At 72.4% G+C, this 54,143-nt stretch carries 60 protein-coding genes (1 of these 60 cut by a window edge); 24 read left to right on the top strand and 36 right to left on the bottom strand.

Annotated elements, in window-relative coordinates; all coding sequences use genetic code 11:
- The 6 genes from ACPWUT_RS14350 to ACPWUT_RS14375 all read right to left on the bottom strand — a co-directional run.
- Positions 1–165, bottom strand: the start of a protein-coding gene (locus tag ACPWUT_RS14350) for a hypothetical protein (RefSeq protein WP_425838893.1). It extends 297 nt beyond the left edge of the window; the window shows 165 of its 462 coding nt (coding positions 1–165); its start codon is at positions 163–165; the stop codon falls past the left edge of the window.
- A gap of 17 nt (positions 166–182) precedes the next feature.
- Entirely contained in the window at positions 183–920 is a 738-nt protein-coding gene (locus ACPWUT_RS14355) for an SDR family oxidoreductase (RefSeq protein ID WP_284528878.1), read from the bottom strand.
- 113 nt (positions 921–1,033) lie between these two features.
- Positions 1,034–2,014, bottom strand: a complete 981-nt coding sequence (locus tag ACPWUT_RS14360; RefSeq protein WP_425838898.1) for an aldo/keto reductase — start codon at positions 2,012–2,014, stop codon at positions 1,034–1,036.
- Positions 2,011–2,520, bottom strand: a complete 510-nt coding sequence (locus ACPWUT_RS14365; protein WP_425838901.1) for a MerR family transcriptional regulator — start codon at positions 2,518–2,520, stop codon at positions 2,011–2,013. The genes ACPWUT_RS14360 and ACPWUT_RS14365 overlap by 4 nt, the downstream gene beginning before the upstream one ends.
- 68 nt (positions 2,521–2,588) lie before the next feature.
- Positions 2,589–3,305: an SDR family NAD(P)-dependent oxidoreductase gene (locus ACPWUT_RS14370; RefSeq protein WP_425838904.1), complete on the bottom strand. Its 717-nt coding sequence runs from the start codon at positions 3,303–3,305 to the stop codon at positions 2,589–2,591.
- A 153-nt stretch (positions 3,306–3,458) separates the two neighbouring features.
- On the bottom strand, positions 3,459–4,295 hold the full coding sequence (locus ACPWUT_RS14375; RefSeq protein WP_425838907.1) for a sugar nucleotide-binding protein: 837 nt from the start codon (positions 4,293–4,295) through the stop codon (positions 3,459–3,461).
- A 65-nt stretch (positions 4,296–4,360) separates the two neighbouring features.
- On the opposite strand from ACPWUT_RS14375, the gene ACPWUT_RS14380 reads away from it, so the two are divergent.
- Complete coding sequence (locus ACPWUT_RS14380; protein WP_425838910.1) at positions 4,361–4,618, top strand: RNA-binding S4 domain-containing protein; 258 nt, start codon at positions 4,361–4,363, stop codon at positions 4,616–4,618.
- Between the two features lie 22 nt (positions 4,619–4,640).
- Here the strand turns inward: ACPWUT_RS14380 and ACPWUT_RS14385 are convergent, their stop codons facing one another.
- The 3 genes from ACPWUT_RS14385 to ACPWUT_RS14395 form a co-directional block, all read right to left on the bottom strand.
- Positions 4,641–5,129 carry an FBP domain-containing protein gene (locus ACPWUT_RS14385; RefSeq protein WP_425838913.1) on the bottom strand — a complete coding sequence of 163 codons (489 nt, stop codon included), beginning with the start codon at positions 5,127–5,129 and terminating at the stop codon, positions 4,641–4,643.
- Between the two features lie 341 nt (positions 5,130–5,470).
- Positions 5,471–6,787 (bottom strand): Nramp family divalent metal transporter, encoded by a 1,317-nt coding sequence (locus ACPWUT_RS14390; RefSeq protein WP_425838916.1) that lies wholly within the window; start codon positions 6,785–6,787, stop codon positions 5,471–5,473.
- Between the two features lie 130 nt (positions 6,788–6,917).
- Positions 6,918–7,853 (bottom strand): dihydrodipicolinate synthase family protein, encoded by a 936-nt coding sequence (locus tag ACPWUT_RS14395; RefSeq protein ID WP_284528870.1) that lies wholly within the window; start codon positions 7,851–7,853, stop codon positions 6,918–6,920.
- 155 nt (positions 7,854–8,008) lie between these two features.
- On the opposite strand from ACPWUT_RS14395, the gene ACPWUT_RS14400 reads away from it, so the two are divergent.
- Positions 8,009–9,022, top strand: a complete 1,014-nt coding sequence (locus tag ACPWUT_RS14400; RefSeq protein ID WP_284528869.1) for a LacI family DNA-binding transcriptional regulator — start codon at positions 8,009–8,011, stop codon at positions 9,020–9,022.
- Positions 9,023–9,231: 209 nt separating this feature from the next.
- Positions 9,232–9,846, top strand: coding sequence for a dihydrofolate reductase family protein (locus tag ACPWUT_RS14405; protein WP_425838920.1), 615 nt, complete (start codon positions 9,232–9,234; stop codon positions 9,844–9,846).
- Here ACPWUT_RS14405 and ACPWUT_RS14410 read toward each other — a convergent pair.
- From ACPWUT_RS14410 to ACPWUT_RS14440, 7 genes are all read right to left on the bottom strand, one after another.
- Entirely contained in the window at positions 9,816–11,099 is a 1,284-nt protein-coding gene (locus ACPWUT_RS14410) for an ROK family protein (protein ID WP_425838923.1), read from the bottom strand. The genes ACPWUT_RS14405 and ACPWUT_RS14410 overlap by 31 nt on opposite strands.
- 17 nt (positions 11,100–11,116) lie before the next feature.
- Positions 11,117–12,544 carry a glycoside hydrolase family 5 protein gene (locus tag ACPWUT_RS14415; protein ID WP_425838926.1) on the bottom strand — a complete coding sequence of 476 codons (1,428 nt, stop codon included), beginning with the start codon at positions 12,542–12,544 and terminating at the stop codon, positions 11,117–11,119.
- Positions 12,545–12,557: 13 nt separating this feature from the next.
- Positions 12,558–13,412, bottom strand: a complete 855-nt coding sequence (locus ACPWUT_RS14420; RefSeq protein WP_425838929.1) for a carbohydrate ABC transporter permease — start codon at positions 13,410–13,412, stop codon at positions 12,558–12,560.
- Positions 13,399–14,277, bottom strand: a complete 879-nt coding sequence (locus ACPWUT_RS14425) for a carbohydrate ABC transporter permease (RefSeq protein ID WP_284528864.1) — start codon at positions 14,275–14,277, stop codon at positions 13,399–13,401. Before ACPWUT_RS14425 ends, ACPWUT_RS14420 begins: the two co-directional genes overlap by 14 nt.
- A gap of 73 nt (positions 14,278–14,350) precedes the next feature.
- A complete protein-coding gene (locus ACPWUT_RS14430) occupies positions 14,351–15,598 on the bottom strand; it encodes an extracellular solute-binding protein (protein ID WP_425838934.1) in 1,248 nt (415 codons plus the stop codon).
- A gap of 133 nt (positions 15,599–15,731) precedes the next feature.
- Complete coding sequence (locus tag ACPWUT_RS14435) at positions 15,732–16,601, bottom strand: EamA family transporter (protein ID WP_425838937.1); 870 nt, start codon at positions 16,599–16,601, stop codon at positions 15,732–15,734.
- Positions 16,598–17,818, bottom strand: a complete 1,221-nt coding sequence (locus ACPWUT_RS14440; protein ID WP_425838940.1) for a serine hydrolase domain-containing protein — start codon at positions 17,816–17,818, stop codon at positions 16,598–16,600. Before ACPWUT_RS14440 ends, ACPWUT_RS14435 begins: the two co-directional genes overlap by 4 nt.
- A 137-nt stretch (positions 17,819–17,955) precedes the next feature.
- Between ACPWUT_RS14440 and ACPWUT_RS14445 the strand changes: the two genes are divergently transcribed.
- Both ACPWUT_RS14445 and ACPWUT_RS14450 read left to right on the top strand, forming a co-directional pair.
- Positions 17,956–18,267: a DUF2470 domain-containing protein gene (locus ACPWUT_RS14445; RefSeq protein WP_425838943.1), complete on the top strand. Its 312-nt coding sequence runs from the start codon at positions 17,956–17,958 to the stop codon at positions 18,265–18,267.
- 67 nt (positions 18,268–18,334) lie between these two features.
- Positions 18,335–18,991, top strand: coding sequence for a heme oxygenase (biliverdin-producing) (locus ACPWUT_RS14450; RefSeq protein WP_425838946.1), 657 nt, complete (start codon positions 18,335–18,337; stop codon positions 18,989–18,991).
- A gap of 16 nt (positions 18,992–19,007) precedes the next feature.
- On the opposite strand, the gene ACPWUT_RS14455 is transcribed toward ACPWUT_RS14450, so the two are convergent.
- Complete coding sequence (locus ACPWUT_RS14455; RefSeq protein ID WP_425838949.1) at positions 19,008–20,402, bottom strand: ATP-dependent DNA helicase; 1,395 nt, start codon at positions 20,400–20,402, stop codon at positions 19,008–19,010.
- Between the two features lie 35 nt (positions 20,403–20,437).
- On the opposite strand from ACPWUT_RS14455, the gene ACPWUT_RS14460 reads away from it, so the two are divergent.
- The gene (locus ACPWUT_RS14460; RefSeq protein ID WP_425838952.1) at positions 20,438–21,553 is read left to right on the top strand and encodes a hypothetical protein; all 1,116 of its coding nucleotides are present in this window, start codon (positions 20,438–20,440) and stop codon (positions 21,551–21,553) included.
- On the opposite strand, the gene ACPWUT_RS14465 is transcribed toward ACPWUT_RS14460, so the two are convergent.
- Positions 21,460–23,601, bottom strand: coding sequence for an MMPL family transporter (locus tag ACPWUT_RS14465; RefSeq protein WP_284528833.1), 2,142 nt, complete (start codon positions 23,599–23,601; stop codon positions 21,460–21,462). The genes ACPWUT_RS14460 and ACPWUT_RS14465 overlap by 94 nt on opposite strands.
- 81 nt (positions 23,602–23,682) lie before the next feature.
- On the opposite strand from ACPWUT_RS14465, the gene ACPWUT_RS14470 reads away from it, so the two are divergent.
- Positions 23,683–24,186, top strand: coding sequence for a MarR family winged helix-turn-helix transcriptional regulator (locus tag ACPWUT_RS14470; protein ID WP_284528832.1), 504 nt, complete (start codon positions 23,683–23,685; stop codon positions 24,184–24,186).
- A 6-nt stretch (positions 24,187–24,192) separates the two neighbouring features.
- Here ACPWUT_RS14470 and ACPWUT_RS14475 read toward each other — a convergent pair whose 3' ends face one another.
- The 3 genes from ACPWUT_RS14475 to ACPWUT_RS14485 form a co-directional block, all read right to left on the bottom strand.
- Positions 24,193–26,163, bottom strand: coding sequence for a cytochrome c oxidase assembly protein (locus ACPWUT_RS14475; RefSeq protein ID WP_425838957.1), 1,971 nt, complete (start codon positions 26,161–26,163; stop codon positions 24,193–24,195).
- 133 nt (positions 26,164–26,296) lie between these two features.
- Positions 26,297–26,575: an HU family DNA-binding protein gene (locus ACPWUT_RS14480; protein WP_067165507.1), complete on the bottom strand. Its 279-nt coding sequence runs from the start codon at positions 26,573–26,575 to the stop codon at positions 26,297–26,299.
- 346 nt (positions 26,576–26,921) lie between these two features.
- A complete protein-coding gene (locus tag ACPWUT_RS14485) occupies positions 26,922–27,518 on the bottom strand; it encodes a TetR/AcrR family transcriptional regulator (RefSeq protein ID WP_284528312.1) in 597 nt (198 codons plus the stop codon).
- A gap of 174 nt (positions 27,519–27,692) precedes the next feature.
- Here ACPWUT_RS14485 and ACPWUT_RS14490 point away from each other — a divergent pair, with 174 nt between their 5' ends.
- Positions 27,693–28,514, top strand: coding sequence for an alpha/beta hydrolase (locus tag ACPWUT_RS14490; RefSeq protein ID WP_284528313.1), 822 nt, complete (start codon positions 27,693–27,695; stop codon positions 28,512–28,514).
- Between the two features lie 105 nt (positions 28,515–28,619).
- On the opposite strand, the gene rpsN is transcribed toward ACPWUT_RS14490, so the two are convergent.
- The 11 genes from rpsN to ACPWUT_RS14545 all read right to left on the bottom strand — a co-directional run bounded on the left by rpsN (position 28,620) and on the right by ACPWUT_RS14545 (position 37,105).
- On the bottom strand, positions 28,620–28,925 hold the full coding sequence (gene rpsN, locus ACPWUT_RS14495; protein WP_144806591.1) for a 30S ribosomal protein S14: 306 nt from the start codon (positions 28,923–28,925) through the stop codon (positions 28,620–28,622).
- Positions 28,926–28,929: 4 nt separating this feature from the next.
- Positions 28,930–29,100: a 50S ribosomal protein L33 gene (rpmG, locus tag ACPWUT_RS14500; RefSeq protein ID WP_005051772.1), complete on the bottom strand. Its 171-nt coding sequence runs from the start codon at positions 29,098–29,100 to the stop codon at positions 28,930–28,932.
- On the bottom strand, positions 29,100–29,336 hold the full coding sequence (rpmB, locus tag ACPWUT_RS14505; protein ID WP_047543954.1) for a 50S ribosomal protein L28: 237 nt from the start codon (positions 29,334–29,336) through the stop codon (positions 29,100–29,102). Before rpmB ends, rpmG begins: the two co-directional genes overlap by 1 nt.
- Positions 29,337–29,661: 325 nt before the next feature.
- Positions 29,662–30,663, bottom strand: coding sequence for an SDR family oxidoreductase (locus tag ACPWUT_RS14510; RefSeq protein WP_284528314.1), 1,002 nt, complete (start codon positions 30,661–30,663; stop codon positions 29,662–29,664).
- A 52-nt stretch (positions 30,664–30,715) separates the two neighbouring features.
- A complete protein-coding gene (locus ACPWUT_RS14515; RefSeq protein WP_425838968.1) occupies positions 30,716–31,405 on the bottom strand; it encodes a DNA-3-methyladenine glycosylase in 690 nt (229 codons plus the stop codon).
- Positions 31,402–32,844, bottom strand: coding sequence for a hypothetical protein (locus ACPWUT_RS14520; RefSeq protein ID WP_425838971.1), 1,443 nt, complete (start codon positions 32,842–32,844; stop codon positions 31,402–31,404). The genes ACPWUT_RS14515 and ACPWUT_RS14520 overlap by 4 nt, the downstream gene beginning before the upstream one ends.
- Positions 32,834–33,652, bottom strand: a complete 819-nt coding sequence (locus ACPWUT_RS14525) for a TIGR03943 family putative permease subunit (protein WP_284528316.1) — start codon at positions 33,650–33,652, stop codon at positions 32,834–32,836. The genes ACPWUT_RS14520 and ACPWUT_RS14525 overlap by 11 nt, the downstream gene beginning before the upstream one ends.
- Complete coding sequence (locus ACPWUT_RS14530) at positions 33,645–34,655, bottom strand: permease (RefSeq protein WP_284528317.1); 1,011 nt, start codon at positions 34,653–34,655, stop codon at positions 33,645–33,647. The genes ACPWUT_RS14525 and ACPWUT_RS14530 overlap by 8 nt, the downstream gene beginning before the upstream one ends.
- Positions 34,645–35,049, bottom strand: a complete 405-nt coding sequence (locus tag ACPWUT_RS14535; protein WP_284528318.1) for a Fur family transcriptional regulator — start codon at positions 35,047–35,049, stop codon at positions 34,645–34,647. The genes ACPWUT_RS14530 and ACPWUT_RS14535 overlap by 11 nt, the downstream gene beginning before the upstream one ends.
- A 389-nt stretch (positions 35,050–35,438) precedes the next feature.
- On the bottom strand, positions 35,439–36,305 hold the full coding sequence (locus tag ACPWUT_RS14540) for a metal ABC transporter permease (RefSeq protein ID WP_425838976.1): 867 nt from the start codon (positions 36,303–36,305) through the stop codon (positions 35,439–35,441).
- Entirely contained in the window at positions 36,302–37,105 is an 804-nt protein-coding gene (locus ACPWUT_RS14545) for a metal ABC transporter ATP-binding protein (RefSeq protein ID WP_284528320.1), read from the bottom strand. Before ACPWUT_RS14545 ends, ACPWUT_RS14540 begins: the two co-directional genes overlap by 4 nt.
- A 196-nt stretch (positions 37,106–37,301) precedes the next feature.
- Between ACPWUT_RS14545 and ACPWUT_RS14550 the strand changes: the two genes are divergently transcribed.
- Positions 37,302–38,126 (top strand): flagellin, encoded by an 825-nt coding sequence (locus ACPWUT_RS14550; protein ID WP_284528321.1) that lies wholly within the window; start codon positions 37,302–37,304, stop codon positions 38,124–38,126.
- 115 nt (positions 38,127–38,241) lie between these two features.
- Complete coding sequence (locus ACPWUT_RS14555) at positions 38,242–39,414, top strand: sugar-transfer associated ATP-grasp domain-containing protein (protein ID WP_425838980.1); 1,173 nt, start codon at positions 38,242–38,244, stop codon at positions 39,412–39,414.
- 162 nt (positions 39,415–39,576) lie between these two features.
- On the opposite strand, the gene ACPWUT_RS14560 is transcribed toward ACPWUT_RS14555, so the two are convergent.
- From ACPWUT_RS14560 to flgN, 4 genes are read right to left on the bottom strand one after another with little or no spacing between them, the layout of a single operon-like run.
- Entirely contained in the window at positions 39,577–39,945 is a 369-nt protein-coding gene (locus ACPWUT_RS14560) for a flagellar assembly protein FliW (RefSeq protein ID WP_284528323.1), read from the bottom strand.
- Complete coding sequence (flgL, locus tag ACPWUT_RS14565) at positions 39,942–40,823, bottom strand: flagellar hook-associated protein FlgL (RefSeq protein WP_425838983.1); 882 nt, start codon at positions 40,821–40,823, stop codon at positions 39,942–39,944. Before flgL ends, ACPWUT_RS14560 begins: the two co-directional genes overlap by 4 nt.
- 14 nt (positions 40,824–40,837) lie before the next feature.
- Positions 40,838–42,247 carry a flagellar hook-associated protein FlgK gene (gene flgK / locus ACPWUT_RS14570; protein WP_284528325.1) on the bottom strand — a complete coding sequence of 470 codons (1,410 nt, stop codon included), beginning with the start codon at positions 42,245–42,247 and terminating at the stop codon, positions 40,838–40,840.
- A gap of 8 nt (positions 42,248–42,255) precedes the next feature.
- Positions 42,256–42,738 (bottom strand): flagellar export chaperone FlgN, encoded by a 483-nt coding sequence (flgN, locus tag ACPWUT_RS14575; protein WP_284528326.1) that lies wholly within the window; start codon positions 42,736–42,738, stop codon positions 42,256–42,258.
- Between the two features lie 250 nt (positions 42,739–42,988).
- Between flgN and ACPWUT_RS14580 the strand changes: the two genes are divergently transcribed.
- The 14 genes from ACPWUT_RS14580 (at position 42,989) to ACPWUT_RS14645 (ending at position 54,142) form a co-directional block, all read left to right on the top strand.
- Positions 42,989–43,816 carry a sigma-70 family RNA polymerase sigma factor gene (locus ACPWUT_RS14580; protein ID WP_425838988.1) on the top strand — a complete coding sequence of 276 codons (828 nt, stop codon included), beginning with the start codon at positions 42,989–42,991 and terminating at the stop codon, positions 43,814–43,816.
- Positions 43,817–44,008: 192 nt separating this feature from the next.
- Positions 44,009–45,388 carry a flagellar filament capping protein FliD gene (gene fliD, locus ACPWUT_RS14585; protein WP_425838991.1) on the top strand — a complete coding sequence of 460 codons (1,380 nt, stop codon included), beginning with the start codon at positions 44,009–44,011 and terminating at the stop codon, positions 45,386–45,388.
- Complete coding sequence (fliS, locus tag ACPWUT_RS14590; protein ID WP_284528329.1) at positions 45,385–45,765, top strand: flagellar export chaperone FliS; 381 nt, start codon at positions 45,385–45,387, stop codon at positions 45,763–45,765. Before fliD ends, fliS begins: the two co-directional genes overlap by 4 nt.
- Positions 45,762–46,028 (top strand): hypothetical protein, encoded by a 267-nt coding sequence (locus ACPWUT_RS14595; RefSeq protein ID WP_284528330.1) that lies wholly within the window; start codon positions 45,762–45,764, stop codon positions 46,026–46,028. Before fliS ends, ACPWUT_RS14595 begins: the two co-directional genes overlap by 4 nt.
- Before the next feature lie 95 nt (positions 46,029–46,123).
- Complete coding sequence (flgB, locus tag ACPWUT_RS14600; RefSeq protein ID WP_284528331.1) at positions 46,124–46,465, top strand: flagellar basal body rod protein FlgB; 342 nt, start codon at positions 46,124–46,126, stop codon at positions 46,463–46,465.
- Complete coding sequence (locus ACPWUT_RS14605; protein WP_284528332.1) at positions 46,462–46,854, top strand: flagellar basal body rod protein FlgC; 393 nt, start codon at positions 46,462–46,464, stop codon at positions 46,852–46,854. The genes flgB and ACPWUT_RS14605 overlap by 4 nt, the downstream gene beginning before the upstream one ends.
- Complete coding sequence (gene fliE, locus ACPWUT_RS14610) at positions 46,854–47,153, top strand: flagellar hook-basal body complex protein FliE (RefSeq protein ID WP_284528333.1); 300 nt, start codon at positions 46,854–46,856, stop codon at positions 47,151–47,153. Before ACPWUT_RS14605 ends, fliE begins: the two co-directional genes overlap by 1 nt.
- Positions 47,153–48,784 carry a flagellar basal-body MS-ring/collar protein FliF gene (fliF, locus tag ACPWUT_RS14615; protein ID WP_425838997.1) on the top strand — a complete coding sequence of 544 codons (1,632 nt, stop codon included), beginning with the start codon at positions 47,153–47,155 and terminating at the stop codon, positions 48,782–48,784. Before fliE ends, fliF begins: the two co-directional genes overlap by 1 nt.
- The gene (gene fliG, locus ACPWUT_RS14620; RefSeq protein WP_284528335.1) at positions 48,781–49,797 is read left to right on the top strand and encodes a flagellar motor switch protein FliG; all 1,017 of its coding nucleotides are present in this window, start codon (positions 48,781–48,783) and stop codon (positions 49,795–49,797) included. The genes fliF and fliG overlap by 4 nt, the downstream gene beginning before the upstream one ends.
- Positions 49,787–50,392 carry a FliH/SctL family protein gene (locus ACPWUT_RS14625; RefSeq protein ID WP_425839000.1) on the top strand — a complete coding sequence of 202 codons (606 nt, stop codon included), beginning with the start codon at positions 49,787–49,789 and terminating at the stop codon, positions 50,390–50,392. Before fliG ends, ACPWUT_RS14625 begins: the two co-directional genes overlap by 11 nt.
- Positions 50,389–51,693, top strand: coding sequence for a FliI/YscN family ATPase (locus ACPWUT_RS14630; RefSeq protein ID WP_425839003.1), 1,305 nt, complete (start codon positions 50,389–50,391; stop codon positions 51,691–51,693). The genes ACPWUT_RS14625 and ACPWUT_RS14630 overlap by 4 nt, the downstream gene beginning before the upstream one ends.
- Positions 51,690–52,139 (top strand): hypothetical protein, encoded by a 450-nt coding sequence (locus tag ACPWUT_RS14635; protein WP_284528338.1) that lies wholly within the window; start codon positions 51,690–51,692, stop codon positions 52,137–52,139. Before ACPWUT_RS14630 ends, ACPWUT_RS14635 begins: the two co-directional genes overlap by 4 nt.
- Complete coding sequence (locus ACPWUT_RS14640; protein WP_425839006.1) at positions 52,136–53,713, top strand: NlpC/P60 family protein; 1,578 nt, start codon at positions 52,136–52,138, stop codon at positions 53,711–53,713. Before ACPWUT_RS14635 ends, ACPWUT_RS14640 begins: the two co-directional genes overlap by 4 nt.
- Positions 53,714–53,728: 15 nt before the next feature.
- On the top strand, positions 53,729–54,142 hold the full coding sequence (locus ACPWUT_RS14645; protein WP_284528340.1) for a flagellar hook assembly protein FlgD: 414 nt from the start codon (positions 53,729–53,731) through the stop codon (positions 54,140–54,142).
- Position 54,143 lies beyond the last annotated feature (1 nt).

The raw sequence follows: 54,143 nt of genomic DNA on the forward strand, positions 1-54,143 counted from the left end.
CAGCACGGCGGGGAACGAGTCGTAGAACTCGCGAGGGAACACGTACGCCCAGATGCCGACGACCGCCGCGATGACGATCGAGCCGATCAGCGCGGCGAGTTGTACGGCACCGACGCGTGCGTCGGTGGGGGCGGGTGAGGGGCTCGGGAAGCGGCCGTTCGTCATCGCCGTCACGCTCCGCATCAGTGCGCGACGGGGATGTCGCGAAGCGGGAAGAGCACCGTTCCGACGCGATACGCGCCGCGGGGGACCATCGCATCGATGGTGCCCGCACTCTCGACGGTGACCACCGGACGGGGGTCTCCGGACGCAGCGAGGGTGCCGCGCAGCAGGTCGTCGAGGTGGAAGCGCTCGGGCCCCGCGATCTCCACCTCCCCCCGCGGCTGCGCCTCCAGCGTCACCTCGACGAGGAGCGCCACGAGCTCGTCCAGGTCGACCGGCTGGATGTAGTCCCGCGGCGCGAGGACGGTGCCGTCCACGGTGTGCTGGTCTGCGAGCACGCCGATGTAGCTCTGGAACTGGGTGGACCGGACGATCGTGTACGGGATCCCGCCTGCCTTGACCGCCCGCTCCTGCGCCACCTTCCCCAGGTAGTAGCCGACGTCCGAGGCATCGCCCTCGCCCACGCCCACGATCGACAGCAGGATGTGGTGGGTCACGCCGGCACGCAGGCCTTCCGTCGTCAACGTGCGGGTCGAGCCCTCGAAGAACCCGACCGCGCCGTCCTTGTCGAACCGACCGGTGTTCAGCACGTTGATGATGGTGTCGACGCCCTCGAGCGCCTCTGCGACACCCGTGCCGGCGAGGTAGTCCACCCCGTCGTCCAGTCCGCCCGAGACCACCTCGACTCCACGAGCCTCCAGGGCATCCGCCACCTTCGCGCCCACTCGACCACGCCCACCTGCGATGAGTACCTTCACCGTTCCGAACTCCTCTCGAGCCGGCTGTTCCGGCCCTCTGCAGAGACGACGACGCGTGAGAGGGAAGTGTGAGGCGGATCCGGATGCGCAGCGGCTCCCGACGGGCCGTGCGGTCAGCGGTCGACGCCGGCGGGGGCGTCGATGCCGTCGCGCGAGCCGACGATCTCCCCGTCGGGGAGCGCGGACCGCAGCCGCTCGCGCTCCGCCTCGGTGAGCAGGATGCCGGCGGCGGCCGCGTTCTCGTCGAGCCGCGCCCGGTGGCGCGTACCGGGGATCGGGACGACTCCTTCGGCCATCACCCAGGCCAGCGCGATCTGCGCGACGGTCGCATCGTGCTCGCGGGCGATCTCCTCGACGCGATCGACGAGGGCGCGGTTGGCCGCGAAGGCCTGCGGCTGGAAGCGCGGAAGCGTGCGCCGGGCGTCGTCGGGCGACAGGTCGTCGAGCGAGCGGATGCCGTCGGTGAGGGTGCCGCGGCCGAGCGGCGAGAAGGCGACGACGCCGATGCCCAACTCGTCCGCGGTGGCCTTCTCGTCGTTGCGGAGCATGTCGCGGGCGAACAGCGAGAACTCCGACTGCACCGCGGCGATGGGGTGCACCGCCTGCGCACGCCGTAGCGTGGGGGCCGAGGCCTCCGACAGGCCGATGTGCCGCACCTTTCCCTCCCTCACGAGCTCGGCCAGGCCGCCCACGCTCTCCTCGATGGGAACCTGCGGGTCCACCCGGTGCAGGTAGTAGAGGTCGATGACCTCCATGCCCAGGTGCCGCAGCGAGCGCTCGGCAGCCCTCCGGATGTACTCGGGGGTGCCGTTGCGGCCCAGGATCGTGCCGTCGTCGTCCATCTCGGCCGACGCCTTCGTGGCGATGGTCAGCTCGTCGCGGCGGTCTCCGATCGCGCGGGCGATGAGCTTCTCGTTCTCGAACGGCCCGTACGCCTCGGCCGTGTCGATGAACGTCACGCCGAGGTCGAGCGCATGGCGGAGGGTCGCGATCGCCTCGGTCTCGTCGGTGGGACCGTAGTACGCGCTCATGCCCATGGCGCCGAGTCCGATCGCCGACACCGACAGCCCGTCGCCCAGTCGTGCGCTCCTCACGAGCCGCTCCTCTCCCCGCGGCCGGAGTTCTCCCCGCGGCCAGAGCTCTCCCCGCGGCCAGGGCTCTCCCCGCTGCCAGGGCTCTCCCCGCTGCCAGAGGCGGAGCCGACGACCTCCTCGTACACCGCGATCTTCTTCTCCAGGGCGGCCAGGTGCCGCCGCGTGCGATCGAGCTCCTCGAGGATGCGCCGGCGGTGCGCCCTCAGCACCGTGAGGCGTTCGGCCTCGGTGCCGTCCGTGCGCGACAGCGCGGCGAGCGCACGCATGTCGGAGATCGGCATCCCCGTCTCGCGCAGCATGAGGATCGCTGCGATCCACGACAGACCATCAGTGCCGTAGCGACGCCGCCCCGCCGGGTCGCGGGGAGCGGCCTCGAGGAGCAGCCCCTCCCGCTCGTAGTAGCGCAGGGTGTCGACGCTCAGCCCGGTGAGGCGTGCGACCTCGCCGATCGTGAGGCCGCCGGCGGGCACGTCGGCCGCCGGCTCGGGAAGGGTGATCGCATTCACACCCCCATCCTGCGAGCTGGAGTGTGCTCCAGGTCAAGTCGGCGGGAATGTCGGCATCGCCGGGTGCGCTACGCCGGGAGCGTGAGCCCGGTGCGCTCCTCAAGGGCGGCCACGAGCGCGCGCTGGAAGCCCGGGTCGAGCGCCGCGGCGTGCGGGCGCTGCGTGACGCGGTGATGCCAGTAGCCGCCGGTCCGCGGCTCGATGTCGTCGGCCGTCGCGAGCCAGGTCTGGGTCAGGTGGCCGGCCTCCAGATCGTCGGGTGCTCCGGCGCCGCCCATGCGCGTCGGCACCCAGCCGGGGTCGACGGCGTGGCTGAGGGTGTCGGGCCAACGCTCCGCGAACGCCATGATCAGCGCCGTCACCCACAGCTTCGTGTCGCTGTACGAGGCGTTCCCCCGCGCCATCCGCGTGAGATCCGTGGAGCCGCCGCGGTGCATGCCGCTGCTGAGGGCGATGATCCGGGACGGCCGCGTCATCAGCGCCGTGAGCGCGAACGGGGCGACGATGTTCACCTCGATCATCCCGGCGGCGTCGAGGAGGCCGGCGTTGTGGATGACGGCGTCGAAGCGGCCGTGCTCCTCGGCCGCGGCCGCCACCTCGCGCACCTTGTCGAGGGATGACAGGTCGCCGACCACCGCACCCGCCCACGAGTGGCCCTCGGGCGGGGCCGGCAGACGGTCGGCGCGGCGGGCGTGGACGACCACGTCGTGCCCGTCGCGCGCCAGTTGTGCGGCGGCGTTCAGACCCAGTCCGCCCGCGGATCCCGTGACGAGAACAGATGCCATGGGTTCACGCTAGCCCGTGGCCGGGCGGGGACGGCCGTCCTCCGATGCGATCGACGTGCGAAAAGCAGGCTGGATCGTCGGTTCGGGGCTGGATCCGCCCGAAACGGCGGATCCAGCCTGCCGTTGCCACGGGATCGGCTGGTGCCGTCGCTGTCAGGGGCGACGGCCGAGCAGGTCGCGGTAGCCGCTGCGGTAGTCGGGGAACTCGAGCTCGCCCAGCACCGACCGCAGAAGGCGGCCGTCGAGCACGATCCCCTCGTGCCGCGCCGCGGCGCGGGGCGGGTGAGGGAGGCGCAGCTCGTCGGCGATGAACGCCACGACCTCGCCCAGGAGCGCGGGCGCGGAGTCCACCGCGTGGAGGACGGCGGGCGGGTCCGCCATCGTGAGGATGCGGTCGAGCGCTCGCGCGAGATCCGCCTCGTGAATGCGGTTGGTGCGACGGGAGTAGTCGACCTGCGCCCCGGTGCGGACCTGGCGCACGAGGTGCTCGCGTCCCGGCCCGTAGATGCCCGCCGGACGCACGACGACCGCCGCGAAGAGCTCCCTCGCCGCGGTCTCGCCCTCCCAGAGCTCCTGTCCGCGCGGCGACGACGGCTGCGGCCGGTGCGACTCGTCGACGGGCGCCGCACCCTTCCGCTCGAACACCCCGGTCGAGGAGACGAACACCGTCCGCGCCGGGACGGCGGGGAGCGCCGCGGCGACATGATCCAGCCATGTACGGTACCCCGGCGTGCCCTCGCGACCGGGAGGAAGGGTGATGACCATCGAGTCGACCGCGGGCAGCGCCGAGGGAAGCGGCGCATCGAGATCGTGCACGAGTGCGCGGAAGGCCGCCGGGAGGTCGCCCGCATGCCGTCGGACGCCGATCACCTCCTCCCCTCGCGCGGCGAGGCGGAGCCCCAGCCGGGTGGCCACCCGCCCGCAGCCGACGAGCAGCGTGCGCCCGGAGGCCCGGTCCGGTCGCGGCTCGGCTCCGCGCACATCGGTCATCGTGTCAGCCTACGAGCCCGCCGCCGGCTCGGATCGGCTCCGGCCCGGTGGCCTACCATTCGAGGGTGAGCACCCCGGCATCCAAAACCCCGGCATCCCCCGACTCGGCACCCATCGACGACATCTCGATCGGCGGCGACATGATCCGCCTCGGCCCGTTCCTGAAGTTCGCGGGCGTGCTCGACTCCGGCGGCGACGTGAAGGAGGCCATCATCGACGGCCTCGTGACGGTCAACGGCGAGGTCGACCGCCGCCGCGGGCGGCAGCTCCAGCTCGGCGACGTCGTCGAGTTCGAGGGACGCCGGGTGCGCGTCGCACCCTGACGCCCCCGAACCCTCGGACGCGTCAGCCGCGCAGCTCGCGGAGGAAGCCCTGCACGTGCTCCTGCAGCCGCAGGATGCGCAGGTCGCGCGCGGCCTCGCGGTCGTATCCCTCGTAGGCGAGCGGCGGCAGGCGCCGCACGTTCGCCGAGCACGCGAAGTTCGTGCAGATCAGCGTGCCGAGGACGTCGCCGCGGCGTCCGGCGGCACCGGCCTTGCGCGCCGCGAAGAACTGGACGTCGTTGCGGAGCGTGACGTCGTCGCACCAGGAGCACTGCGCCCGGGCGAGGGTGCGCTGCTCGGCCTGCTGCAGGAGGACGGCGACGGTGTCGCCCGCCTCGTCCTGAGCCACGACGTACGCGCGGCGCGGCATCTTCGGGTCGGACCACCCGAGGAAGTCGAGCGCGTCGACATCGAGGTCGTCGAAGCCGGCGGGAAGGGTGAGGGACGCGGCCTCCTTGCGGGAGGCGTTGAGGAACGACGCACGGATCGTGCGCTCGTCGACGGGGAGCATGATGGCTGCTTTCTGCCTCGGAAGAGGCGGGTGAGGCGGCGCACACCGGCGGATACCCGGGATACCGGGCAGCGTGGGCGCCGAGGAAGAGGAGACGACGGAAGAGCCGACGACCGGATCGGTGTCGGCAGGGGCGTCAGTCTGTGCCGCCGGCGCAGTGCGCGCCGGAGACCTCCTCCTGCACCTGCGAGGTGCGCCACACGGAAAGCATGCGACGAGTCTATGTCCGCTGCCTGGTATGTCGCACAGGCTGGGCGAATCGCCGGGCCGACATGAGAAGGACTGGTCGTGCCTGGGTGTTCTCACCGTCGGGGGCCGTTCCGTGCACGTCTCGTCCGAGCTCAGCCGCCGACGAGGCTCACGATGAGGCGGACCGACAGGGCGAGCACCGAGACCAGGCCCAGCACGCCGAAGGCGTTCTGCCACCACCGGTTGCGCAGCCGGCCCATGAGCTTCCGGTCATTGGCCATGACGAGGATCAGCGCGGCCAGGATCGGTGCGAACAGCACGGTCAGCGCCTGGGCGATGATGATGAGCTCGACCGGCGACGACCCGGCGAACACGATCGTGATGGTGAGCCCGAAGGCGAGGATGAACGCGCTCCCGAGCCGTGCGGTGCGGGTGTCGGCAGAGGCGCCCTTCCCCAGCGCGTCGGAGAGCATCGTGCCGCCCGCGATGCAGTTCGGGATCATCGACGAGAAGGCCGAGCCGAAGAATCCGAGCGCGAAGATCCAGGCTCCGACGGGGCCGGCGACCGGCTCGAAGATCTTCGCGAGCCCGCCGAAGGCGCCCGGCGCATCGGTGCCGGTGGCGTTCAGCACGGCGGCGGCCACGACGATCACGAGCGCGGTCATGACACCGGGCGCGATGATGCCCGGCACGGTGTCGACCATCGTGATGTCGCGGTAGTCCGCCTCGGTGCGACGACGCGCCTTGGTGCCGTAGGAGGTGTAGAACGCGGCGTTGATCGAGAAGTTGGTGCCCACGAGCCCGATGATGAGCAGCCACGCGCCGTCGGGGATGACGGGGATGAGGCCGGCCCCGGCGGCCGCCCAGTCCGGGTTCGACACGAAGGCCGAGACGATGAAGCTCACCGCCATGAGCGCGACGATCACGATGAGGATCTTCTCGACGATCCCGTAGATGCCCTTCAGCAGCAGGATCGACGCCACGGCGACGGTGCAGATGACGGTCCACATGACGGGCGAGGTGCCGGGGATGAGCATGGAGAGACCCACGCCCGAGCCGACGGCGTTGCCGACCGAGAAGCACAGGGTGATGAGGAAGACGCCGAAGCCGGCGACGACGCCGACCCAGCCGCCGAGGCGCTCCTTGATGGACGAGATGAGGGAGACGGGGGTGCGGATGCCCAGGCGCACGCTCATGTCGGTGAGGAAGATCATGAGGATCGTGGAGACGATGATGACCCAGATGAGCGCGTACCCGTAGAGGGCGCCCGCGTTCATGGCGGTCGTCAGGTTGCCGGGGCCGAACTGCCAGGCGCCGGCGACGAAGGCCGGCCCGATGAGCGCGAGCTGGCGCCAGAGGGTGCGGCGCGTCTTCCGCGACTCGACGATGTTGCGCACCGTCTCAGTATCGATGCGGCCGTGGCCGGTGCCCGGGGTTGCGGGCGGTCGGGAGGTGACGTGTTCGTTCATTTCGTGTTGCTCTCCTTCGAGGAGGGCGGCCACTGGCCGCTCGGTCTTCATTGACGACGAGGGGATGCCGCATCGGCGCGACGAGGAGGATGCCCGCGGCGGCGGCGTGGTCGCCGCCGCGGGCAGGCGGTCACGCCGAGACGGTGACCGGTGCGAGCTCGGCCGACCGGAACGCGGCGGCGATCTCGGCCGACGCGCCGTCGGGCAGCGGCAGCAGGGGCGTGCGCACGGTGGCGTGGTCGAGGATCCCGCGGTTGACGAGACCCCACTTGAGCGCGACCGTGCCCTCCATGTGCGAGCCGCGGTGGTAGACCGCCTTCGTCACGGGGAGCAGCTTCTCGTGGATGGCGTGGGCGGCGGCGTAGTCCTTCCGCTTCCCGGCCTCGATCAGCTCGACGAGCGCCTCGGGGGCGATGTTCCCGTAGCCGACGAGGAGGCCGTCGACGTCGAACATCGTCGGGAGCAGGTACTCGTCGTGGCACGAGAGGACCTGCAGCTCGGGGTACGCCGCACGCAGGGCGGGGATCTCGGTGTACCACCGCTTCATGTTCCGCACGCCGTTCTTCGTGTGGTTGACGCCCTCCTGGCCGGCGATCTCCAGCTGCGTGTCGAGGTCGTACGACGCCTTCGTGTTGTCCGGGTACTGGAACAGGATCTCCTCGAGGCCCGACTCCTCCCAGATGGCGCGGTAGCGGGTCTGCGGCGCGCCGGGCTGGAAGCCGAAGCGGAGCCACCCGTGCGAGGGGTAGACCAGGGCGCCGACGGCGCCGGCGTCCGCGGCGGCCTTCGCCTCGAGGGCGGCCGTCTTGTTCCCCTCCTTCGTGATGCCGGCGATGATCGGCAGCCGGCCCTCGACCGAGTCCCGGAAGGCGCGGATCACGTCGAGTTGCTCGGGCTCGGTGAGGAAGGTGCCCTCGCCGGCGTGGCCGAGCACGACGAGGCTCTTCACGCCGTCGATCGAGCCGAGCCAGGAGCCCAGGCGCTGGATGGCGGCGAAGTCGACCTCGCCGTCCTCGGTGAAGGGGGTGACGGGGGCGGGGTTCAGGCCGCGGAGGTCGAGGACCATGATGTTCTCCTTGCGTTTCACGTCGATGTAGAAACGTTCACAATAACGTTTGCAGGAACGTTTGCACGACGAGTATGCACGCGAGCCGCGCCGCGTGTCAAGAGCTCGATTGCAAACGTTCCCGAGCCGCCTAGACTCGGCAGGGAGGAGGAGCGATGGCCGAACGTCAGACCGTCACGCTGCGCGATGTCGCAGACGCGGCGGGCGTCAGCATCTCGACGGTGAGTCGCGTGCTCGACGAGCGCATCCCGTCGTCGCGCACGGCGACGGCGCAGAAGGTGCGCGACACCGCCGACCGGCTCGGCTATCGGCGCAACATGTACGCGTCCAGCCTGCGGCGGGGCGCGACGGCGACGATCGGCGTGCTCGTCCCCCGGCTGACCGATGCGGTGATGGCCCTGATGTTCGAGGCGATCGAGCGCACGGCGCGGCGCCAGGGCTACTTCGCCGTGGTCGCGACGTGCGGCGACGACCCCGCCGAGGAGCGCCGCGCCACCGAGACCCTCCTCGACCGGGGCCTCGACGGCCTCATCCTCGCGACCGCCCGCCTCGACGACGACCTCCCCGCCTCGCTCCGGGCCCGCGGCATCCCGCACGTCCTGGCACTGCGCACCGACCGGGTCAGCCCCTCGTCGCTCGGCGACGACGAGGCCGGAGGCTACATGGCCGTGCGGCACCTCATCGATCTCGGGCACCGCGAGATCGCCCTCGTCAACGGGCCCCTGTTCACCTCCACCGGCGTCGACCGCCACGCGGGCGCCCTCCGCGCGCTCGGCGAAGCCGGGTTGACGGTGCCCGACGAGCGCATCGTCTGGGCCGGCTACGGCGTGGACCACGGCGTCGAGGCCGGCCGTCAGCTGCTGACCGACCCCCGGCGACGGCCGACGGCGATCTTCGCGGCGAACGACAACCTGGCGATCGGGGTGGTGAGCGCGGCGCTGTCCCTCGGCATCCGCGTCGCCCGCGACCTCTCCGTCGTCGGCTACAACGACATCCCGCTCGCCTCGCGCCTGCCCACGCCGATGACGAGCGTCCACACGCCGTTCGACCAGATCGCCGCGTCGGCGATCGAGCTGCTGCTCGACGGCGCCGCCACCTCGGAGCCGCGCCGAGCGCTCCCCACCCTCATCCCCCGCGCGTCGACCGCCCGGCCCGGCCAGCCGCGCTGACAGGGCACGGCCGCCCGCCGATGGGCGCCGTCGCGGATCCCGTCCATCCCGGATTCGGAGAATCGTCGCGGATTCGGAGGATTCGGCCGGGCGGGTCCGATTCGGACGCGATCATCCGAATCCGCGACCCGGCGGTGGTGCGACGCCGGCCTCGTGCGGCGTCGGCGGCGTGCGATACGGTGCGTGGGAATCCCACGGAAGGGGCGGCGATGGCGGACACCACCTGCCACATGTCCATCTCGCTCGACGGCTTCGTCGCCGGGCCGTCGCAGTCGCCGGAGGACCCGCTCGGCCGACGGGGGCTGGAGCTGCACCGGTGGCACCTGGGCGATCCACGGGCGACGGAGGCGGATGCCGAGGCGTCCGCGTGGCTCGGGCGACCGCGCGGCGCGTACGTGATGGGCCGCAACATGTTCGGCCCGATCCGCGGCGCGTGGGACGACCGGTGGCGCGGATGGTGGGGCGATGAGCCGCCGTATCACGCGCCCGTGTTCGTGCTCACCCACCACGAGCGCGCGTCGATCGAGATGGCGGGCGGCACCACCTTCCACTTCGTGACCGACGGATTCGACGCCGCCTACGCACGAGCGCTCGACGCGGCGGGCGACCGCGGCGTCGACATCGCCGGCGGCGCATCGACCGTGCGGCAGGCTCTCGCGGCCGGGGTGATCGACGAGCTCACCCTCGACATCGCGCCCGTGCTCCTCGGATCGGGCGAGCGCATCTTCGACGGCGAGACGTTCGACTTCGAGCCGGTCGAGGTGCTGCCCTCCGTGCTGGCCACGCACATCCGCTACCGGCGGGTCGTTCCCCCGGCCACCTGATCCACTGAGCGCCCCTGGTCTACTGAGCGCCCCTGGTCCACTGAGCGGCCCTGGGCGATGAGCTGCTCGATCGGCATGAGGGCGGATCCGAGCGCGACGGTGTCGCCGCCGAAGGTGGCCGGGACGATGTCGAACTGCTCGGACAGCCGGCGGAGGCTGCGGGCACGGGTCGCGGCGAGCACGTCGTCGGCGTGGCGCTCCATGAGCCGCAGACCCACCCAGCCGCCGATCACGATGCGCTGCGGGTTGAGGAGATTGACCATGCTGCCGAGCGCCGCGCCGAGCGCGTCGACGGCTCCCGCCACCACCCGGGCAGCCGCCTCGTCGCCCGAGACGGCCGCGTCGAGGAGCGCGCCGAGCGCGGTCCAGCCGCTGCCCTCGAACTGCCCGCCGGCTGCGCGCCAGGCGCCGAGCACCGCATCCGCCCCGACGTAGGCCTCGACGCAGCCGCGGTCGCCGCAGCGGCACACCTCCCCGTCGAAGCGGATCTTGGTGTGCCCCCACTCGGTGGCGCTGCTGAACGCGCCGTGCGCGAGCTGCCCGTCGCTGATCACGCCGAGTCCGACCCCTCGGCCGAGCAGGGCGACGAGCGCGTGTGCAGACCCACGCGCGGCGCCGAACCACAGCTCTGCCCGCGCCTGGGTCTTCGCGCCGTTCTCGGCGAACACCGGGAGGTCGCCGGCGAGATCGGTGGGGATGGTGTGCGCCTCCCAGCCGAGCGATTGGGCGTACAGGGTCTGGGTGCCGTCCGGCGACGTCTCCACGACGCCGGGAAGACCCAGGCCGATCCCCAGCACCTTCGGCCAGCGCTCGAGATTGCGCACCCGCAGGGCCTCCAGCGCCTCGCGCAGGTCGCGGTGGATGTCGTCGGGCGACTCCTGGCGGGCGCCGCCGCGGAACTCGCGGTCGACGGGGTTGAGGCCGAGATCGAACAGCTCGACCGCGACGCCGCGCTCGCCGACGTCGGCGCCGACGGCGAAGGCGCCGTCGAGGCGCGGTCCGATGATGGCGATGGGGCGGCCTCCGCGGGAGGCACGGCTGCCGTACTCGGCCACGAGGCCCGCCGCCAGCAGCTCGGTGACGATGTTGGCGGCCGCGGCCGTGGACAGCCCGCAGTGCCGGGCGACGTCGGCACGGGTGGTCTCGCGCTCGCGGATGATGAACTGGAGCGCCGCCGAGCGGTTGCGCTGGCGCAGGTCGGTGACGGTCAGCGACTCCGCCGCGACGAGGTGGCGGCCGCCGGGTGAGCTCATCCTCCGAAGGTATCCGGTCATGGTCCCACGGTCACAGCGCGCACGACGACCGGGGCGAGCGCCGTCAGCAGGAGCGCCCCGTCCGCGCGCCGCACCTCGATCGCACCGGGCTCGTCGGCGTCGACCGTCCAGGTGACAGGCCCCTCGGCGAGGGCATACCGCAGGGTGTCGCCGGCCGCGAGGCGGCTGCCCGGCACCTCGAGGTCGGCGTAGGGCGCTCCCGACGGGCGATCCCACACGGCGTCCGGGACCGGCGCCGTCGTGGTGTCGGCGATGGCCGCCTCGTCGCCCCGGGCACCGGCCCACCCGGGGAGGGTGAGGGGGGCCCGGGCGAAGAGGGCGTCGAGCACCGGCTCCCGCACGTCGCAGCGGTCCGCGGCCATCGCCGCCAGGTAGTCGTCGAGGATCGTCCACGCCCGGTCGCCGTCGAGGCCGGCAGCCGGGTCGGCGATGAGCTCCCATCCGGCCGGGGTGCGGATCGACAGCGGAGAGGTGCGCGTGTCGAGCTTCTTCCACGGCCAGAAGTTCCAGCCGATGTCGTGCCGCTCGTACAGCCGGGTGGCGGCGTAGATCCAGGCGGGCGTGTTCTCGCCGCCCTCCCCCATGTAGATCGGGGTGCGCAGCGCCTCGCGCGCGGCGAGGTAGGGGGCGATGCTCGTGCGGTCGGGCGCGCACCAGTAGCGATGGAACTGCAGCGCCTGGTTGGCGTCGAAACGGTCCGCCAGCGGCTGCCAGTTGGTCGCCCAGTGGCTGCCCTCGTACATCAGCAGGTGGCGGTCGTCGATCGCGCGGATCGCGTCGGTGAGGTCGCGGTACAGCGCGACCAGCTCGCCCTCGTAACGGTGCTGCCACGCGTTGGGCAGCGGCTCGTTCAGCAGGTCGTAGCCCAGCACGGCGGGCTCGTCGCGGTAGCGGCGCGCCAGCTCCTCCCACAGCGCGATCGTGCGGTCGCGGTACCCGCGTTCCATGAACAGCTCGGGCATGCCCCGGGGCGAGTCGTCGATGTTGGTCCCCGTCTGGCCGCCCGGCGCGCCGTGCAGGTCCAGCAGCACGCGCAGGCCGTGCGCGCGCGACCAGCGCACCGCACGGTCGACGAGCTCGAACCCGCGCTCCAGGAACGTCCTGTCATCGGCCTGGAGCACCCGTGCGTTCAGCGGCAGGCGCACATGGTCGAAGCCCTGCGCGGCGATCAGCGCGATGTCGTGCTCGGTGACGAAGCCGTCCTGGAACCGGCGCCAGAACTGGCCCGCGCGGTCCGCGCCGACCAGCGCCTCGATGCGCGCCTCGATCTGGCGCGGCGAGGCCAGCGCGTCGCCGAACCGCCACATGTATCCCTCGGGGAGGAGCCAGTTGCCGAGTCCGACTCCGCGCAGCAGGATCGGGCCCTGGTCGTCGACGAGCTGCGTGCCCTCGGCATGGACGAAGCCGGTGCGGGTCGTGGTCATCGGGGGGCGTTCCTCACTTGAGTCCGGAGAGGGCGAAGCCCTGCACGATGTAGCGCTGGAAGACGACGAAGACGACGAGGATCGGCACGACCATGAGGGTGGAGGCCGCCATCTGCAGCGCGGGGTTGGTGGCGATCTGCTGGTTCAGCAGCGACAGGCCGACCGAGAGGGTGTAGAGCCGCTGGTCATTCGCGATGATGAGGGGCCAGAGGAAGCTGTTCCACCCGGCGATGAAGGTCAGCACCACCTGGACGGCGAGGATCGGCCCCGACATGGGCAGCACGATGCGCAGGAAGATCCGCCACTCCCCCGCCCCGTCCATCCGCGCGGCCTCGATGACCTCGTCGGGGATCGTCGTCATGAACTGGCGGAACAGGAACACGCTGAACCCCGAGACGAGCATCGGCAGCGCGATCCCGATCAGGGTGTTGGTGAGGTCCAGCCCGTTGAGGATCAGGTAGCTCGGGATCATCGTGACCTGCCCGGGGATCATCATCGTGACGAGCACCAGGAAGAACAGCACGTCGCGCCCGGGGAAGGAGAACTTGGCGAAGCCGTATCCGGCGGCCGCCATGAGCAGCAGCCCGACCATGCAGATCGCCACGATGAGCAGCGTGTTGACGAGGTAGCGGCCGAAATCGAGCTTCGTGAAGAGCTCGACGAAGAACTCGAAGGTCGGCTCCTGCGGGAGCAGCTGCGGCGGATAGGCCACCGACTCGCTGCGCGGCTTGACCGAGCCGAAGATCATCCACAGGAAGGGGAAGGCGGTGAGCAGGGCCCCCACGGCGAGGAGCGCGCCGAGCACGACGGTGCCGGGACGCACCCGCGAACGCGCGCGCCGGCGACGGACGGGATCAGTAGTCGACATCGGACCTCCGCGCGCGCAGCTGCACCACGGTGACGACCGCGATGATGACGAAGAGGACGACGGATCCGGCGCTCGCGTAGCCGAACTGACTCGCCGAGAACCCCTTCTGGTACAGGAAGAGGGAGATCGACGTGGACGCGCCGAGCGGTCCGCCCTTGGTGAGGACGAACGGCTCGTCGAAGAACTGGAGCCACGCGATGATCGTCGTGATGGTGACGAAGAACAGGGCGAACCGCAGGAGCGGGAGCACGATCGAGACGATCTGCCGCACCCGGGAGGCGCCGTCGATCGATGCCGCCTCCAGGTACTCCTTCGGCACGCCCTGGAGGGCGGCGAGAAGGATGATGACGTTGAGGCCGATGCCCCGCCACACCGCCACCCAGACCACCGAGAACTTCACCACCACCGGGTCGGACAGCCACGGCACCGGGGGCAGCCCGACGAGGGAGAGCAGGTGGTTGAAGAGGCCGAACTGGGTGTTGAAGAGGTAGCCCCACACGAGTGCGACGGCGACGATCGCGGTGATCGCGGGAACGAAGTAGAACGAGCGCAGCGCGCGGAAGAAGCGCCCCTGCGAGGCGTTCAGGCCGAGCGCGATGAGCAGCGACAGCCCCACGACGGCCGGGACGCCGACCACGGCGAACAGCGCGGTGTTGCCCATCGCCTGCCAGAACGCGCGGTCGGCGAACAGCGCGGCGTAGTTGTCGGCTCCGATGAAGCGGATCCGGGACCAGTCGCCGAGGCCGGCGAGATTCATGTCGGTGAGGCTCACCACCATCGCGACCGCGATGGGCAGCACCCCGAAGGTGATCAGCAGCAGCATCGCCGGCGTGATGAAGGCGTAGCCGGTGAGTCGGGTCTTCATGGCCCTCCGTGGGCTCGGTCGCGACGACGGGCGGGCAGGCGGGGCGCGGTGGTGGCCGCGCCCCGCCGTCGGGTCAGTTGACCGAGGTGCCGCTCGTCGCCTGGAAGAGGGCGTCCAGCGTCTGGTCGCGGTCGGCGCCGGTGAGCACGATGCTGTTCAGCGCGTCCAGCAGCGCCTTGCCGGTCTCGCCGTCCCAGTTCGGGACGAGCGGAAGGAGCCGGGCATCGGCCAGCTGCTGCGAGTAGACCTCGACGAGCGGATCTGCGGCGAGAGCGGGATCGGACAGCGCCGCCTTCACCGTGGGGAGCTGGCCGTCGGACTCGAACCACGAGACCTGGGTCTCGGGAGCCGACAGGAAGTCGAGGAGCTCGAGCGCCCCCTCCTCGTTCTTCGTGGAGCCCCAGACGCCGAGGTTGGAGCCGGCGAGCAGGGAGGTGCCGGCCGCCGCGGTCGGCAGCGTCGTCACCGTCCACTTCCCCTCGAGCTCGGGTGCGGCATCGGCGATGGCGCCGGCCAGGTACGGTCCGCTGACGAGCATCGGCGCAGCGCCCGAGACGAAGCCCTGCGTCTGGTCGAAGTCGCTGTTGGTGGGCACGCTGCCGTCGGCGTAGAGGCCCGTGTACAGGTCGACGGCCTGCTGGAACTCCGGGGTGTCGAAATCGACCATCCCGTCGCCGTCGACGATCTCGCCGCCCTGGTCCCAGGTCATGACCACCGGGAGCGCGCTGTCCCACTGCGGGATGTAGTAGCCGTACTGGCCATCCCCGCGGGCCGCGAGGGTCTTGGCGTCGGCGCGCAGCTCCTCCCACGTCGCCGGCGGTGCGTCGATGCCCGCCTCGGCGAGGATGTCGGTCCGCGTGAACAGCACGCGCGTGTCGGACACCCACGGCAGCGAGACGACCTTTCCGCCGATCGCGGTCGCCTCGCCGGCGACGCCGTCGAGGAAGTTGCCGGCCGCGAGGTTCGGGTAGTCGGCCACGGTGTCGGCGCCGAGCTCGAGCAGGGCGCCGCTGTCGGCGAAGGTGCGCAGCTTCGAGACGCCGATCTGCAGCACGTCGGGGCCCTCGCCCGAGGCGACGGCGGTGGTGAACTTCTGGTCGATCGCGTCCCACGGCACGGCGACCGTCTCGACGTCGACCCCCGACTCCTCCTCGAACGGCGCCACGAGGGCGTCGAAGTTCTCGGAGCTGTCGCCCATGATCCAGACGGTCAGGCTGCCCGGATCGGCTGTCTCGCCCGCCGGTTCCGACGTGGTGCAGCCGGCGAGCGCCAGTGCGCCCACCGCGATCAGCGCGGGTGCCGCCATGCGGATGCTCTTCATTGAGGTTTCCTTCCCGGAAGGGTTCTCGTGCGCGTGCGTCGATGCGGCGCGCATGCTGTGCGGGCTCGGACTCTCGCCCAGCCACAGTCTCCTGCTTATTCTTCACCTTTGTCAAGCACGAAGAATAAGTGAATCAGCCGACGGGCTCCGCCGCCTCCCGCGCTCTGCGCCCCGCGGCGCGGACGGCCCCGATCGACGCGGCGATCACGAGGCCGATGCCGAGCACCTCGAGCACCGTCAGGCGCTGGCCGAGCAGCACCAGTCCAGCCAGCGCCGCGGTCGCCGGCGCCAGGCTCATGAGGATGGCGAAGGCCGATGCCGGCAGGCGCCGCAGCGCCACGAGCTCGAGCGCGTACGGGATCGTCGAGCTCAGCACGGCGACGGCCGCCCCCAGCGCCAGGAGATCCCACCGCAGGAGCGCGGTGCCCGCATCGGCGATCCCGAACGGGAGCGCCAGCACCGCCCCGAAGGTCATCGCGAGGGCGAGCCCGTCGAGCCGCGGGAACGCGGCCCCCACCCGGGCCGACGCGAGGATGTACAGCGCCCAGCTGACCGCCGCCCCGAGGGCGAACAGCACCCCCCAGGGGTCGAGCCGGTCCCACCCTCCGCCGCCGAGGGCCACGACGCCGACCAGCGCCAGCCCCGCCCACAGCCACGCCGAGGCCCGGCGGCTGGCGATGATCGAGAGCACCAACGGGCCGAGCACCTCGATCGTGACCGCGATGCCGAGCGGAAGCCGCTGCAGGGCGAGGTAGAAGAAGCCGTTCATGACCGCCAGGACCGCGCCGAAGCGCAGCACCGCGATCCACGACGCACGGCTGTGACCGCGCCAGCGGGGCCGCGCGATGGCCAGCAGGACCGCCGCCGAGAACACGAGCCGCAGCATGACCATGCCGAGCGGTCCGGCCTGCGGGAAGAGCTGGAAGGCCAGCGCGGCGCCGACCTCCTGGCAGGCGAGCCCGGCGACGACGAGCGCGACCGCCGAGGTCGAGCGCGGGTTCACGGAAGCGGGCAGATGGCGTCGTCGACGATCGCGTCGCCGAAGGTCGCCGCCTCCCACGGGAGCCCGCCGGCCTCGGGAGCGCTCTGCCCTTCGGCGGCCGGGGCCTTGGAAGCGAGTGCGGCGAGCTGCCAGGCCAGCTGTCGCGGGACGGCGCTGCCGGCACGCGAGTTGTTGAGGACGACGACGACCGACAGGCCGGTCTCGGTGTCGGCGTACGCCGCCGTCAGGTATCCCGGGACCGCTCCGGAGCTGCCGACCAGGCTGCCTGCCTGGAAGGCGCCGCCGGTGACGGTGAACCAGCTCGGCGCGTCGCTCGAGATCGGCAGCGGGTCGGCGAACCGACTCTCGACGTCGTAGGAGCGGGCACCGAGCGCGACGGACTGGATGTAGTCGCTCAGGTCGCCCACCGTCGACACGGCTCCACCGGCGGTGAAGGCGGTCGTGGGCGAGAGGCTCGTGAGGTCGGCGGGCGCGGCGCAGTCCGGCCTCCCCTTGGTGTCGCCCGACCGCAGGCCGTTCAGCCACGTCTCCGAGCCGTTCGTCGTCGAGGGCAGCGAGCTGGAGTCCATGCCCAGCGGCTCGAACACGTACTCCGAGAACAGCTCCGCCGCCGAAGCCCCCGCCGCGCGCTCGAGAGCGAGGCCGAGCAGAAGGTAGCCGGTGTCCGAGTCACGGTAGGCCGCGCCGGGCTCGCCGGCGACGCCCTTGGCCACCCCGTAGGCGACGAGCTCCTTCGGCGCCCAGACGCGCGGCGGGTTGATGTACCAGCGGGACGAGATCTCACCGGCGTAGACGCCGAGACCGCTGGTCCCGTCGCAGAGCTGGCCGAGCGTGATCGTCGCCAGGGAGGGGTAGCCGGTGAGCCAGTCGCCGAGCGCGTCGTCGACCGACACGATGCCGCGGGCGGCCATGCCGTAGAGCACGTCGCAGGTCATGGTGCGGGTGACGGGGCCGATGCGGAACCTCATGTCGGCCGAGACGGCGGGACCCTCGGGCGTGGTGGTGCCGAGCGCCTGCGTCCAGACCCCCGACCAGGGGGCCCGGACCTCGACGATGGCGCCCGTCGATCCCGTGGCGGCCATCGCCGTCTGCACGGCGCTCTGGAGCTGCTCCTGCATCTCGCCCGGGAGCGCGCCGTCGACCTGGGGGATGGGATCGAGGTCCACCGAGGTGCCCGGCGCGCACGCCGTCATGCCCAGCACCGCGACGGTCAGCACAGCGAGCAGACTGCGTCCACGATGTCTGCGCGGCATCCGTCACCCCCCGATGAGTATCGCTCTCCAGCCTACGACATGCCCCCGCGGGTCCCCGCGGCGGGGGCGGCGGCGCGGCGCGGGTCTGGCACAGTGTCCTCATGACCCACGTCTTCGACGAGGCGGCCCTGCGGGGTGTGCTCGGCCACATGAACAACGACCACACGGACGACAACATGCTCATCGCCCGGGCCTTCTCGACGGTGCCGGACGTGGTCGCCGCCGAGATGACGTCGTTCGACGGCGACGGCGGCGACTGGCGGATCGTCACGGCCCGCGGCGACGAGGACGTCGTGCGCATCCCGTGGCCCGGCGGACCCATCACCGAGCGGCCGGAGGTGCGACGCGAGATCGTCGCACTGTACGACCTCGCGTGCGCCCGGCTGGGCGTGACACCGCGTCCGCACGAGTGAGCGCGGCCCCGCGGATCCGTACGAAACCTTCAGGTTAGCTGTACCTAACTTCCGCTATGCTCTGGCCATGGCCGAGCTGATCCCGTTCTCCACCGCTCTGCGCGAGCGGTCGTCCTCCGCCCACGCCGGCAGCGAGCACGCCGGCTTCATGGCCGACCTCATGCGCGGCGAGGGCACCCGCGACGACTACATCGCGCTCGTCGTGCAGCACTGGTTCATCTACGAGGCCCTCGAGACGGCCGCCGACCGGATGAAGGCCGACCCGGTCGCGGCGACCTTCATCAGCGACAAGCTCACCCGCCTGCCGGCGCTCGAGGCCGATCTCGCCTTCCTCATCGGCGACGACTGGCGGGAGCGCATCGAACCGCTCCCCACCACCCGCCGCTACGTCGACCGCATCCGCCAGGTCGCGGCGACCTGGGCGGGCGGCTTCGTCGCCCACCACTACACGCGCTACCTCGGCGACCTCTCCGGCGGACAGTTCATCGGACGGATCATGGCGCGCCGGTTCGGCTTCGAGACCAACGGCATCGGGTTCTACCTGTTCGCCGACATCGCCGACCCGCAGGCCTTCAAGGAGGTGTACCGCGAGCAGCTCGACGCCGCGCCGTGGGATGCAGCCGAGCAGGCGAGGGTGATCGACGAGGTGCTCGTGGCCTACCGGTTCAACACCGACCTGTTCACCGACCTCGCCGCCGCGAAGTCCGCCGCCGCGTCGGCCTGAGCCGGCCGGCGATCCGTCAGCCGCCCGCGGCGCGGACCCCCGCCATGAACCGGCGGACGTCGGGGTCGACGAGGATGTCGCTCGGCCGGAGCGGACGGGAGAGGTAGAGCCCGTCCAGGCTTGTCAGGCGGGACAGCGCGACGTAGGTCTGCCCCGGCGCGAACGCGCCCGAGCCGAGGTCGACGATCGCGCGGTCGTACGTCTTGCCCTGCGACTTGTGGATGGTGACCGCCCACGCCAGTCGCAGGGGGAACTGCGTGAACTCGGCGACGATGTCCCGCGTCAGCTTGCGGCTGCCCGGGTCGTAGGCGTAGCGGAACCTCTCCCACACGGCCGGCTCGACGTCGTGCTCCTCGCCGTCGATCTCCACCCGGACCGTCCCGCCGGCGATGCGGGTCACGGTGCCGATCGATCCGTTGACCCAGCGCGGGCCGCCCCCGGCGGCCGGCCCGCGTGCGCCGAGGTCGTTGCGCAGGAACATCACCTGCGCCCCGACCTTGAGCTGCAGCTCGGCGTCGGCCGGGTAGTTCTCGCCGCGCCCGAAGTCGCCGCTCACGTCGGCGCGCGCCCGCTGCACCGGGCCCGGGAGGGCGTCGAGGTGACGCTGGTTGATGCGGTTGACGATGTCGTTGCGCGTCGCGAGGGTGATGATCGGCGGCTCGCCGTCGACCGGCTCCGGGACCGGGCGCGCGCCGGCCGCGTTGAGCTTCTCGGCGATGTCGGCGGTGACGATGCCGTGGCGCACCGCGTTGAGCATCGCCTTGAAGCCGTCGTCGGACTGACGGTGGATCTCCCGGAGCTCCTTGATGTGCAGCGGGGCGCCGACCCGGCCCAGGTCGAGCAGCCCGTCCGAGCGGATCGCCCCGGCATCCCCGCGGGGGCCGGCCCACACCTGCGCGTCGAAGAACCAGAAGGATCGGTAGTGGTCGTTGATGTAGCGCAGCTCGTCGCCGCGCGGCGGCACGGGCGACAGCTGGTACGGGTCGCCGAACATGACGATCTGCACGCCGCCGAACGGCTCGGCGCGACGGCGGCGGGCCTGCCGCAGGGAGCGGTCGATCGCATCCATCAGGTCGGCGTTGACCATCGAGATCTCGTCGATGACGAGCGTGTCGATCGCGTTCATGATCTTGCGCGCGGGCTCCGACTGCTCCAGCTCGCTGTCGGCGATGAGCCCGATCGGCAGGCGGAAGAGGGAGTGGATCGTCTGCCCCTCGACGTTGAGCGCGGCCACGCCCGTGGGAGCGCACACGGCGATCTGCTTGTGCGTGTTCCACGCGAGATGCTGCAGCAGCGTGGACTTGCCGGTGCCCGCGCGGCCCGTCACGAACACGTGCTCGCGCGTGTCCTCGATCAGGCGGAAGAGCTCCTCCTGTTCGGGAGACAGGGCCGGGATGCTCACCGGATCCATGCTAGTTGTCAGGGTGGGTTTCCTAGACTGACACGGTGGAGGATGCGACGAGCGAGCGGACGGACGCCGTGACCGGCGTGCCGTCGGCACCCGTGCCGGTCCGTGGGGGGCGCCGTCGCGCGCGCCAGCGCCCTCTCGCGTTCGACCTGACCGCGCTGGCGGTCGTCGGCGTGCTCCTGGTGGGCGCTCTGGCCGCCACCGGCGCCGTCCTCTACCAGCAGCTCTACAGCCCCGCGGCCTTCGTCGGGCGCTACCTCGACATGCTCGCGCAGGGCCGCGCGGCCGACGCGCTCGAGGTGCCGGGGGTGCGCGTCGACGCCGCCCAGCTCGAGGAGGCGGGCCTACCCGCCGACGCGGCCGACGCCCTGCTGCGACGCGACGCGCTGGCGCCGCTCGGCGAGATCGAGATCGTGTCGACGACGGAGAAGGACGGCATCGCGTCGGTCACCGCCGAGTACGACGCCGGTCCGCACCGGGCGCGGTCCACGTTCGCCGTCGAGCAGGCCGGCATGAACGGCGTGGTCCCGGCCTGGCGCTTCGCGACGACGCCGCTCGCGGTCATCGACCTGACGGTGCGCGGGGCGATGCAGTTCTCCGTCAACGGGTTCGGCATCGACAAGCGGCAGGTGCATCCGGCGGGGACGGAGGCCGATCCGCTGGAACCGGTGTCGCTCCTCGTGTTCTCCCCGGGGCTTTACTCGATCGCCGTCGACACCGCGCTGTCGGCGAGCCCCGGCGTGGCGGTGCTGTCGGACAAGCCGCGCGCGGAGATCCCCGTCGACCTGCAGACCGAGGCGACCGACACCTTCGTGGACGTGGTGCAGGAGAAGGTGGACGCCTTCCTCGACGAGTGCGCCACCCAGCGCGTGCTCCAGCCCACGGGCTGCCCGTTCGGCTTCCCGGTGCGCAACCGCATCGTCGACGAGCCGACCTGGTCGATCGCCGAGCAGCCCGTCGTCTCGCTCGAGCCCGACGGCGCGGACTGGCGGATCCGGCGCACCCAGGCGGTTGCGCACATCGTCGTGGACATCCAGTCGATCTACGACGGATCGATCCGTCACGTCGACGAGGACGTGCCCTTCTTCATCGACGGCGACATCGTCGTGCTGCCCGACGGCACCGCGTCGATCACCGTGTCCGCCGCCGACTGAGCGTCGCTCACGGCGGGACGGCGCGGCCACCAGAAGCGGTCGCCGGTGAGGAAGGCGAGCGCCGGCACGATCACCGTCCGCACGAGGAGCGTGTCGATCAGCACGCCGATGCAGACGATGATCCCGATCTGCGTCAGCGTGATGAGCGGCAGCACGCCGAGCACCGCGAAGACCGCCGCGAGCAGGATGCCGGCGCTCGTGATCACGGCGCCGGTGGCCGCGAGGGCCCGGATCATGCCGCGGGTGGTGCCGAGCCGGTGCGACTCCTCCTGCGCCCGTGTCACGAGGAAGATGCTGTAGTCCACTCCGAGCGCGACCAGGAACAGGAAGCTGAAGAGGAGCACGTTGACGTCGATCGCCGGGAATCCGAACAGCGGCGTCTGGAAGAGCCACCAGCTGGCGCCGACCGCCGAGAAGAAGCTCGCGACGACCGCGATCAGCAGCAGCAGCGGGGCCACGAGCGCGCGCAGCAGCACGATCAGCACGAGCAGGACGAGCACCAGGATGAGCGGGATGATGAGCGCCTGGTCCCTGGACTGCGCGTCCGAGACGTCGAGGGCGCGGGCGTCGAGCCCGCCGACGAGCGCCGTCCCGGTGCCCACTCCGTCGAGCTCCGCGCGCATGGCGCGGACGGCGGCGAACGCCTCGGCGGTCTCGGCGTCTGCCGACAGGGTGACGTCGATGCGCACGAGGTCGCCCGACTCGTCGCCGGCCAGCGCCGTGTCGACGCCGTCGAGGGCGCGGAGCGCGTCGACCGTCTCGGTCGCCTCGTCACGGGGCGCGACGACCACCGCCGGGGAGGTCGTGCCGGCCGAGAAGGCCTCGGCGAGGATCTCCTGGCCGAGGACGGCCTCCGGCTTCTGCAGGAACCGGTCGTTCTGGGACAGACCCGTCTGCACGAAGAACATGCCGCTCGCGAGGGCCGCGAGCACCACGAACCCGGTCGCCGCCACCACGGCAGGGCGGCGCGACACGGCGCGGCCCAGCCGTCCCCAGGGGCTCCGGGAGATCGCGTCGGGCGAGCCGAAGCGGGGGACGTAGGGCCAGAAGAGGCCGCGGCCGAACAGCACGAGCGCGGCGGGGAGGACGATCAGGGCGAACGCCATCGCGACGACCACGCCGACGGCGCACGCGAGGCCCAGCGCACGGTTGCCCGCCAGTTCGCCGAGCAGCAGCGTGGCCAGCGCGAGGGCGACGGTCGATCCGCTCGCGAGGATCGCCGGACCGGCCCCGCGCACGGCCCGGCGCATCGCTTCGCGCCGGTCCTCGTGCAGGCGCAGCTCATCGCGGTAGCGGGCGATCAGCAGGAGGGCGTAGTTGGTCCCGGCCCCGAAGACGAGGACCGAGAGGATGCCGGTGATCGACGCATCCAGCTGCACGCCCACGGCCGCCGCCACGCGACGGGCGACGATCCCCGCCGAGGCGTCGGCGACACCGATGACCGTCAGCGGGACCAGCCAGAGCCAGGGGCTGCGGTAGGTGATCAGCAGCAGCACGGCGACGACGATGACGGTGGTCAGCAGGAGCGTGAAGTCGGCGCCCGCGAACACCGCGGCGACGTCGACCTCGAAGCCCTCGGCGCCGGTCAGGTAGACGCGCACGCCGTCGAGGTCGTCGGCGGCGAGGTCGCGGATCTCCTGGGCCCGCTCGGCCTGCTTCTCGACGTCCGGCTCCGGATCCAGCGGCACGACGAGCAGGGCGACCTCGCCGTCCTCGGACACCTGGGGCGGGGGGATGAAGCCCTCCGGGGTGAGGTCGGTCAGCTCGCCGAACGCCTTGGCCTCGATGGCGGCGCGCTGCGCTTCGGTGAGCGCACCGTCGTCGGCGGCGAACACCAGCAGGGCCGAGGTGGTGTCGGCGCCGGGGAAGTCCTCCAGCAGCCGGTCCACCTGCACCGACTCCGCGGAGTCGGGGAGGCCGACGGCGGGCGCGGTCTCCGCCTCTTCCGCCGAGCCCCAGGCGAACAGCGCGGCGACGGCGCCGGCGGCCAGCAGCAGGATGATCCACGACGTCTTCGCCGAGGTGATGAGGCGCAGGAAGGAAGCCATGTCGACTCTTTCGCTCGAGGACTTTTCACTAGATTATCTAGCTACCAGCTAAACTAGCGTACAAACCCCTACAATCGGAACGTGGCGGAAAACAGACCGCGCCCCGTCGACGAACATCCCGACGAGTTCGTCCGGCCGGAGGGGATGCCCCTCCGGCCCGCCACCATGCTCCTGAGGGACTTCCTGGAGGTCAGCGAGGCCTTCGAGCGGATGATGCGACGGGAGCTCGAGGTCAACCCCACCGACCTCGAGATGATGGAGCACCTGATCTCCTCGGGACCGCTGCCGCCGTCGGAGCTCTCCGACCGGCTCTCCATCTCGACGGCGTCGATGACAACCGCGATCGATCGTCTCGTCGCCCTCGGCCACGTCACCCGCGAACCGCATCCGACCGATCGGCGCCGGATCCTCGTCGTGCCCACCGAGTCCTCGCGCCGGCACGCGATGTCGCTGCTGATGCCGATGATCCAGGCCATCGACGCCGAGATCGACCACTTCGACGAGGACGAGCAGAGGGTCATCACCGACTACCTCACGCGGGTCGTCGAGACCTACCGGCGCCTCGCCTCGCAGGGCGACGCCTGACGCGCGTCAGCGGCGGGCGTCGCGCTCGGCGAGCGCCGCGAGGTGGGCGTTGTACGCCTCGCGCTCGGCGTCGCCGGTGCGGTCGGCCTGCCGGTCCGACCGGCGCTGGGCGCGCTCGTCGGAGCGGCTCCACTGCACGGCGACCACGATCGCGAGGATGAGGGTGGGGATCTCGCCGATCGACCACGCGATCCCGCCGCCCGTGTACTGATCCACCAGCGGCGGATCGCCCCAGGTGCGGCCCATCGCCCCGAACCACTCCGCGACGAACAGTCCCGACGACATCATGATCGCGATGCCGAAGAACGCGTGCATGGCCATGATGCCGATGAGGGTCACGAGCCGGAACGGATACGGGAGCCGGTACGGCACCGGATCGATGCCCACGAGCGATTGCACGAAGAGGTAGCCCGAGATCAGGAAGTGCGCGATCATCCACTCGTGGCCGAGGTGGTCGTAGAGCGACCACCGGAAGAGCTCGCTGTAGTAGAACGCCCACAGCGACCCGATGAACATCGCCGCGGCGAACAGCGGGTGCGTGATGACGCGGGAGAACGGCGTGTGGACCGCCCACAGCACCCACTCGCGGGCTCCCCGGGTGCCGTCGTCGCGCTTGCGGACGGCGCGCGCGACGAGCGAGACCGGGGCCCCGAACACCAGGCAGAGCGGGATGGCCATCGACAGCAGCATGTGGCCCACCATGTGCACGCTGAACAGGTAGTCCTGGTAGGCGTTCACGGGTCCGCACGTCACCCAGAGCAGCAGCAGCAGCCCCGCGACCCACAGGACCGTCCGGTAGAGCGGCCACCGGTCGCCGCGACGGTGCAGGCGCCAGACGCCCGCGAGGTAGAAGAAGAGGCCGAATCCCACCGCGAAGGCCCACAGCGGGTCGATGTCCCACGCGGTGAGCCAGCGCTCGGGAGTCAGCTCGGGCGGCAGCGGCGCCCCCGTCAGCACCTGCGCGGGCGTCTGCACCTCGGGCAGGGTGGTGTCCACGGCCGGGGGCGTGCGCGCGAGGGCCGCCGCGGCGCCGCTCGCGATGCCCATGAAGGCGATCTCGAGCGCGACCAGGCCCCAGAACACGCGCGACGCGGCATCGGTCGCGAGGCGTCCGATCAGCCGGCGGCGGTAGGACGCTCCGAGCACGCCCATGGCGACGAGGGCGACGATCTTGACGAGCAGCAGGATGCCGTAGGGGGTCGCGAGCTGCGCGAGCCCGATCCCGCCGGCCAGGGCCCGGAGGGTCCCCGAGACGGCGACGACGATGAAGGCCGCCAGCGCGATGCTCGAGTAGCGCTGCAGCACGACGGTGAGCTCGGCCCGCTCGAGCGCGGGGCGGACGATCACGAGCAGGAGCAGACCGCCGAGCCACACCGCGGCGGCGATGATGTGCAGCGCCAGGGCCATGACGGCCGTGTTGTGGTTGGCCTCCTCCCCCGAATGACCCTGCGAGGCCATGGGGATGAGGGATGCGACGGCGAGACCGGCCACGACCAGGGTCGTCGTCCACCCGCGGACGGCGAAGGTGAGGACGGTGAGGACGGCACCGGCGATCGTCGTCAGCAGCCACGCGCGTCCGAGGTCGGTGTCGACGAGGAAGCGGCCGAGCTGCTGGCCGAACTGCGCATCGGCGCTGGGCGTCGCGTTGAAGATGCTGAGGAAGGTGAAGTACGCGGTGAGCGCGGAGCCGATCGTGAAGCCGGCCGCCGAGACGGACGCGGTGTCGAGGGCGGCGTCGAAGGCGCGCTCCCCCGCCCGCAGGGCGAACAGCGCGAGCACGAGCGAGCCGACCATGCCCGCGGCGGTCAGGTTGACCAGCAGCTTGACCGCCGGCAGCCCCCAGCGCACGAGCGGGCCCGGGTCTCCGACGACGAGAGGGGCCGCGCCGCCGCCGTACGCGAGGCCCAGGAGGAGGGTCACCAGCGCGGCCGCGACCAGGATCACCGGCCCGGCGAGTCGGAGCGCGCGGGTGTTCACCTCTCCAGCGTAGTTCGGCGGGAGGAGGGCGCCGCACCGGGCCCGGCGTCGGAGGCGTCCGGGCGCGGGGACGACGAAGGGGGATGCCTGTCGGCATCCCCCGTCGTGCAGCCGTCGGGCTGCGGCAGCGGTCTTACTTGACGGCAGCCTTGAGCTTCGAGCCCGCGGTGACCTTGACGCGCTTGCCCGCGGGGATCTTGATCTCCGCACCCGTCTGCGGGTTGCGGCCCGTGCGCGCCGACGTCTCGACCTGCTCGAACGCGATCCAGCCGGGGATCGTGACCTTGTCACCCTTGGCGACGGCCTCGGAGACGGTCGAGAACAGCGCGTCGAGCACGCCCGAGACAGCGGACTGGCTCTGTCCCGTCGCGGATGCGATGCTGGCGACGAGCTCGGTCTTGGTGATAGCCATGGGGTTGTCCTCCAGACGGCGATGGCCGCCTTCAGTTACTTCGGACCGGAGGCTGACACCCCCGGCTGGTCGGTTGGACCGCCCCCGAATATACCCACGATCCGCGTGATTCCGCGGATTTCGGGCCCGGATGCGGCTGTTTGGGCGGCGTGTCGCGTCCGATTGGTCGTTCTGTGACGTTTTCGGCCCCCGTGCGCATGCGACCGCATGCTCCCCGCCACCCCGCCGAACCGACACCATTTCTGCGAGCCGACACCGTTCGTACCGCGATTTCCGTGTCGGTTCGCACGAAGCGTGTCGGCTCGCGGGGGTGAGGTGAGGGTGGGGAGGGGGAGGGGGTGGGGGGTCAGGGGCGGTGGGTGTCGATGACCGTGCGGGCGGACTGCGCGAAGACCGGTGCGACGATGTCGGTGCCGTCGAGGTAGCCGCCGACGAGCGCGGCGTCGCGCAGCAGCACGAGCGCGCCGGCGACGCCCTCGGGATCGCGCAGGCCCGCCGCGGCGGCGAGGTCGCGCAGCGTGCTGCGGAACCAGTCGCGGTGGGTCGCGATCAGCGCGCGCACCGGTCCCTCGTCGGGATACTCGGCCGCCGCGTTGATGAAGGGGCACCCGCGCGTGTGGCGCTGCGCGATGTCGGCCTGGATGCCCGCCACCACGAGGTCGAGCAGCTCGTCGGGCGTGCCGCCGGCAGCGGCGGCCTCTTCGAAGAGCGCGCGCAGCCCGGCATCCTCGCCCTCGAGGTACGCGAGGACGAGGTTCTCCTTGCCGGCGAACTGCTTGTAGAGGGTGGCGCGGGTGACGCCGGCGACCTCGATCACGCGGTCGACGCCCACCGAGTGGATGCCCTCGCGGTAGAACAGCGCGGTCGCCGCGGCCAGCAGCCTGTCGCGCGCCGGCAGCCCGGACGCCGCGATCTCGTCGACGGCGACGGGTGCAGTGCTCATCGTCACATTCTCTGTCATTTCGGATGCGGGCTTTCGTCTCGGGAGGATTCCGGGAATAGTCTTGCGTAGATAGAACGTTCGGTCTACCATCAGGATACATCAGCCGGGAACGACCGGCTCCCCGCACCACCCGCACCGCCACCATCCACTCGCACACCCCACAAGGAGCACGACATGAACACCTCGACCAAGACCCCCATCGTCCTCATCCACGGACTCTGGATGACCCCGAAGAGCTGGGACACCTGGGCGGATCGCTTCCGCGCCGCGGGCCACCAGGTCATCGTCCCCGGCTGGCCCGGGATCGACGACCGCTCGGTGGAGGACATCCGCCGCAACCCCGAGGCGCTGAAGGGCATCGGCATCCGTGACATCGTCGACCACTACGAGCGAATCATCCGCGCCCTCCCCGAGAAGCCGATCATCATGGGCCACTCCTTCGGCGGCCTCTTCACCCAGATGCTCGCCGACCGCGGCCTCGGCGTCGCCTACGTGGGCGTGACGCCCGGCCAGCCGGCAGGCATCACGACGCTGCCGCTGTCGACCCTGTGGACCGGCACACCGATCCTCTCCAACCCGTTCGGCCGGAACGGTGCGAAGCCGCTGTCGAAGCGCCACTTCCACTTCACCTTCGGCAACGACCTGCCCCGCGCCGCGTCCGACGAGCTGTGGGAGCAGTACGCCGTGAACTCCTACAACCGGGTGTTCTTCGAGGGCGTCGCCGCCGCGTTCAACGAGAAGGGGGGTGCGTCGCACGTCGACTACGGCCGGACCGACCGCGCACCGCTCCTCGTCATCACCGGTGAGATCGACCACGTCGTGCCGCCGGCGATCGGGCGCGCGATCGTCAAGAAGTACCGCAGCACCGGGAGCCCGGCCGTCGTGGACTACCGCGAGTTCCCCGGACGCACCCACCGCATCGTCAGCCAGGACGGCTGGGAGGAAGTCGCCGACTTCGCCCTCGAGTGGGCGACCTCGCACGCCGCCGCGGCCTGACCGACCCCGCTCGCGCAGGAACGCAGAAGGCCGGAACCCCGAGGGGCTCCGGCCTTCGCTGCTGTGCGGGTGCTTACCAGCTCACAGCGCTGTCGGCGTGCTGGTTCACCAGCTCGACTTGGTCACGCCGGGCAGCTCGCCACGGTGCGCCATGTCGCGGAAGCGGACACGCGAGATGCCGAACTTCGACAGGTGGCCGCGCGGGCGGCCGTCGATGGCGTCGCGGTTGCGCAGACGCACCGGCGACGCGTTGCGCGGGAGCTTCTGCAGGCCGACGCGGGCGGCCTCGCGGGCCTCGTCGGTCGCGTTCGGGTCGACGAGCGTCTTCTTCAGCTCGGCGCGCTTCTCGGCGTACCGGGCCACGACCTCTTCGCGCTGGTTGTTGCGCGCGATCTTGCTCTTCTTGGCCATGAGATCAGCGCTCCTCTCGGAATTCGACGTGCTTGCGGATCACCGGGTCGTACTTCTTGAGCACGATGCGGTCGGGGTTGTTGCGGCGGTTCTTGCGCGTCACGTAGGTGTACCCCGTGCCGGCGGTCGAGCGCAGCTTGATGATCGGACGGACGTCCTGAGCCTTCTTCGCCATTAGAGCTTCACACCCTTCGCGAGGAGGTCCTTCACGACCGACTCGATGCCGCGGGCGTCGATGACCTTGATGCCCTTGGCCGAGACGTTCAGCTTGATGTTGCGACCAAGCGAAGGAACGTAGTAGGTCTTCTTCTGCACGTTCGGGTCGAAGCGGCGCTTCGTCCGGCGGTGCGAGTGCGAGATGTTGTGACCGAAGCCGGGAACTGCTCCAGTCACCTGGCACACTGCTGCCATGGTGATGTCTCCCTTATGCCCCTGATGAGGCAGTTACCGTGAGGCCGGACGGCCCCACCCAAGATCCCTTGTCTGCATCCCGTGACACACGCGATCCCCGCCCGGATGTTCCGGTCGTTGAGCGAACGATGTGAGACGAAACGCGAACTGCGTGCTGGAGTGCGCGCAGACAAAGAGTCAGTCTAGCACGGGCGGGCCCGGACGCTGAGCGGGGCGGGGGGTCGCCGTTTCGTCTCGCTGCGCTCGCTCAACGACCGGGGTGGCCAGCGCTCGCTCGGCGAGCGGGGTGCGAGCGGCCGCTCGGCGACCGCGGTGCGAGCGTCGCTCAGCGGGCGCGGGGGCGGTACCGCTCGACGAGCAGGTCGGCCAGCTCCTCGTAGTGGGCGTCGACGGTCTGCGCCTCGGGATGCGCGTCGTACCACTCGACGATCTCCCGCGCGCCGCGGGCGAACGGGACGGTGGTGCCGAAGCCGGGCACGATGCGCGTGATCTTGGAGTTGTCGAACACCGCCGAGTGCGTCTTGTCGCCAAGGAGCGAGGATCCCCACTCCGCGTCGAGCGCCGCGATCGCCTCCGAGGGCACGTGGACGAGGTCGGGCTCGGCCACCCCGGCGGCGTGGGCGAGCTCGGTGTAGATCTGGTTCCAGGTCGGGGCCTCGCCGCCGGTGATGTGGAAGGGCTCGCCGATCGCGTCGGCTCGGCCGAACAGGCCGACGAACCCCCGGGCGAAGTCGCTGCTGTGGGTGATCGTCCACAGGGACGTGCCGTCGCCGTGGACGATCACCGGCTTGCCGGCGCGCATCCGCTCGATCGCGGTCCAGCCGCCGTCGATCGGCAGCAGCGTCGCGTCGTAGGTGTGCGACGGCCGCACGATCGTCATCGGGAAGCCGGTCTCGCGGTAGGCGGCGACGAGCGCGTCCTCGCAGGCGATCTTGTTGCGCGAGTACTCCCAGTGCGGGTTGCGCAGCGGCGTCGACTCGGTGATCGGCAGGTGCGTGGGCGGCGTCTGGTAGGCCGAGGCGGAGCTGATGAAGATGTACTGGCGCGTGCGGCCGGCGAACAGCCGCAGGTCGGTCTCGATGTGGGCGGGCGTGAAGGCGAGGAACTCCGCGACGACGTCGAACTCGAGATCGCCGAGCGCCTCGCGCACCGAGTCCTCGTCGCGGATGTCTCCGAGGTGCACGGTGACGCCCTCGGGCACCGCCCGCCGCTGCTCGCGCCCGCGGTGCAGCAGGTGCACCTCGTGCCCCTGGCGGAGAGCCTCGGCGACGCACGCCGTGCTGATGATCCCCGTGCCTCCGATGAACAGCACACGCAGCGTCGACATGACTTCCTCCTCCGATGGGGGTCCGGCCTCCAGCATCACACGCCCGCGGGCCTCAGCGGGCCGCCTCGGCCGCACCGCGCCCCCAGCGGAACGCCGACACCGTCGGATCGCCCGTGACCCAGAAGCGCCACGGGAACGCATGCGTGCCCGCGATCCCGGCGACGCCCACGCGCGGTCCCGTCGACACGTCGGCGAGCGGCGCCGCCGGGAGCAGCAGCCGCGCGACGGCGCCCGCGCGCTCCTCCCCCGTCACGGCGTCGATCCCGTCGTGCCGCGGATGCCGGAGCCCGACGGCGTCGCCGAGCCGTCCCGGACCCCGGGCGAGGTCGCGCGGAGACCGGGAGGCCGGGCGCCGCGACGCCGCGGCCTCCACGCCCTCGACCACTTCACCGCCGCGCAGGAGGATTCCGCCGGCGACGCCCTCGGGGCCCGAGACGACGTTGACGCACGAGTGGATGCCGTGGCTCAGGTAGACGTACAGGTGGCCGGGCTCGCCCCACATCGTGGCGTTGCGCGCGGTCGGGCCGCTGCGGGCATGCGATCCCGGGTCGGGCACCGGACCGGTGCCCTGTCCGTGATAGGCCTCGACCTCGGTGATCCGCACGGCCACGGTGCCGCCGTCGACGGTCACCCGCAGCAGCCCGCCGAGCAGCCGCGGGGCCACCTCGACCGGCAGCCCGCGGAGCGCCTCGCGTGTCGCGGGGACGAGGCCCGACGCATCGCCGGACGGAACAGCGCTCACGGCCGCGGCGCCGACTGGCACCAGGAGATGTCGAAGCCGCGCAGGGCCACGACCTCGGCGCCGTCCTCGAGCGAGACGACGTGGGTCTGCAGGCGCTCGGGAAGCGGCAGCTGGTAGCCGTCGTAGGGGTTGTCGACCACCTCGGGGGCGACCAGGAGCGCCGCGTACCGGCCGCTGGGCGAGACGCACGCCTGCATGAGGCTGGCATCGGCGGGCACGTCGAACACCGGGCGCGCCTCTCCATCGGCGTCGACGACGGCGACCGAGGTGGACTCGACGGTGATCCCGGCCTCGTCGAGCTTCGACAGCACGCGCACCGTGTCGCCCGACCCGTCGGGCAGGCCGATGACCGACCAGGCCTGGCCGAGCGACGGGTCGGTGGGCGCCAGCTCGGTCTCCTCTGCGGTGGCGAGGTCGATCGCGACGAGCCCGGTCACGCGCTCGACGATCGCGGTGGCGGATCCGCGCGCGATCCCGTCGATGGAGACGGCGTTGCCGAGGGCCACGGGAGCGCCGCCGACCGGCGTGACGAGCGTCAGCGACCCGTCGAAGGTCAGCATGAGGAGGCTGTCGGTCCCCGGCACGAACCGCCAGTCGTCCACCCGCGAGTCGCCGCCGTCGCGCGTGACCGCCGTGGGCGGCTCGTCGCGGCGCGAGGCCGAGAGGGATGCCGTGAAGAGGGCGGCCTCGCGGCCCGAGTCGGCGCCGATGTCGGCGTCGGTGAAGAGGTAGCCGACGAGGTTGCCGCGGTCGGCGCTCTGCAGGTCGGTCACCGTGCCGTCGCCGGGGAGCGGCAGCTCCCGCTCCCCCTCTCCCTCGAGGTCGGTGACGATGAGGTGCGAGAGTCCGTCGTCGTCCACCGTGGACATGACGAGGTGGCCCGCGGTGGCGCGGAAGTCCTCGATGTGCGGGTGCGTGAACACCGGCACGGCCGCGTCGCCGGCGAGGTCGGTGCGGTAGACGGTGTCGCCGCTCTCCTGCCGCTGCAGGATGTAGACCTCCAGCGGCGGCGTGGTCAGCGTCCGCTCGATCGTCACGGGCGGGCCGCCGCCGAGTCCGGTGACCCCCTCGATCCGCACCGTGTACTCGGTGTCGTCCCACAGCGGCAGCGCGAAGCGGAGCCCGACGCTGCGTCCCGACGTGTCCACGGTGAAGTCGGCCGCGGGCGTCACCGTCACCTGCGACGGGTCGACCTCGTCGAGGGACTGGCTGGTCGTGAAGATGACGCGCGATCCGGATGCGGTGACCGCCGCGTCGGGGTCGAACTGCACGCTGGTCACCCGCGGTCCCTGCACCGTCGTCAGGGCGGCGCCGCCGAGGCCGAGCACGGCGAGCACGCCCACCACGACCGCGAACGCCCCCGCGAAGGCGCGCCCGCGACGACGGCGGGCACCGCGCCGCGTCCCGCCGTCTCCGCGGCGGAGCTGCTCAGTACTCATAGGGGTCCCGCGGCTCCTCGATCGGGGCCACGGAGGACGCCTCGATCTGGAGCCGGCCGTCGACGTCGCGGATCGTCCCCGTCACCGTCACCCACTGTCCGGTCTCCTGCACCTCTCCGGGCGCCTGGCCGGCGAGTGCGACCGGGACGCTCGCGGGCTGCGCGTCGATGACGCAGTGGGTGATGACGAGCCGCGTGAGTCCGAAGCCGCCGTCCTCGGGGGTGACGAATCCGGTGAGGGTGACCTCGTCGCCGTCGAAGGCCTCGGGATTGGTGGCCGTGGCGAACACGCTCGCCCACTCGCCGACCCCGAACGATGCGGTGTCGCCCGTCGCCGCGAGGGCGACGGTGTCGGCCCCCTGGAACAGCGGCGGGGCCCCGGTGTCGCGCGACATCGCGAGCTCGGCCGACAGCGTCGCCGGCGGCACGAGGACGATCGCGGCGACGATCCCGGTGGCCAGCACCCCGCCGGTGGCGATCGCGGCGCGTCCGATCACCGCGGCCGGCCGCGCCCCCGCCGGCGACGGCCCGTGGTCGTGCGCGTGCCCGTGGTCGGGCGCCTCGCCGTGGTCGTGCGCCTCGCCGTGGTCGTGGCCGTGGTCGGCCTCGGCGCCGAGGGGCAGGGCGAAGCTCGCCGCCGCGCCGATGAGCACGAGCACCGCCATCGAGACCGCGAAGAGGTTCGACGAGGGGTTGATATAGAGGGCCAGCTGGTCGGTGAGGGCCAGGGCGATGGTCACGGCGGCCAGGCCCGAGGCGAGCCCGACGCCGAGCAGACGGGTGCCGGAGCGGCGGAGGAACTCACGCAAGGAGGTTCACCACCCCTCCGACGGCGACCGCGAACAGCACGACGATCACGACGAGCCCGGCGAGCACCTTCGTGCGGAAGGTGGTGCGCAGCAGGGCGAGCATCTTCACGTCGACGAGCGGTCCGACCAGGAGGAACGCGACGATCGAGCCGGGCGTGAAGGTCGACGCGAACGACAGCGCCACGAACGAGTCGACGTTCGAGCAGATGGAGACGATCATCGCGAGCGCGATCATCGCGACGATCGACAGCACGGGGTTCGAGCCGATCGCCAGGAGCGCGTCGCGGGGCACGACGACCTGCACGGCGCCGGCCAGCGCCGACCCGATCACGAGGGCCGGCATCACCGCGCGCAGCTCCACGACGAACTGCGCGAGGCTGCGGCGTCCGCGGCCGGCGGTGAGGCTCTCGGCGTCGGCGATCTCGCAGGTGGCGCGGAAGCGGTCCGTGAGGAGGGAGTCCGGATCGGGGTGGCGGCTGTAGAGCCAGCCGATGAGGTTCGCGACCGCGTATCCGCCGAGGAGACGCGCGATGAGGATGCCGTCGTCGAAGCCGAACGCCTGGTGGGTCGTGATGATGACGATCGGGTTCACGATCGGCGCCGCGATGAGGAAGGTGAGGGCCTCGGGCACCCGGAACCCGCGCATCAGCAGGCCGCGGGCGAAGGGGACGTTCCCGCACTCGCACACCGGGACCAGCATGCCCAGGAGCGACAGCACCGCCCGCCGCCCCCACGCGCTCCGCGGCATCCACCGCTCGATCGCCCCCGGCGGCACCCACACCTGCACGACGATCGAGAGGATGACGCCCAGCACAACGAAGGGCAGCGACTCGATGAGGACGCTGAGGGCGAGGGTGAGGCCGTCCTGCGCCCGGGTGGGCAGCGCCGGGCCGGGGGCGAGGACGGCGACGACGACGAGCAGGCCGACGACCGCGACACCCGCGGCGATCAGCCCGGCGGTGCGTCGCGTGCCGGTCGGCGCGGGGCGGAGGTCAGTCGTCACGGCCCGCCGCGGCGGTGCACGTCGCGCACAGACCGAAGATGTCGACGACGTGCTCGGCACGGGTGAACCCGTGGGCGGCGGCGGTGCGCTGGGCCCACTCCTCCACGTCGGTCGCCTGGATCTCGACGGTCGTGCCGCAGTTCCGGCAGATGAGGTGGTGGTGATGACCCTCGCTCGAGCAGGCGCGGTAGATGGCCTCGCCCTCGGGGCTCTGCAGCTGGTCGGCCTCTCCGCTGGCGGCCAGCGTCGCGAGCGCGCGGTACACGGTGGCCAGTCCGATGCCGGTGTTGTCGTCGCGCAGCGCCGCGTGGAGTTCCTGCGCGCTCACGAATCCGGGGGTGTCGGACAGCGCCGCACGCACGCGATCGCGCTGCCAGGTGTTGCGCTGAGCCATGCCCGGGAGTCTACCGCCGCCGCTTCGGAGGCGGCTGGGAGCGGCGGCGCCGCCGGTCCCGCCAGGGCTGCGCGGCCGCTGCGCCCGGCGGCTGGCGCACGGCGGCCGCGCGTAACTCCGGCGATTCGGCGCGGACCGGCCGGTGACAGCCCGTTTCGGCCGCGCGGGGCCGGCGTTTCCGGAGTTGTGCACCGTCAGCGGCCCGCACTCGCGCGCTCGCGCCCGCACTCGCACATGGTGGCGGTGGCCCGCGGCGGCTGCGCGCAACTCCGGCGATTCGGCGCGGACCGGCCGGTGACAGCCCGTTTCGGCCGCGCGGGGCCGGCGTTTCCGGAGTTGTGCACCGTCAGCGGCCCGCACTCGCGCACTGTCGCCCGAGCGCGCGGGGTTCAGGCGGCGCGCTGGCGCACGACGCGGCCGCGGCGAGCGCCGACCACGCGGCAGACGAGGTAGATGAGGAACGAGATCGTCGTGATGTAGGGGCTCACGGGCAGGGTGCCCATCACGGCGAGGAGGATGCCGCCGACCGCGGCCGTCACACCGAACAGCGCCGACAGCAGCGGCACGGCGACCGGCCCGGTCGCGACGCGCATCGCCGCGGCGGCGGGGGTCACCAGCAGCGCCATCACCAGCAGCGCGCCGATGATGTGGACCGCGACGGCGACGACCAGCCCCAGCAGCAGCATGAAGGTGAGCGAGACGGCGGTGGTCGGCACCCCCCGAGCGGCGGCGGACTGCGGATCGAGCGAGTCGAACCGCAGCGGGCGCCACATGAGCAGCAGCGCGACGAGCACGAACGCCGAGATCGCCACGAGCCATCCCAGCTGCGCGTTCTGCACCGAGACGATCTGCCCCGTGAGCAGGCTGAAGCGGTTGGCACTGCGGCCGTCGTAGAGCGAGAGGAAGAGGATGCCGAGGCCGAGGCCGAACGGCATGAGCACGCCGATGATCGAGTTGCGGTCCCGTGCGCGCGAGCCGAGCCAGCCGATGAGCCCCGCCGCCACGAGGGAGCCGACCACGGATCCGCTCACGACGTCGGCGCCGATCAGCAGCGCCGCGGCGGCCCCCGCGAACGACAGCTCGCTGATGCCGTGGACGGCGAAGGCCATGTCGCGCTGCATCACGAAGACGCCGATGAGGCCGCCGACGAGGCCGAGCACGGCGCCGGCCCACAGGGAGTTGGAGACCAGCGCGAGGATCGCCCCGTACTCGGGGAGCCCGCCGAACATGGCGTCGCCCACGTCGGACCAGTTCACGCGTGGTCCTCCTCGTGGTGATGGTGGTGCGAGGCTTCGGCGTCGGGGGCGCCGACGACGACCAGCCGGTCGCCCGCGCTCAGCACGAACACGGGGGCGCCGTAGAGGTCGCTGAGCACCTCGGAGGTCAGCACGTCCTGGGGCTTGCCGAGGGTGAAGCGGCCGTTGGCGATGTAGAGGATCCGGTCGACCTGACCGAGGATCGGGTTGATGTCGTGGGTGACGAGCAGCACCGCGGCGCCGGTCCGGCGGTGGTCGTCGATGAGGCGCACGACCGCCTGCTGGTTGGCGAGGTCGAGGCTCGTGAGCGGTTCGTCGCACAGGAGCAGCCGCGGGTCGTCGGCGAGCGCCTGCCCGACGCGCAGGCGCTGCTGCTCCCCGCCCGAGAGCACGCCGACCGGCTGATCGGCGAACGAGGATGCGCCGACCGCGTCGACGAGCGCGTCGATGCGCGCGCGGTCTCCGCGACGGGGGAAGGGCAGCCCGAACCGGTGCCCGTCGACGCCGAGCGCGACGAGGTCCCTGCCGCGCATCGAGGTCTCGTCGGTGAGCGGTCGCGCCTGCGGCAGGTAGCCGATGCGGCGGCTGCCGCGGCGGTGCACGCGCTCGCCGAGCGCGGTGATGGTGCCGGCGCTCAGGGGCTCGAGGCCGAGGATCGCACGCAGGAGCGTCGTCTTGCCCGATCCCGACGGTCCCAGCACGGCGACGAGCTCGCCGGGGGCGACGTCGAGGTCCAGGCCGCTCCACAGCTCGCGGTCGCCCCGGCGCAGGGCGGCACCACGGATCTCGAGCAGGCTCACCGGTTCAGCCTATCGGCGCGGCGACGGCGGCGGCCGGGGCGCGGCGCAACGGATCCGTCCCCTCTCCTCGCACGATCCGCACCGTCGCCTAACGCGGGCCGCGGCCGTGCCGATAGGGGCAATCACGGAGTCCACGGATGGACTCCCGGGTGTCCAGGACGGGCGCCCGCTGATCCCAATCACGGAGGAACACACCATGGGTATGCAGATCAACACCAACGTGTCGGCGCTCAACGCCTACCGCAACCTGTCGAGCACGCAGAACGACCTGTCGAAGTCTCTCGAGAAGCTCTCGAGCGGCCTGCGCATCAACCGTGCCGCGGACGACGCCGCCGGTCTGGCGATCTCGGAGGGACTGAAGTCCCAGATCGGTGGACTGAACGTCGCCGCCCGCAACGCCCAGGACGGCATCTCGGTCATCCAGACCGCGGAAGGCGCCCTGACGGAGGTGCACTCGATCCTGCAGCGCGTGCGCGACCTCGCGGTCCAGGCCGGCAACGACTCGAACAACGCCGATTCGCGCACCGCGATCAAGACCGAGATCGATGCCCTGGGCTCCGAGCTCACCCGTCTGGCCTCGAGCACGAACTTCAACGGCATCAAGCTGCTGTCGGGCGGCTCCACGCTGACCTTCCAGGTCGGCGCCGGCGCCACCGCCGCGGAGGACCAGATCGCGATCACGCTGACCGACTTCGCCACCCTGGGCGCGACCGTGGGCGCGCTCACGGTCGACACGTCGGCCAACGCGCTGGCGACGATCACGGCGATCGACACGCAGATCACGGCGGTCTCCACGGCGCGCGCCAGCTACGGTGCGCTCCAGAACCGCTTCGAGTCGACCATCAACAGCCTCAACGTGTCGGCGGAGAACCTGTCGGCGGCCAACAGCCGCATCCGCGACACCGACATGGCGGCCGAGATGGTCAAGTACACCGCGTCCAACATCCTGTCGCAGGCGGGCACCGCCATGCTCGCGCAGGCCAACCAGTCGAACCAGGGCGTCCTGCAGCTGCTGCGCTGACGCACTGGACGGTGGGTCCCGTGGCATCCGGCTGCGGGATCCACCGTCGACTCGGGGACGCTCCGCCCACTCCCACCTGACTCACCCAGGCCCCCGAGACCCGCCCAGGAGCACGATGTCATCCGCCCCCGTCATCACGCCGCGCCTCCGTTACCTCGCGCGGCGTTTTCGTCGTCTCGACGCGGGAGCGCTCGTCGCCCGCGCCCGTCAGGCCGCGCAGCAGCACGGCCGGTGGGCGCCCGCCGTCGTGGCCGACATGCTGTGGCAGGCCGCGTTCCGGGCCGTCGGGTTCCAGGACTACATCGACTACGACTTCGCCATCCTCACCCGCGCCGAACGCGCGACCTACATGACGAGCCCGCTCTCGGACCGGCTGGCGATGCAGTTCGACGACCCGGCGTACCGTCATCTGTTCCACGACAAGATCGCCTTCAACGGCACCTTCGACGGCTTCCTGCGGCGCGAGTGGATGGTGGTGACCGAGGGCGGCGCCGACGCCCTGCGCGCGTTCGCGGAGCGCCACGGCACCATCGTCACGAAGGAGCCCCTCGGCCGCGCCGGCCTCGGCGTGCACCGCTACCACGCCGCCGAGGTCACCGACTGGACCGCGTTCCACCGGGGGCTGCTGGCCCGCGGCGAGACGCTGGTCGAGGAGGTCATCCGCCAGCACGAGGAGCTGGCGGCGCTCTGCGCAGGCACCGTCAACACCACCCGCGTCACCGCGTTCTTCGACGGCCGCACGACGCACATCCTCGCCGTGGCGCAGAAGTTCGGCCGCGGCGCCGTGAGCGACCAGAACGCGTTCGGCGGCTTCTACGCGATGCTCGACGAGACCGGCCGGGCCACCGGCGCCGGCTACGACTCCTGCGGCCGAGTGCACCGGTCGCACCCCGAGTCCGCGGTCACCATCGCCGACTTCCGGCTGCCGATGTTCGACGAGGTGCTCGCCCTCGTCGACCGCGCCGCGCGGGTCGTGCCGCAGGTGCGCTACGTCGGCTGGGATGTCGCCGTCACCCCCGAGGGCCCGGTACTCGTCGAGGGCAACTGGGCGGCGGGGGTCTACGAGAACAAGCCGAGCGCGACCGGGATCCGCACCGGCCATCGGGGCCGCTATCTGGCCGCGATCGCCGCCGCGCCCGTCGCCGCGCCCGCCATCCCGGCCGCCGAGCCGGCCTCCTCCGTGCGGGAGCCGGCCGGTCACGTCCCCGCGCCGGTCGTCCCCTCGCGCGAGCCCGCCGGTCACGTCCCCGCACCGGCCGTCCCCTCGCGCGAGCCCGTCGCCGCCTGAGCCTGCCGGGCGCGCTCACACGGCGCCGCCTGCGCGAGGCATGTCCCACTTCCGGTGGGACATGTCCCACTATCCGTCGATTCACCCGCCCCGAAACAGCGGAATCTGGGACATGGTGCGGCCGGAAGACAGCGCCGGCTCAGCCAGCCCTCAGCCCAGCCCTCAGCCCAGCAGGGCGCGGACGGGCAGATCCTGTCCCTCGAGGATGACCTGTGCGGCCTCTCCCGTGCGGGTGTTGATCACGACGGGGGCCAGCAGGTTCACGCCCATCCCCTCGTCGGTCATGCGGGCGACCACGAGCAGCTGCGCCTCCTCGGCGGCGCGCAGTCCCAGCTCGTCGGCCTGCGCGTCGGTGAGGACGGGCGCGTAGTCGGGCACGACCGCGGCGGGATCGACGGCGAACAGCCGCACGGCGGGATCTCCGACCGCGGTGAGCGCGAACAGTCCGTCGGCCCCGGCGACCGGATCGAGCGAGAAGGCGACGTGCGGCGCGAGCCCGGGCGGCGGCGCGAGGAAGGCGACCGCGCTCATGCCAGGAAGTCCAGCAGGGTCGGCTGCAGCACCCGCGCGGTCACCGAGAGGGCCGACTGGTAGACGAGCTCCTGCGCCCGCAGGGCGACGAGGACCTCCACCGTGTCGACGTCCTCGACGGCGGCGCGCTGGGCCTCGAGGGAGACCTTGGCATCCAATGCAGCCTCCTTCGCTCGCAGCACCTGGTTCTGCCGGGCGCCCACCGCGCCCTGCACCCCGAGCATAGTGTTCAGCCTGTCGTCGATCTCCGCCAGCCGGGGCCCGACGTTCTGCCCGGAGCGCAGGTCGGCGACCACCGCGTCGAGCACCGCGAACACCGAGGCGGCGCCCACCCCGAACGCCTCCGCGCCGCTGGCGTCGACGCGCACCGTCTCGCCGTCCGAGATGCGGCGGTGCACTTCGCCGCCGGCGACGCCCGAGAAGGAGTAGTCCGCCGCGAAGGCGGGCGCATCCGAGGTGCCGGCGAAGACCGACCGGCCGAGCACGCGGGTGTTCGCCTGGGCGAGCAGCTCGGAGCGGATGCCCTCCAGCTCCACGGCGATCGCCTCCAGCGCGGTCGCGTCGAGCGCCCCCGAGTTCGCTCCCTGCGCGGTGAGGTCGCGCGCGCGGGAGAGCAGATCCGTCGATGCCGTGAGGGAGTTGTCGACCGTGGTCAGCCAGGCCAGGCCATCGTCGATGTTGCGGGCGTACTGGGTGGCGCGCCGCTGGGCGGCGTGGATGTCGAGCGCGGTCGAGGCGGCGGCCGGATCGTCGGAGGGGACGGCGAAGGCGCGCTGCGACGTGGCCTGATCCTGCAGGCGCGACAGCGTCGTGAGCCCGGACTGCAGGTTCCGCAGGGCCGTCTGGGTCATCGCCTGCGTGGTCACTCGGGAGATCATGGGGCTCCTGACGGTCAGCGGCCGACCAGGCCGGTGCGGTTGATGAGCACGTCGAGCGCCTCGTCGACGGCGGTGAGGACGCGCGCGGCGGCCTGGTAGGCGGTCTGGAACGTGAGCAGGCTCACGGTCTCCTCGTCGTTGTCGACGCCGGCCACCGACTGCTGCGCGATGACGGCGGCGTTCACCCCCGTCTCGGCCCGGCTGGCGCGACCGGCGTCGGCCGCCGTGCCCACCGCGAGGCGGGCCACGACATCGCCCCAGAGCGCATCCGGTCCGCCGGCGCGGCCGCCGATGGCCGACAGCGCGTCGGCGTTCGAGCCGTCGAGGGGCCCGGCGCCGGGCGCGGCGAGCGCGAGCTCGGCCCGGCCGGTGGGGACGACGCCCAGCCCGAGCGCCGCCGGGGCGCCCGCCGCGAGAGAGAAGAAGTCGCCGCCGGGTGCGCCCGTGGCGGTGACCCCCGCGGCGTGCTGCGCGTTGACCGCGTCTGCCAGTGCGGTCGCGAGCGCGTTGTAGTCGGCGGCCAGGCCCGCCAGCACGCCGTCCTCGCCGGCGGGCGCGAGCACCGCGAGCAGACCGCCGAGCTCTCCGCCGACGGTGGAGACGGGGAGGTCGCCGTCGGAGACCCAGGCCAGGGCGAGCGGATCGGCCGACTCGAGCGACGGCGGTCCGGAGAGGGCGAGGGCGCGGGCGTTGGCGCCCGAGACGAGGGCGTTGCCGTCGATGCGCAGCGTCAGCGTTCCGTCGGTCTCGACGGTCGCCGTCGCGCCCGAGAGGCGGGCCACGTTCTGCGCGAGGAGGTTGCGGCGGTCGATCAGCTCGTTGGGTGCACCGCCCGCGGCCGTCGCGTCGCGGATCGCCCCGTTGAGCTCGGCGATCTCGGTGGCGGCGGCGTTGATCCGCGAGACCGTCATGTCGGCCGAGGCACGCGCATCGGCCCACTGCCCGGCCACTGCGCGGTAGCCGTCGGCGATCCGGGCGGCCAGCGTCTGCGCGTGGGTGATCACGGTGGCAGCCGCGGCCGTCGAGTCGGGCGCGTTCGCGACGTCCTGCCACGCGGCCCAGAACTCGGACAGCTGATGGGCGATGCCGTCGCTCGTGGGCTCGCCGAGGGTGGCCTCGGCGGCGGCGGATGCGGCGGCGCGGGTCGACCAGTAGCCCGAGGCGGCGAGGGTGTCCCGCACGCGGGCGTCGAGCACGGCGTCGCCCAGGCGCGCGATGCCGTCGACCGAGACGCCGCCGCCGGGCTGGACCCCCGCCGAGAACCGCCCCGACACCGCCACGGCGCCCACGGCCGAGGTCTCCAGCCGCTGCCGGGTGTAGCCGGCGGTCGTCTGGTTGGCGATGTTCTGCCCCACCAGGTCCATCCCCCGGCGCGCCGCCGAGAGGGCGCTCGCCGCCGTCCCCAGCCCGCTGAATGTCGACATCGCGTCCCTCACATCTCCCTGTCCACGATCCGCGGCTGGTCCTCCCGGGCGCGCTCGCCGTGCGTGTCGTACACGCCGGCGCCCGCCTCCAGACCAGCCAGGGTCTCCTCGACCGCGCGGCCGGCAGCCCGCAGGTGCACCTCGTTGGAGCCCTTCAGCTGCGCGACCTCCGCCATGAGCGAGGTGAGCGCCGCGCGGTGATCGGTGAAGATGTCGCGCCAGGACTCCGTCGGCGCCGCGTCGAGCAGACGGGCGAGCGTCACCGGCTCGGTCACGCCCCACTCCCGGGCGAGGGCGGCGACCTCGACGTCGCGGCCCAGTCCGGACTCGCGCAGGCGCTCGAGCACCTGCTCGATCTCGCGGGTGGCGAAGTGGACCCAGCGCATGCCGCCGGACTCCAGCAGGAGCCGCTGCTCTTCGAGTTTGAAGATCAGCATCTCCAGCAGCTCGCGTTCACGCCACAGCTGCATCGACAACTCGTTGGCTCCCATGTTCTTCCTCCCCAGTGGATTCCCTGTTCGTGCCGCGGAGGACGCAACCCCAATTTTGCGTCGGATCCGCGACGGGCTCGTACCTGTCTATCGGCACGCGTCGCCGATACGTAACGTGTCGGAAACCGTTGGTACTTCAGTTTTATGAGAGTTCTCTCATAGTCTGAGTCCGACGCCGCGCGATCCCCCCACGCTGCGGCGACGTCTGAGTATCCCCCCTGCTCGACAGACGAAAGGCAGACATCCCCCGATGCCTGGCAGTGCCGAACGAAACCTCCTCATCGAGGAGAACCTCCCGCTCGTGGGCTACCTCGCCCGCGAGCTCCACTCCCGCGCGACGCATGTCCCGCTCGAAGACCTGGCCGCCGTGGGGGCCCTCGCCCTCGTGACCGCCGCCGACGCCTTCGATCCGGAGCTCGGCGTCCCGTTCGGGGCCTACGCCCGCCGGCGCATCCTCGGCGCGTTCGCCGACGAGATGCGCTCGATGGACTGGGCCTCGCGCGGCACGCGCCGGCGGATCAAGGAGACCACCGCCGTGCGCGACACGCTGACCGCGAGGCTCGGGCGCACGGCCACCGTCGACGAGATCGCCGCCACGATGGGCGTCCCGCGGGAGAACGTCGTCGAGGCGCTCGACGACGCGGCCCGCACCGTCACCAGCCTCGACGACGAGAGCGTCTACGACGTCCCGTCCGGGATGGTGCTGCCCGAGGAGTCGGTGCTGATCCGCGAGCGCCGCGAGGCGCTGGCGCACGCCGTCGCCGCGCTCCCGGAGCGGATGCGGCTGATCGTCCACGCCGTCTATGTGCAGGAGCGCACCGTCAAGGAGATCGCCGAGGAGCTCGGCGTCTCGCACTCGGCGGTGTCGCAGCAGCGCGCGGAGGCCGTCCGCCTGCTGCACGACGCCCTGGAGCGGCACACCGAGGGCGCCGCGATGGTGCCCGTCTCGCGGGTGTCGGTCGAGACGCGCGACGCGTTCTTCGCCCGCATCGACGCCCTCGACCCGGCCCGCCGCGCCGCGGCCTCGGCCCCCGCCGCCGTCCCGCCGCACCTCACGCCCCGCGCCGCGACCGCCTGACCGCGTCGCCGCCGGCCGGGTCGCGTTCACGACTCCGGAAATCCGTGGCGACATCCGCCAGCTCGGGCCGTCCTGCGGCCCCGGCGCGCCGGAATTCCGGAGTTGTGAACCGCTAACGCGCGCGCCGACCCGGCCGATAGGCACAGATGCCGGGGAGGTCCTCCGGCATCTGCGGCTCCTGGGGGTTGTGCGGTGGCGATCTCGCTGGACGGCCTGGCGTCGAAACTCGACACCACGGCGATCATCAACGCCCTCATGGACGTCGAGAAGATCCCGCGCACGCTGCTGAGCGCCAAATCCGACGACCGCAAGGTCGTGATCTCGCACCTCCAGTCCTTGAACACCGCCCTCCAGGACCTGTTCACGCGCGCCAAGACGGCGGCCGGGCCGACCGCGCTCGCGCAGGTGTCGGCCACGAGCTCGGACGCCTCGGTGACCGTCACCCCGAGTGCCGGGGTGGCGCCGATGTCGACGCAGATCCTCGTCGACCGGGTGGCCACCGCGCACAGCGTCGTCTCGGCCGCGTACACCGCGCTGCCGGGGAGCCCGCCCGTCCTGACCGTCGAGGATGCCACCGGCGCTCTCGTCGAGGTCCACCCGACCAGCGGCTCGCCGGCCGATGTGGCGCGCGCGCTCACGGCCGCCGGGGTCGGCATCTCCGCCTCCGCGGTGGCCGCCGGGGTCGACGGGGGCGGCGCCCCCGTGTTCCGTCTGCAGCTGACGGCGACCGAGACCGGGGCGGCGGGGACGTTCCGCGTCTACCTCGGGGACGCGGCGGCCGTCTCGGCCGGCACCGCGTCCGACCTCGCCGCCGAACCCGGCGCCGCCGTCGTGACGCCGGGCGCCGACGCCCAGATCCGCCTGTGGGCAGGAACGGCGGCCGAGCAGACCGTCACCTCGGCGGGCAACGTGTTCACCGACCTGTTCCCCGGCATCGACGTCACGGTGAGCGCACCGACGGCGGCTCCCGTCACGCTGACCGTCGCCCCCGACGCCGCCGCGCGCACGAAGGCCGCCTCGGAGCTCGTGACGCAGATCGCCGCGATCATGACGACGATCGCGAAGGGCTCCAGCGCCACCCCCGCCACCTCCTCGGGCCAGAACACCACGCTCGGGGTGTTCACGGGCGACAGCACGGTGCGCGCACTCCGTCAGGGCCTCGCCAACGCGGTGCAGTACCCGGTCGACGGACGCTCCCCGTCGACGATCGGCATCTCGTTCGACCGGGACGGCGTGCTCTCCTTCGACGAGGACGCCTTCGCGACGGCGCTCGCCGAGGATCCGGCGGCCGTCGAGGCGATGTTCACCGGCATCGCGGGCCGCGTGCAGGACGTCGCCGCGCAGTACTCCGACAAGTACGACGGGCTCCTCACCGCACGGATCACGGGACAGCAGGACGAGGTCTCCCGGATCGCGGACCAGCTCGAGCGGTGGGACGTGCGCCTCGACCAGCGGCGCGCGACGCTCGAGCGCACGTACGCCGCGATGGAGACGATGCTCTCGCGCCTGCAGTCGCAGTCGTCGTACCTCACCTCGCAGCTGGACGGGCTCTCGTCGGGGAGCGACTCGTGAACCCGGCGCTGCGCGCGCAGCAGCGCTACCGGGAGGAGGCGATCCTCTCGGCGAGCCCCGAGCGCCTGCTCACGATGCTCTACGACCGGCTCGTGCTCGACATCGAGCGCGGCGAGGCGGCGCAGCTGCGTGGCGATCGAGAGACGGCGAACACCGAGCTCCAGCACGCTCAGCAGATCGTGACCGAGCTGGCGGGGTCGCTGTCGGCCGAGTGGGAGGGCAGTGCGGGCCTGCGCGCTCTCTACGGCTACCTGACGCGGGAGCTCATCGGAGCGAACATCTCGCGGGACGCCTCACGCACCCGCGCCTGCCTCGACATCGTGCTGCCGCTGCGCGACGCCTGGCACGCCGCGGCGGAGACGATGACCGTCGCATGAGCGCATCGGACTGGAGCGCAGAGCTCGATCGGTTCGAGCGCGACCTCGAATCCCCGGAGCCGGGGCCGTGGGCCCCGTGTCCGAGCCTCGGGCCGCTGCCGCCGCACCTCGTGGAGCGCGCGCGCAGCATCGCCGCGCGGCAGTTGGCGCGGACCGCGCACCTGCGCGGGGAGCTCGCCGCGGTCCGCGCGCAACTCGACGCCGCGCGCCTGATCCCGGGTACCCGCACCGACGACGCGGCCTACGTCGAACGCGACGGCTAACGCGCGGCGCGAACCGGCCGATAGAGGGTGACGAGCACGGATCGCTCGTCCCCCGGCCACGGATCGGCCACTCATCCGAAGACGAAAGCAGTTTCGTGCTCGAATCAGTGACCACCGCCGCGCTCACGAGCGCGCTGGACGGCCTGTCGCAGCGGCAACGCGCGATCGCCGACAACATCGCCAACGTCAACACGGCCGGCTACCACGCCAAGGTCGTCTCGTTCGAGCAGGAGCTCGCCGCCTCCGTCGCCCGCGGTGACGGACACGTCGCGGCACGGGTGTCCGAGTCCGCGGCACCCACCCGCCTGAACGGGAACAACGTCGACCTCGACACCGAGACGCTCTCCAACATCGACACGGTCCTGCGCTTCCAGTTCGCCTCGCAGGCCGTCGGCGGGGCGTTCGCCTCGGTCCAGACCGCCTTGAGGACCTCATGACCTTCGACGCCATCGGCATCGCCGGCTCGGGCATGAGAGCGCACCGGGTGTGGCTCGACGCGCTCAGCGACAACATCGCCAACATGAACACCGCCGTGCCCGCCGACGAGGAGGCGTTCCGCCAGCGCTACGTCGCCGTCCAGGCCGATCAGGAGCGGGGGGGCATCGCGGTGAGCGGCGTCGTGTGGGGCGACGGCGAAGGCCGGCTCGCCTACGAGCCGACCAACCCGCTCGCCGACGACGCCGGCTACGTCCGGTACCCCGACATCGACCTCGGCGAGCAGATGAGCTACCTGATCCTCGCCCAGCGCGGGTACCAGGCCAACGCGGCGGTCGTCGACCGCGCCAAGACCTCCTACGAGGCCGCCCTCCAGATCGGGAGGCGCTGATGCCGATCTCCGGAGTCTCGGGCGTCGACCCCTCCGCCTTCACCCTGCCGTCGCTCGGCACGCGTTCGGCCGACGACGGCGCCTCGTTCGGCGAGAGCGTCACCGGGGCGATCGACCAGCTCCGGGAGCTCCAGTCGACCTCCAACGAGCTGTCGGTGGCCGCGGTGACCGGCGATCTCGATGACATCCACTCCGCGATGATCGCGTCGACCCGCGCCTCGGTGACCCTCGAGCTGGTCGCCGCCGTCCGCAACAAGGGCGTCGAGGCGTTCAACGAGATCATGAGGATGCAGGCCTGATGCCCGCCGCCGTCTCGTCGGTCTTCGGCAGGCTCCGCGCCGCCGTCGGATCATTCACGCTCGCCCAGCGGACGATCGCCATCATCGGCGTGGCCGTGCTCGCGATGGGGATCTTCGCCCTCACCAGCTGGCTGTCCCGTCCCGCCATGTCGCCGCTGTTCTCGGGCCTCGGCGCCGAGGACGCGAGCGCCGTCGTCGAGCAGCTGCGCGCCGCCTCGGTGCCCTACGAGCTCGCCGACGGCGGCTCGACCGTGCTCGTCGCCGACGCCGACGTGTACGAGCAGCGGCTCGCGGCAGCCGCCGCCGGGCTTCCCCAGGGGCGCACCGACGGCTACTCGCTGTTCGACGCGATGGGCGTCACGAGCTCGGAGTTCCAGCAGACCGTCACCTACAAGCGCGCGATCGAGGGGGAGCTGGCCCGCACGATCGGCGCCCTCGACAACGTGACGACCGCGTCGGTGCAGCTCGCGATCCCCGAGGAGAGCGTGTTCGTGTCTGAGAAGGTCGACCCGACGGCCTCGGTGTTCATCGAGACCGCGAACGGGACGACGCTGGCGACCGAGCAGGTCGAGGCGATCGTCCACCTCACCTCTGCGGCGGTCAGCGGCATGAAGCCCGAGGACGTCGCCGTGATCGACAGCACCGGCCGGACGCTCTCCGCCGTCGGCGGCGACCTCACCCGCAGCGCCGACCAGCAGACGGGCGCTTACGAGGCGCGGACGGCGGCGAACGTCCAGCAGATGCTCGACACCGTGGTGGGCACCGGGCATGCGACCGTGTCGGTGTCGGCGGTCATGGAGCAGGCCGTCAGCGAGCGGATCGACGAGACCTACGAGCCTGTCGACGGCGCGCCGTCGGTGACCGAGGAGACCTCGACCGAGACCTACACGGGCACCGGCGCCGATCCCGGCGTGCTCGGCGCGGAGGTCGCCGCAGGGGCCGGGGAGGGCGGGACCTACGAGTCGACGCAGTCCACGCGGACCAACGTCATCAACAAGTCGGTCGAGAGCACCACCACCCCCGCCGGCGCCGTCACCCGCCAGACGGTCGCGGTCGCCGTCGACGAGGGAGCGGCCGAGGGCGTCGACCTCGCCCAGCTCACCGCGCTGGTCACCTCGGCGGCCGGCATCGACCCCGATCGCGGGGATGCCGTCACCGTCGAGCTCGTGCCCTTCAGCGTCGGGGCCGCCGCCGATGCGCAGGCCGCCCTGGAGGCCGCCCGCGCCGAGGAGGAGGCCGAGCGCACCGCCGTGACGACCCGCATCGCGATGATCGCCGGGGCCGCCGTCTTCGTCCTCGTCATCGCGATCGTCACCGCCGTCGTGATCGGCCGCCGCCGCCGCGCGGCCGCCGCGGAGCCCGCCGTCCTCACCCTCTCGCCCGTCGACGAGACCATCGACCGCTTCGACGCGCTCACCCACGGGTTGCCCACGGGGCTGGCGACCGCGCAGCTGGAGTCCGTCGCGGGCGCCTCGCCGGCCGCCTCCGCGCTCGAGCCCGACCCGGAGCCGGAGCTCAGCCAGGTGACCCTCGACCGCCGCCGCGCCGAGATCGGCGACTTCGCGCGCCGCGACCCGGCCAAGACCGCCGACCTGCTGCGTCAGCTGGTGCGGGATCGGCAGGACGCATGACCGCCGCCCCCGGTGCGCTCACGGGCGCGCAGACCGCCGCCGTCGTCGTCATGAACCTCGACCGGGCGCTGGCGGTCGAGGTCATGAAGCACCTGGGCGACGACGAGGCCGAGGCGATCGCCGCCGAGATCATCCGCCTCCGCGATCTCGACGCCGAGGCGACCAACGCGGCACTCACCGACTTCCACCGCGTCGCGCAGGGCCACCTGCCTCCCGCCCGCGGCGGCCGAGACGTGGCGACGGGCCTCTTGGAGGCCTCGTTCGGCGCCGAGCGCGCCGCGGGCGTGCTCACGAAGGTCTCCTCGGCGATGACGGGGTCGTCCTTCGACTTCCTGACCGCGATCGAGCCCGCGCAGATCGCGAGCGTCGTCGAGGGCGAGCTGCCGCAGACGATCGCCCTCGTCCTGGCCCACCTTCCCGTCGACCGCGCCGCGGCCGTGCTGGCCGAGCTCTCCGATCCCGCCCGCACCGACGTCGCGCACGCGATCGCCACCATGGGCACCGCCACGCAGGACGCGGTCTCGATCGTCGCCGGCGCGCTCCGCGCGCGGTCGGGGGTGTTCGCCACCCGCGACGCGCGCGAGACCCTCGGCGGCGTGCAGCCGCTCGTCGACATCATCAACCGCTCGGACGCGACCGTCGAGAAGGCGCTGCTGTCCAACCTCGAGGCCCGCGACAGCGCGCTCGCCGAGGACATCCGCTCGCGGATGTTCACTTTCGCCGACCTCGTCGTGCTCGACGACCGCGACGCTCAGCGCGTCCTGCGCGGGATCGAGATCCGCGTGCTGGCGCTCGCGCTGAAGGGCGCGCCGCAGGAGGTCGCCGGTGTCATCCGCCGGAACATGACCGAGCGCAACCGCGAGACCCTCGACGAGGAGTCGCGCGTGCTCGGCTCGGTCCGCGTCTCGCAGGTCGAGGAGGCGCGCGCCGAGATCGTGCGCACCATCCGCACGCTCGAGGCGGCCGGCGAGATCCGCGTGCGGCGCGGGGACGAGGACGAGTATGTCGCCTGAGTCCTTCGTGCGCCGGGAGATCCCGCGGCTGACCCCCGCCTCGCACCAGCACGAGCGCGAGCGTGCCCGGGCGCAGGGTCACGCGCTCGGATACGCGGAGGGCGTGCGCGACGCCGCCCGCCGCGCCGAGGCCGACGCCGCCCGCGCGGAGGAGGAGCGCCGGCGCGCCCGCCGCGAGGACGCCGTGGCCGCAGCGGCGGCCCGGGAGGCGCTCGAACAGGCGGCGGCGTCTCTCCGCGATCGCGTGGCGCTCATCTCCGAGCTCGCCGAGGAGAAGATCTGGAGCCTCGCGATCGATGTCGCCGAGGCGATCCTCGGACGGGAGCTGTCGGATCCGGTGCACGCCGCGCGCACCGCCGTCGCGAGGGCCGAGCGCGCGGTCGGCGACGCCGTCGACGCGGTCGTGATCCTCAGCGAGGCCGACCTCGCGACCCTGGACCGGCTCGGGGAGCGCCCCGGCACGCTCGCCATCGAGTCCTCCCCCGCCCTCTCGCCGGGTGACGCCGTGGTGCACCTGGCCGACGGCGACATCGACCTCCAGGTCACGCAGGCCCTTGCGCGCGCCCGCGCCGCCCTCTCGGAGGCGATCTCGTGAGCGGGTGGGGAGCGGTGCTCGATGCCGCCCGGCCCGAGCGGTCCGGCACGGTCTCGCGGGTGGTCGGACTGGGCGTGGAGGTCCGCGGCCTGATCGGCGCGGTCGGCGACCTCGTCAGCATCGGCGGCGGCGAAGCGGAGGTCGTCGCCGAGGTCGTGGCGGCCGAGAAGGGCGCCCTGCGCTGCATGCCGCTGTCGGCGACCGACGGGCTGCGCGTCGGAGAGCGGGCGCGATCGATGTCGGGCCGGCTGCGGGTGCCGATCGGTCCCGGCGTGCTGGGTCGCGTCATCGACGGCCTCGGCCGCCCCATCGACGATCGCGGGCCGATCGCCGCGCTCCGGGTGGGCCTGGACCACGAGCCGCCCTCCGTCATGGAGCGCACGCGCATCGCGGAGCCCCTCGCCACGGGCGTGCGGGCGATCGACACCCTCGTCCCCCTCGGCCGCGGCCAGCGCCTGGGACTGTTCGCCGGCTCGGGCGTCGGCAAGTCGTCGCTGCTGTCGATGATCGCCCGCGGCTCGGCCGCCGACGCGAACGTGATCGCGCTCGTCGGAGAGCGCGGGCGTGAAGTGCGGGAGTTCATCGAGGACGACCTCGGCCCCGAGGGCCTCGCCCGGTCGGTCGTCGTGGTCTCCACCTCCGACCAGCCGGCCCTGGCCCGGCTGCGCGCCGCGTCGACGGCGACGCGCATCGCCGAGGCGTTCCGGGACGCCGGCGGGCACGTCATGCTCATGATGGACTCCCTCACCCGCGTGGCCATGGCCCAGCGCGAGATCGGGCTGGCCGCCGGGGAGCCGCCCGCGACCCGCGGCTATCCGCCTTCGACGTTCCCCGTGCTGGCGGGTCTCCTCGAGCGGGCCGGCACCGACCGGCAGGGCTCGATCACGGGCGTCTACACGGTGCTCGTCGAAGGCGACGACCACAACGAGCCGGTCGCCGACACGGTCCGCTCCATCCTCGACGGGCACCTGGTGCTCGACCGCGCCCTCGCGATCACCGGTCACCATCCGGCCATCGACGTGCTCGGGTCGGTCTCGCGGCTGGAGGGGAAGGTCGCGGGGACCGCCCAGCGGGAGCTCGCGTCGCGGCTGCGCACCGTCCTGGCCGCCCGCCAGGACGCGCGCGACCTCATCGGCATCGGCGCCTACCGCGCCGGAGCCGACCCGCGCGTGGACGCGGCGCTCGCGCACGAGCGCGCCATCACCGCCTTCCTCACGCAGCCGCTGGACGAGCGGGCCGTGCCCGACGATTCCCTGCGCCGGCTGAGGGAGCTCGTCGACGCCTTCGGAGATCTCTCATGAGCCGCGCCTTCCCGCTCGCCGGACTCCTGCGCGTGCGCGGCCTCCAGGAACGCGCCGCCGCCGAGCGCCTGTCGCGCGCGGCGCTGGAGCACGCCCACACCGAGGCCCGGGACCGTCAGCTGCGCGCATCGCTGACCTCGTCGGCCGAAGGACCCGAGGACGTCCGCACCCTGGCTGCCCTCGCGGCCAGTCGCGTGGCCGCCCGGAGCCTGCTGTCCGATCTGCGCACGCTCCAGGACGCGCAGGCGGAGGCCCTCGGCGCCGCGCGGGCCGAGCACGCGAGCGCGCGGGTCGAGGAGCACGGACTCAGCCGGCTCGCCGAGGCGCACGCGCGGCGCGAGCACGCCCGGGTGCTGCGCGAGGAGCAGGCAGCCCTCGACGAGGTCGCCGCGCGACCCGCTGCGCACTCCGCGCCCACGACGTCCCCGACGGAGGAGCCCTCATGACCCTGGTCGCCGCCCTCGGGCGCATCGACGACATCCAGCAGCGCATCCGGAGCCTGTCGCCGGAGCCGGTGGTGACCGACGCGGCCGCCGCGACGACGGGCACCACAGGCGGCGCCACGAGCGCCAGCGCGTCCGCCTTCGCCTCGGCCGTGCGCGACGCGGGCGGAGTGGGCGAGGTCCCCGCCCTTCCCGCCGGGCCGGTGGACGGCGGCGACATCGTGGCGCAGGCGAAGCAGTACCTCGGCGTGCCGTATGTCTTCGGCGGCGAGGACCGCTCGGGGATGGACTGCTCCGGCCTGGTGCAGCGGGTGCTCGCCGACCTGGGCATCGACGCGCCGCGGGTGGTGCAGGACCAGGCCGACATCGGCGTCGAGGTGCCCTCGCTCGCCGACGCCCGCCCCGGCGACCTCATCGTCACCAAGGGCGAGGGCCACATCGTCATCTACGCCGGCGACGGCATGGTGATCCACGCCCCCAGCCCCGGCAAGCACGTGGAACTGCGTGACAACTGGCTGAAGGATGCCGACATCGCCACCATCCGCCGCGTCGTGCCGCCGCCGGGTGAGGGCGTCGCCGCCGCCGGTATCGCCGCCGCGTCCGGGCTGCCGGCGTCGGCCCTGTCCGCGCTCTCCGTCCCGGCGCTGTCGGCCGCCGTGTCGTCCCCCACCTCGATGGCCGCCGCCGCCCGCACCGCTCTCGCGGCTGTCCCCGTGGCGTCGCGATCCGCGGACGCCGGCGGGGTCGCCGACGCGCTCGCCTCCCTCATCGCCGCCGCGTCCGTCCCTTCCGGGGTCGCCGCCTCCGAAGCCGCCGCCTCCGGGGCCGCCGCCTCCAGAGACGGGGCCGCGGGGGCCGGGGTCGCCGCCCTCGCCGCTGCCGGCGGATCGACGACCGCCGCCGCGTCACCGGCGACCGCCGCCGCGGCACCGACGACGCCCGCCGTGTCGCCGGCGCCCGCCGAACCGGTGGCCTCGCCGTCCGCCGTCGCCGCCGCGGCGGGGCTCACGCCGTCCGCCGTGACGTCGGGTGCGGGCGTCGCGGCGCCGGCTGCCCCGGCTCCGCCGACCGCCACCCCGCCGACTCCGCTCGCTCCGCAGCTCACCACCCCGCTCGTGTCGCTGGCCCGCAGCGGCCAAGGCGAGCACACGCTCACGCTGCGCGTCTCGCCCGAGGACCTGGGCCCCGTCACCGTCAAGGCGCGCATCACCGGGTCATCCGTCACGATCGAGCTCGCCTCGGGCACCGTCGCCGGGCGCGACGCGCTGCGCGCGCTGCTGGTGGACCTTCGGCGCGACCTCGCCGTCCTCGTCCCGCACTCCTCGATCGCCGTCACGACCGCCGACGCGCCCCGCGGCGACCAGCTCGCAGCCGGCACCGGCGGCTCGGCGGGCGGGGCCTCCGGCGCCTCGACGTCGGGCCAGCCGTTCGGGCAGGGCGGGTCCGACGGATCCGGGCGCGAGCGGGCGACGCCGCCCGCGCCTGCGGCGCCCGTCCTCCCGCCCTCCGCGGATGCCCTGCCGCTCCCCGCGCCGACCGCCGCCAGCGCGGCGACCGGCATCGACCTGTTCGCCTGACCCCCGAGGAGACCCATGCCCGTCGAATCCGTCACCGCCGCGGCGGTCGCCACCGCGGCGACCAGCACCGCCGCACCCCCCAAGAAGGCGCTCGACGCCGAGGTGTTCCTGCAGCTGCTCGTCGCCCAGATGAAGAACCAGGACCCGAGCTCGCCGCTGGACACCAACGAGATGATGGCCCAGACCACGCAGCTGGCGATGATGGAGCAGCTGACCGCCCTGGCCGACACGTTCACCGAGAGCTTCGCCCTCAGCATGCGCCAGACCGCCGCCGCGCTCGTCGGCACCCAGGCGTCCTACGTCGACGCCGACGGCGTCACCCGCACGGGCCTCGTCAGCAAGGTCTCGTTCGAGAACAGCATCCCCCTCGTCACCATCGGCGACACCACCGTTCCGCTCGACGCCGTGTCGGGCATCACCGCTTCCTGAC

Origin of the sequence: Microbacterium sp. PA5 (assembly GCF_049860775.1) — a bacterium.
In the GTDB taxonomy this organism is placed as follows: domain Bacteria; phylum Actinomycetota; class Actinomycetes; order Actinomycetales; family Microbacteriaceae; genus Microbacterium.

What these genes read in the sequence shown, in the direction of transcription:
- ACPWUT_RS14390 (WP_425838916.1), bottom strand. Translation starts at nt 6,787, where the DNA reads ATGAACGAACACGTCACCTCCCGACCGCCCGCAACCCCGGGCACCGGC.
- flgN (WP_284528326.1), bottom strand. Translation starts at nt 42,738, where the DNA reads ATGGGAGCCAACGAGTTGTCGATGCAGCTGTGGCGTGAACGCGAGCTG.
- ACPWUT_RS14480 (WP_067165507.1), bottom strand. Translation starts at nt 26,575, where the DNA reads ATGGCTATCACCAAGACCGAGCTCGTCGCCAGCATCGCATCCGCGACG.
- ACPWUT_RS14625 (WP_425839000.1), top strand. Translation starts at nt 49,787, where the DNA reads ATGTCGCCTGAGTCCTTCGTGCGCCGGGAGATCCCGCGGCTGACCCCC.
- ACPWUT_RS14580 (WP_425838988.1), top strand. Translation starts at nt 42,989, where the DNA reads ATGCCTGGCAGTGCCGAACGAAACCTCCTCATCGAGGAGAACCTCCCG.
- rpmG (WP_005051772.1), bottom strand. Translation starts at nt 29,100, where the DNA reads ATGGCGAAGAAGGCTCAGGACGTCCGTCCGATCATCAAGCTGCGCTCG.
- ACPWUT_RS14510 (WP_284528314.1), bottom strand. Translation starts at nt 30,663, where the DNA reads ATGTCGACGCTGCGTGTGCTGTTCATCGGAGGCACGGGGATCATCAGC.
- ACPWUT_RS14535 (WP_284528318.1), bottom strand. Translation starts at nt 35,049, where the DNA reads ATGGCTCAGCGCAACACCTGGCAGCGCGATCGCGTGCGTGCGGCGCTG.
- rpmB (WP_047543954.1), bottom strand. Translation starts at nt 29,336, where the DNA reads ATGGCAGCAGTGTGCCAGGTGACTGGAGCAGTTCCCGGCTTCGGTCAC.
- ACPWUT_RS14520 (WP_425838971.1), bottom strand. Translation starts at nt 32,844, where the DNA reads ATGAGTACTGAGCAGCTCCGCCGCGGAGACGGCGGGACGCGGCGCGGT.
- ACPWUT_RS14425 (WP_284528864.1), bottom strand. Translation starts at nt 14,277, where the DNA reads ATGAAGACCCGACTCACCGGCTACGCCTTCATCACGCCGGCGATGCTG.
- ACPWUT_RS14485 (WP_284528312.1), bottom strand. Translation starts at nt 27,518, where the DNA reads ATGAGCACTGCACCCGTCGCCGTCGACGAGATCGCGGCGTCCGGGCTG.
- rpsN (WP_144806591.1), bottom strand. Translation starts at nt 28,925, where the DNA reads ATGGCCAAGAAGAGCAAGATCGCGCGCAACAACCAGCGCGAAGAGGTC.
- ACPWUT_RS14385 (WP_425838913.1), bottom strand. Translation starts at nt 5,129, where the DNA reads ATGCTCCCCGTCGACGAGCGCACGATCCGTGCGTCGTTCCTCAACGCC.
- ACPWUT_RS14375 (WP_425838907.1), bottom strand. Translation starts at nt 4,295, where the DNA reads ATGACCGATGTGCGCGGAGCCGAGCCGCGACCGGACCGGGCCTCCGGG.
- ACPWUT_RS14635 (WP_284528338.1), top strand. Translation starts at nt 51,690, where the DNA reads ATGAGCCGCGCCTTCCCGCTCGCCGGACTCCTGCGCGTGCGCGGCCTC.
- ACPWUT_RS14490 (WP_284528313.1), top strand. Translation starts at nt 27,693, where the DNA reads ATGAACACCTCGACCAAGACCCCCATCGTCCTCATCCACGGACTCTGG.
- fliG (WP_284528335.1), top strand. Translation starts at nt 48,781, where the DNA reads ATGACCGCCGCCCCCGGTGCGCTCACGGGCGCGCAGACCGCCGCCGTC.
- ACPWUT_RS14405 (WP_425838920.1), top strand. Translation starts at nt 9,232, where the DNA reads ATGGCGGACACCACCTGCCACATGTCCATCTCGCTCGACGGCTTCGTC.
- ACPWUT_RS14420 (WP_425838929.1), bottom strand. Translation starts at nt 13,412, where the DNA reads ATGTCGACTACTGATCCCGTCCGTCGCCGGCGCGCGCGTTCGCGGGTG.
- ACPWUT_RS14395 (WP_284528870.1), bottom strand. Translation starts at nt 7,853, where the DNA reads ATGGTCCTCGACCTCCGCGGCCTGAACCCCGCCCCCGTCACCCCCTTC.
- ACPWUT_RS14605 (WP_284528332.1), top strand. Translation starts at nt 46,462, where the DNA reads ATGACCTTCGACGCCATCGGCATCGCCGGCTCGGGCATGAGAGCGCAC.
- flgK (WP_284528325.1), bottom strand. Translation starts at nt 42,247, where the DNA reads ATGTCGACATTCAGCGGGCTGGGGACGGCGGCGAGCGCCCTCTCGGCG.
- ACPWUT_RS14455 (WP_425838949.1), bottom strand. Translation starts at nt 20,402, where the DNA reads ATGGATCCGGTGAGCATCCCGGCCCTGTCTCCCGAACAGGAGGAGCTC.
- ACPWUT_RS14445 (WP_425838943.1), top strand. Translation starts at nt 17,956, where the DNA reads ATGACCCACGTCTTCGACGAGGCGGCCCTGCGGGGTGTGCTCGGCCAC.
- ACPWUT_RS14560 (WP_284528323.1), bottom strand. Translation starts at nt 39,945, where the DNA reads ATGAGCGCGGTCGCCTTCCTCGCGCCGCCGCCCGGGCTCGCGCCGCAC.
- ACPWUT_RS14410 (WP_425838923.1), bottom strand. Translation starts at nt 11,099, where the DNA reads ATGAGCTCACCCGGCGGCCGCCACCTCGTCGCGGCGGAGTCGCTGACC.
- ACPWUT_RS14550 (WP_284528321.1), top strand. Translation starts at nt 37,302, where the DNA reads ATGGGTATGCAGATCAACACCAACGTGTCGGCGCTCAACGCCTACCGC.
- ACPWUT_RS14430 (WP_425838934.1), bottom strand. Translation starts at nt 15,598, where the DNA reads ATGAAGAGCATCCGCATGGCGGCACCCGCGCTGATCGCGGTGGGCGCA.
- fliF (WP_425838997.1), top strand. Translation starts at nt 47,153, where the DNA reads ATGCCCGCCGCCGTCTCGTCGGTCTTCGGCAGGCTCCGCGCCGCCGTC.
- ACPWUT_RS14555 (WP_425838980.1), top strand. Translation starts at nt 38,242, where the DNA reads ATGTCATCCGCCCCCGTCATCACGCCGCGCCTCCGTTACCTCGCGCGG.
- fliE (WP_284528333.1), top strand. Translation starts at nt 46,854, where the DNA reads ATGCCGATCTCCGGAGTCTCGGGCGTCGACCCCTCCGCCTTCACCCTG.
- ACPWUT_RS14645 (WP_284528340.1), top strand. Translation starts at nt 53,729, where the DNA reads ATGCCCGTCGAATCCGTCACCGCCGCGGCGGTCGCCACCGCGGCGACC.
- ACPWUT_RS14415 (WP_425838926.1), bottom strand. Translation starts at nt 12,544, where the DNA reads ATGACCACGACCCGCACCGGCTTCGTCCATGCCGAGGGCACGCAGCTC.
- ACPWUT_RS14400 (WP_284528869.1), top strand. Translation starts at nt 8,009, where the DNA reads ATGGCCGAACGTCAGACCGTCACGCTGCGCGATGTCGCAGACGCGGCG.
- flgL (WP_425838983.1), bottom strand. Translation starts at nt 40,823, where the DNA reads ATGATCTCCCGAGTGACCACGCAGGCGATGACCCAGACGGCCCTGCGG.
- ACPWUT_RS14595 (WP_284528330.1), top strand. Translation starts at nt 45,762, where the DNA reads ATGAGCGCATCGGACTGGAGCGCAGAGCTCGATCGGTTCGAGCGCGAC.
- ACPWUT_RS14450 (WP_425838946.1), top strand. Translation starts at nt 18,335, where the DNA reads ATGGCCGAGCTGATCCCGTTCTCCACCGCTCTGCGCGAGCGGTCGTCC.
- ACPWUT_RS14640 (WP_425839006.1), top strand. Translation starts at nt 52,136, where the DNA reads ATGACCCTGGTCGCCGCCCTCGGGCGCATCGACGACATCCAGCAGCGC.
- ACPWUT_RS14465 (WP_284528833.1), bottom strand. Translation starts at nt 23,601, where the DNA reads ATGGCTTCCTTCCTGCGCCTCATCACCTCGGCGAAGACGTCGTGGATC.
- ACPWUT_RS14370 (WP_425838904.1), bottom strand. Translation starts at nt 3,305, where the DNA reads ATGGCATCTGTTCTCGTCACGGGATCCGCGGGCGGACTGGGTCTGAAC.